The sequence below is a fragment of the Streptococcus sp. FSL K6-1323 genome (genome assembly GCF_038630745.1).
Taxonomy (GTDB): Bacteria; Bacillota; Bacilli; order Lactobacillales; family Streptococcaceae; genus Streptococcus; species Streptococcus salivarius_D.
In genome coordinates, this window is the sequence record NZ_CP152039.1 from 1,627,127 (window position 1) to 1,684,797 (window position 57,671).

Consider the following 57,671-nt stretch of genomic DNA (forward strand, 5'->3'; position numbering starts at 1 on the left):
TGAACGAAAGCCCCTAGTCATTCGATTACGAAAATCAGGGTCATGTGGTTGGACCGGCTCCACATCCAATTGCCAGTGGCGCTTGAAATTACCATAGTTAAAACTGGCACCATTAACAACCCCACTCTCAGTCACCTGCTCCACATCGACCTCATTGAGAAAATTCCCCTGACTATCCAGAATAAACTCAATCCGATTATAGAGAAGAATTTTCAAATTAACACTTGGAATCCCATCAGGATAAACCGCCTTGCCATCACAGATAGAAATCTTTTGGTGCAAACGTCCCTGATCAAACATGGTGAAAGGCTTCCATCTCAGATAGACAGCCAAAGCTTCTTTATCTGTCATCCCTGGCTTTTTATAATGCGTCCTCACATACTGGGCCTGTTGACTAGAAATCAGGTAACGTAGCTGATGGATTTGTCTCTCAATAGAGGCATTCTTAGACAAACTATCACCAGGAAAAGCCAGGTCTACCAATTTAACGACATCCTTCCAAAAGGAATCATGCGGTGCCAAGTCAGGATCAAAATAAGATAAAAGGTGTTGGGTTTCTTCAAGCTCTCCCGATAAATCCTCTGGCATCCCTATATAAGCTAACAATAGCTTTAGCACCTGCAATGGCTGGTAGTCCCTTTGCCAGTCCTCCCATAAGTTTCGAAAGGCTTTTGAACCAATGAGCATCACATCTCTCCTCAATAACATACGTAAATTTAATCAATCGTCTCTTTGATGAACCCCTCTATCTTTGCTACTACCTCTTTGGTCTGATAGTGATAAAGATAATGCGGAGAATCATAAAAAGTCACTTCGATATTTTTCTGGTCCTTTGCAAAGCTAGTCGCATAATGCCGCCAGTCCTTCTGGCTAAAACCAGTACCCCCACCATTCGAGACCATCAGTAAGATTGGAATTTGTGAATCAATGCTAGAAGTAACCTTTTTCGCATTTTCCTTAACAGACAGGCTCTCATTTAACATAGCCTTTGACAAAATTTGACGATAGGCTATCCGTTGATAGAGGCGGTGGTCACTACTACTGAGATTGGCATTAGGCACATATAAGCGACTCGGTAAATACCTTAATAAGCCTAATTGACTTCCCCAACGAGCCATACGTAAAATCTGGGGATGTATTGTTAAATGAGAGTAACTTTCTGGTAGGGCCCAATCTAAACCAATGATAGCTTTCACTTCACTAGGATATTTTTCCTGCCACAGAAGTGTCTCTAAGGAGGCCATCGAATGAGAAAGGATAATATAAGGACCTGAGACATGAGCCCTGGCTAGGGCTTGACGTGTCTCTGAAAGAACCTCAGAAACATCTCGGGACTTGGATGTGTCCTCACTGTAACCATAGCCAGCCCTTTCAACAACGACTATCTTATACTGCTTCGAAAACCCATCATACAAGTCTTTAAAATCTAGAATGGGAGAGGCTGTTCCAGCACCAGAAAGAAAAACTAGAGTTTGTGGCCCCTCCCCCTTTACAAAGACACTCATGTCATGACCATTCACAGACACCATTTGCCCCACAGGATTGAGAGAAGCCTTCTCTCTTTGCAAGGCCAATCTATGATAGGTAAAGCTCGCCAGTAACAAGAGCAGGACTGCTCCCAGCAGAAATAAGAGTCTTTTCATAAAAACGTGCATGGTTTATCCTACTAAAAAGTCAGCTAGCTTAGCTAACCGACTTTCTGATTTATTCGGCATCTGGGCGTGATTTGCGAGCAATATCAGCAAGGATATTTTCTACAAATTCTGACACAGCTTCAGTGTGTGTTTGTTTTTGTCCATAGCGACGAACGTTAACAGTTCCGTCTTCCATTTCCTTATCACCAACAATCAATTGGTAAGGGATTTTTTGTGTTTGAGACGCACGAATCTTGTATTGCATTTTCTCGTTACGTTCATCCACTTCAACACGGATACCACGGTCACGAAGTTGTTTAGCAACTTCCCAAGCGTAATCTGTGTGGGCTTCATTTGAAACTGGGATAACAGTCACTTGTTGAGGTGCCAACCAAGTTGGGAAGGCTCCTTTATAGTTTTCAATAAGGATAGCTGTAAAGCGTTCCATTGTTGAGATAACACCACGGTGAATCATAACTGGACGGTGTTCTTCCCCATCAGCTCCGATGTATTTAAGGTCAAAGCGTTCTGGAAGCAAGAAGTCCAATTGGATAGTAGAAAGTGTTTCTTCATTACCAAGGGCAGTCTTCACTTGGATATCAAGTTTTGGACCGTAGAAGGCAGCTTCACCTTCTGCTTCAAAGTAGTCGAGTTCCATGTCATCCATGGCTGATTTCAACATGCTTTGAGCATTTTCCCACATTTCATCATTGTCAAAGTATTTGTGAGTATCTTTAGGGTCGCGGTATGACAAACGGAAACGATAGTCAGTCAAGTTGAAATCTTCGTAAACGTCGATAATCAATTGAAGCGTACGTTGGAACTCATCTTTGATTTGTTCAGGTGTTACGAAAGTATGACCGTCATTAAGTGACATTTCACGCACACGTTGAAGTCCTGTAAGGGCACCAGATTTTTCATAACGGTGCATCATACCAATTTCAGCGATACGGATAGGCAATTCGCGGTAAGAATGCACATGGTGTTTGTAAACTTCGATGTGGTGAGGACAGTTCATTGGACGAAGGACAAACTCTTCTCCATCCCCCATATCCATTGGTGGGAACATGTCTTCACGGTAGTGATCCCAGTGACCTGAAGTTTTATAAAGTTCTACAGAAGCAATTGGTGGAGTGTATACGTGTTGGTAGCCTGCTGCTACTTCCTTATCAACAATGTAGCGTTCCAAGACACGACGGATTGTCGCACCGTTTGGCAACCAGAATGGAAGACCTTGACCAACCTCTTGAGAAATCATGAACAAATCAAGTTCTTTACCAAGTTTACGGTGGTCACGTTCTTTAGCTTCTTCAAGGCGTTTAAGGTAAGCCTTGAGATCTTTTTTATCGAACCAAGCTGTACCGTAGATACGTTGCATCATAGCATTATCGCTATTTCCACGCCAGTAAGCACCTGCAACATTCAAAAGGTGGAAGACTTGGATACGACCAGTTGATGGTACGTGTGGGCCACGGCAAAGGTCAACGTACTCACCTTGACGGTAGATAGTCAAACCACCTTCGTCTTCTGAGTGCTCTTCAATCAATTCCAATTTATATGGGTCATTTTTGAAGATTTCACGCGCTTCGTCTTTAGTCACTTCTTCACGGATTGATGGGAAGTTTTCCTTAACGATTTTCTTCATTTCTTCTTCGATACGAGAAAGGTCTTCGTTAGAAATTTGACCAGCTTCATTGTCAGTATCGTAGTAGAAACCATCTTCGATAGCTGGACCAACACCCAAATGAATATCTGGGAAAAGGCGACGAGCTGCTTGGGCAAACAAGTGAGCCGCTGAGTGACGCAAGATTGGAAGAGCGTCTTCGTGATCAGGTGTCACGATTTCGATGCTTCCATCTTCAGTGATTGCACGAGTTGTGTCAATCAATTTACCGTTAAATTTACCAGCAAGAGCTTTCTTAGCCAAAGAGTTGCTGATAGATTGTGCAATTTCAAAAGTTGTAACGCCAGATTCGAATTCACGAACAGCGCCATCTGGGAAAGTAATGTTAATCATCGTATTCTCCTTTATTATTGTTAGCATGAATATTATCGAGGTGCTCTTGAAATCAGGAACAGAAACGTTTTACTATCTTAAATATAAAAAAGCGACATCCTCAAAAGGACGTCGCAACGTGGTTCCACCTTAGTTCATGTACGACAAAAAACGAGTCTGTCCTACACCTCTGATTGGCTCTAACGTAGCCACCGTTTTATGTTTGCATAAAAAGTTAATCGAGTAGTCCCAATCATGTCCTCTGCGTGATTTCCAGCACCACACGCTCTCTGAAAGATTTCCCATGACTGATATGTCTCTATGCGTTATTATAGCATGAAACTGTAATTTTTCAAGCTAATTATCTCTTTTATTAATCCATTCTAAGATTTTATCTGACTAGGAAAATCTAGTAGCTTTCCTAATCCAAAAGTTTCGTGATATTTCTGATTTTCTTGACCTGTTTGGCTGATCCTTTGAGGATACGAACAGAGCCATTAACAGGCAAGGTAATAGCCTTAGTTGGCAAATAAGTTACCATACGCGTCAAGCGTTTCATGGTACTATCTTCACCATTCAAATCATTGTGGAAATCCTTAGAAATCGTAAGGTCCAGGTAATACTCATAGACACGTTTTCCGAAGTTTTCCGCAGAAATTTCATAAAGCTTATCGGCCCACTTAGTCTCGTCTTTTTCTGGCGTTGCAATGGCTGCTTCCAAAATGGCCCCGGCTAAATCATTATCATGATAATAAAGCGTTCCAAACATCTGGTCTGTAATCACATTATCCAAATAAGGATTTCCATGAGCAATAATCGGAGTACCGCTAGCCAAGGCTTCCAGATAGGTCAATCCTTGAGTTTCACTGGTTGATGCCGAAATAAAGAAATCAGCAGCCTTATAATAAAGTGCTGTCTCACTAGGCGCAATCATACCTGCAAAAACCACCTTGTCCTGAATACCAAGTTTTTTGGCCTGAGACTTAAGATCTGGTAGGTAAGGACCGTCACCAGCCACAACCAAACGCACCTTGTCGTCTTCCTCCAAAACAGAAGGGAGAGCAGCCAGCACAGCCTGGATGTTTTTCTCATAGGACACACGAGAGAGGCTCAACAACATGGTCTCATCAGAGGCGATACCAAGCTTAGTTCTCAAGTCCGCTACATCATCTTCAGTAATCTCTGGACGTTGGAATTTTTCAAGTTCAATCCCAGTTGGAATGACACGTTTTTCGGCTGCAACCTTGTACTTGAGCAAAAGGTCATAAACAATCTCACTCGGACAGATGACTCCATCCAAATCGCTCATAAAGCCACGAACAATGTACTTAACCATACTTGGACGGATAACCATACCTTTGGCAATATAGCGGACATAGTCTTCATATTGAGTATGGTAGGTATGCACAACAGGAATCCTAAGTTCGCGTGCAATGGCAATCCCTAGCAGACCTAATGAAAACTCTGTCTGCGTATGAATAATATCAAGCTTATATTGTTTGGCAATCTCTAGTGCCTTGGAAAAGCCACGATAAGCTACACGGCGATCCTTAAAAGCAAAGAAAGGCACACTCGGAATACGGACAATCTGCCAGTCTTCATAGCGGTCAACATCTCTATCAGTGGTGGTAAAGATAAAGACTGTATGTCCCATTTTTTCCAACTGCGTCTTCAGCGTGCGAATACTAGTCGCAACACCTGATACCTGTGGAAAATAGGTATCTGTAAACAATCCGATACGCATTTAAATCTCCAATACTTCTTTGTAGGCTTCAACAAGCTTTTGGGCGACATCATCAATCGAGCGACTTTCTGCAACCTTATAGCCTTCTTCACGTTTGTCCACTTTACCATCGATAATATCTTGCAAGGCTACTACAAATTCGTCCACGTTGTGCCCAAATGAGGCCGATTTGTCATCAACCCAGCCTTCATAAACAGGAATATCACGCAAGACCACATGCTGGTGACTGGCAAAGGCCTCTAGCACCACAATCCCTTCAGTTTCCTCGTATGATGGGAAAAAGAAGGCGTTAGCACCACTCATAGCCCCTTGGAAGACGGCTCCCTTGAAATAACCTGGGAAGCTGACATTATCAGGATGCTTACCATTGACAATGTCTCGAATCTTCTTAGGGATCAACCATTTACTGATACTACCTAACCAAATGAAACGAACATGAGGCATCTTTTCGGCAACCTTGACGAAATCTTCAATTCCCTTGCGTTGGAAATAAAGCCCCGCACAAATAACCACTGGCTGTCCTTCCCCGATACCAAAATAGTCTCGGAAAACTTCTTCCTTACGTGGATCCTTACCGTATTTTTTCAGATCAATCCCATTTGAAACAGCAATGATTGGTGTGGTAACTCCGTAAGACTGAATCAATTTTTTGGAATACTCAGATGGCGTAATCACGTAATCGGCCTTTTGGTACATGTGGGCCAAATATTTCCCAAAAAGTGGGGCCAAGAGGTTAGAACCGATGAATGAATTTTCAAAGTCCTCACGTGTCGAATGACCATGCATGATGACCTTCTTGCCACGGCGTTTTGCAGCATGCAACAACATCAAGCTGCGTGGCCCATAAGTATTAATATGAACGACATCATAATCACCCAAGATGTCCGTTGTATAGGGAATCCCCGCCAAGTCCAAGGCATGCATCTGATGGTGGAGAGCCCGTCCGATTCCTGATTTTTCAAGAACCGATTTTCCTTCAAGATAAAGTAGAACTTTCATACTCTTCATTATAGCTTAATTTAGTAGAAATTTCATCTTGCAGTTGGCTTTATCTTGATTTCTCATTTAATGAGATAGGCGGCCAAATACTAAAAAAGATCGAGAATACTCGATCTTTTAGGCCATCATCTTAAACATCTTTACGGCGACGATGGCTATATGCTACACCCATGACTGCTGCCACTTCTGCTGCCACACCGAGGGCAAGCAAGGCAGTATCGTTAGCTTGACCAGTCTCTGGAAGTTGAGGTCCTGATTTCTCAGAGGATTGAACTGGCTTAGCTGGTTTTGGAGTCACCGGTGGAGTAGGCGGAGTTGGTGGTGTTGGCGGAACCACTGGTGGTTTAGGTGGGACACTTGGTGGTGTCGGTGGTGTTGGTGGTGTAGGAGGTTTTGGAGGAATGTAACTATTGTTAAATTCTGTATCCAAAGGAAGGAGAACGGCTGCTACAAGCAGATTTTCCTTTTCACCTACAGTCTTAGTAACGGTCACCTGGAACTTAGCCACCATGTTATCATAAACCACGTCAGCTTCATTGCCCTTGACTTCTTCAACAGTGTAGTAGTAAACACCTGGTTTGTCGTAGACAATATTTCCAAAGCTAATGTTTCCTTGTGCATTATTAGTCACTGTTTGGATAACATTACCCTTGTCGTCCTTGAGGACGAAACTGAACTCACCATCTTTGAGGTTGCGACCTGTAAGAACCTTGGTCAATTCGAATTTAGCCTTGGCTGGTTGCACGTCTTTAACATAGTTATTGAAAACAGTGTCTTTTGGATTAGCGACTGTTGATACCAAAGCATCACCATCTCGTGTCACTGTAATCCAGACAGTTGCTTTCATACCATCATAGATGATATCTTCGTTAGTTCCCTTAACTTCTTCAACAGTGTAAGTGTAGGTTCCTGCCTTATCAAAGTGAAGTTCACTAAACGCAACACGACCATCAGCCGTATTACCAACAGTTTCAAGGACTTTTCCAAAACGGTCTTTGAGAACAAATTGGAATTGATCTGCTTTTAGATCTTGTTTAACGCCTGCCTTGGTCAATTCCTTAACAAATGCAATTTTGGCCTTGGCTGGTGTTACCAATTTATTGTTAAAGATAATGTCTTCTGGATAGGCAACCTTGGCAACCAATTTGACTTGATTGTCCACAGTTTCACGAACAACCTGAATGGTGATATTGGCTTCTAGTTTGTCATAGACCACATCTTCGTCATTACCTGGAACCTCTGTCACACGATAATGATAGATACCTGGCTTACTGAGTGAGAGATCTGAAAAGACGATTTTACCCTTGGCATCATTAGTGGTTTCCCCTAAGTCAACAGGATTGGCACTATCAGTCACATCAACTAATTTAAATGTAAATTCTTTGTCCTTGAGGTCTCTACCCACCAAGTCCTTCTCAAGCTCAAGATTGAAATACGTTTGTTGTTCACCACCTGCATTTCCACGACCTCCAACTAAACGTACTTCATAATCATAATTTTTTGTCTCAGCATTCGTGTATAGATTAACTTTATTCGTAGTATTATTCTGATTAGATGTTAGCTTTCCTAATCGTGTTTGATACCAAATATAAACCATACGGTCTAGCTGATTAAGATTAAGTTCGAATTTAGTATCGTCGTGAGAAAAACTCTTGATTAACTCCATAGCAGATCCCTTGTCAATCCAAGGATCTGCTGAATCAATATAGCGAAGCTGTAGAGATCCATCCACAAATTTTTGGTTATCAGACCAGGTATCAATCAATTGAAGGTTATTTAAAACACGCCTAGCATAATTAACACGCATCCCCCAATTAATCAAAGTAGGATCATTCTTATCTTGACTACCCCACTTAGAAATAATTTCATCTTCTGGGATAGGATTAACTTTCCCAACTGTAACATCTATAACATGGCCATCAAAATCAAGGTGTAAATGTTCCCCACCTTCAAGAGCCTCTGAAAAGAGAGTATCTAACTCTAAATTCATAAATTTCCCGATAGGATAATCTTCAAAATAACGATTAAATGTGGTTTCAATTTTGTTTGTCTTGGGATCAACCTGAGCAATCCCTACAACTTCGTTATTAGGATTGTAAACATTAACACTATAACCCGTCCTAAACTGTAATGCACTTGGTATAGTAAGAATGACCTTATCACCTGAATTAATAGCTATATCATCAGGAAAAGGAATATTGTGATAAACAACCTTGTTAGTCGCGTACTTATTATTACCATTTGGAAATTCCATTTCCACATCAGGATTTTGAATATGGATTTCAGTTCCTATCTTTGTCACCTTGACATCCGCTGAGACGGGATTGCTCGAGTTGGTAATCTTAAGTCCAAAATTATCAAAAGACGTTGTGCTACTATTCTTTGCTTCTGCAAGAGCACTAGCTTCACGTGTCTCATTAACGGCTACAGGTGTCTCACTGAGCCCCTCACTAGTCTTATCTTGTGATGTACTCGTTTGTTCAGAGCTTGCAACCATTTGCTCTTGAACCGCAGCTTCACTAGTAACAGCAGTCACTGAAATAGCACTGATACTTTCTGCATGAACGGTAGGTTCAACTGTCGCTTCATGACTTGAGACACTAGTGCTTGTCCTTTGGCCCCCACCATCAGACTCGCTAGCTTCCTCAAGTACACTCGTCGCTGGTTGCCCTTTAGGCTCCTCAGCTTGCTCTGCTTTGGCGGTACTCACACCAAAAACTGCAAACGAAAGTAAGACCGATGCAACGCCCACCGTAAACTTACGAATGGAGAAACGTTGCCTCGAATCACCGAATCGGTTATTCATGATTCTATCCTCCCATTATTACAAATCTTAACATTTTTGTAACCCTTTTCATTTTGGATTATACACTATTTTCAGAATTTTACAAGAAAATTATTTACCTATTTGGATGTTTTGTAAAACTTTCTAAGATATCAATAGATAGTGAATTTTGTAAACCCTTATATTATAAGCTTTCTTTCGGGACCTCTCTTTTAATATTGTTTTTATTTCTCATTTTATCGCCATAATTTTAATTCAATTTCCGTCTGAAAAATGCTAAAATTCAGATTTTCTCTTAGAAAAATGAGAAGATTATCTTATCTAAAAGCAGAAAAAAACTGCCATTCTTAAATGAATAGCAGTCGTCTTTAAATTAATTAAGAAAATGAGCATAAACGCTCATTTAAAGTATTTTAGTCAAGCTCTTTGAGAAACTCTACTAGAATAGCAGCTGATTGTTTCCCAGCCTGAATAATGAATTCATCAAAGGTAATGTTAGCATCATGAGCCGCTGTATCACTCATGGCACGTACAACGATGAAAGGCTTTTTGACACTGTGTGCGGCTTGAGCAATAGCTGCTCCCTCCATCTCTACGGCCAAGACTTCTGGAAAATGCCCTTTAATTGCATCAATCTTGTCTTGACCTGCAATGAAGCTATCACCAGTAGCGATAAGCCCAATCTTAGAATCAATGGAAGCCTGAGCCAAGACCTTTTCGAAAGTCTCTACGAAGGTAGAGTCACTTTCAAAGTATAGTGGTTGCATAGACATTTGCCCATAATCATAGCCAAAGGCTGTCAAATCAACATCGTGATAGGCCAATTTTGAAGCTACAACCACATCTCCAATTTTAAGTCCAGGTGCTACTGCTCCTGCAGAACCAGTGTTAATGAGGGCATCAACACCAAAATGGTCTGCCAAGACAGCCACAGACATGGCTGACATAACCTTACCAACACCTGATTGCACCAAAACGACGTCGTGTTTGCCTAAGCGTCCTGTGTAGTAGGTATTGCCAAGAACAGTTTCTTCAACCTTATTTTCCAATTGCTCCACTAGAAGCACTAACTCCTGCTCCATGGCAGCGATAATTCCGATTTTCATATAGTTCCTTTTCAGCTTGTAATCTTTCCTGAATCAGTAGGTAGAGCTGTCTGACTCATAGACTTTTTAGAAATAAAAGACAGCAATGAAGAGAAGAATCAAGAGGACCACTACCCAAAAGAGGATGCGATTAAGCTTGTGTTGAAATTGATTGCGTTTGGCATTCTCAATTCGACGGCTCTTGTAGGCAGAAGGCTGGTAATCAGCCTCATAATCCTCATCGTAGAACTCTTGATCATAGTCCTCATAATAAGGATGTTCCTCTAAATCGATTTCCCCACGCTTGGCCTGCTCAATGATATCGTCGGTCAAAAGTGGTTTTCCCATAGCTTATTTTCCTCCGAAATGAAGTGCATAGTATTGGAGTGCAATGATGGTTTTGGCATCCTGGATAGCCCCTGAAGCTACAAGTTCCATACACTCCTCATAGGTCAATTCATAGAGTTCAAGGAACTCATCATCATCAAGTGGACGTGGATTTTCCACAGGTTTAAGGTTAGTCGCTACATAGAGCTTGATTCTCTCATTACAAAAGCCAATGGCTGTGTAAAATTCATAAATCAATTCGAGATCACCCTTATATTGAGTCTCCTCTTCAAGTTCACGCGCTGCTGCAGCCATTTCATCGCCAGCTTCACCGACTTCCAACTTACCCGCAGGAATCTCGTAAGAAACCGCCTCAATAGCCTTACGGTATTGTTTGACGATAATGATTTTTCCCTCTGGGGTAATCGCTAAAACGGCTACTGCTCCCTTGTGGAAGATGAGCTCACGACCAGCTGTCTTACCGTCTGGTAAGAGGACTTCGTCTACTGCAACTTCAAAAATATGTCCCTTAAATTTTGACTCACGTTTGAGTGTTTTTTCTTCAAAATCCATGAATTGACTCCTTTTACTTCTGACCTCATTCTAAGCTACCCCTACTCTACAAGAGAATCTAGCTCAGATAGCCTTAAGCTTACTTTTGTTGGCTTGGGTGGTGAGGTTTCTTAATGGCATAGCCTTCTTTATTGACCTGACGGCCACGTCCAATGGCTACGCTGTCAGCTGGCACATCATCTGTGATGGTTGAACCAGCCGCTGTGAGGGCGTTAGCCCCAATTTCAAGCGGTGCAATCAAGGTTGAATTGCTTCCGATAAAGACATTGTTGGCAATTTGTGTCTTGAACTTGTGTTGTCCATCATAGTTTACAGTAATTGTTCCGGCACCAAAGTTAACGTCAGAACCAACTTCCGCATTACCAATGTAGGTCAAGTGACCAGCCTTGGTATTTTCACCGATAGTAGACCCCTTAACCTCAACGAAATTACCGATATGAACCTCTTTTTTGAGGGTTGAATCTGGACGAACATGGGCAAATGGACCAACGGTAACACCTTCTTCAACCACTGAGTGCTCAATCATAGAGTTAGTGATAACAGTTTTGGCACCGATAGTTGAATCAACAATATAAGTACCATTAGTAAGCACTGACTCTGCACCAATCTTAGTTTGTCCTTTAAGTGTCACATTAGCTTCAATGACAACATCTGGCTCAATTTCCACATCCACGTCGATATAAGTAGCGTTTGGATTTTGGAAAGTAACACCATTGACCATGTGAGCTTTGTTGATACGACGACGCATAACATCTTCTGCTGTAGCTAGGGCAACACGGTCATTAACTCCAAGACTTTCTTCAAAGTCACGAAGAGTAAAGGCACCTACTTTTTCACCATTCTCACGGAAAATAGAAATAACATCAGTCAAATAGTATTCCCCTTGAGCGTTGTTAGTGTTGATGTTTTTTAGTGCTTCAAAGAGGCGTTTATTGTCAAAAACGTAAGTCCCTGTATTGATTTCTTTGACTTGTTGTTCGAATTCGTTGGCATCTTTTTGCTCAACAATCTTAGTCACTTCACCATTTTCGTTACGGATGATACGACCATAACCAAATGGATTGTCCGCAGTTGCAGTCAAGATAGTGGCAACATTTTTGTGATTAACGTGGAAATCAATAAGGTTTTTAAGACTTTCACCAGTAATCAAAGGCGTGTCACCAGCAATAACAAGCGTTTGACCTTCAAGTCCAGCCAACTCATCTTCAGCCATCATTACTGCGTGACCAGTCCCCAACTGCTCAGTTTGCATAGTGAAGGCAGATTGACCATCCAAAACCTCACGAACAAGTTCAGCCTTGTGACCAATAACAGTAACGTTTTTAGCTGGATCAATGGCTGAAACTGCACGGAAGACATGCTCAAGCATAGTGATGCCTGAAACCTTGTGCAAAACTTTTGGAAGATCTGATTTCATGCGAGTTCCTTTACCCGCAGCAAGGATAATAGCGTAATTACTCATTTTCTTTTTCCTTCTTAAGATTTTTTTGTGATGGTTTCCTTCGTGGCGGTCCTAGCCTTGAGCCCCAAATCTCAGAGCCTCCACCTCCCACTGGGATAGCCTATGAAAGAAAGGGGCCTTGAAAACATAGTCTCTCATTTCTTAGAAAACATGTCCTCATAACTGACGTTTTTTAGGGCCTCTGATTATCTATAATCGCCCTATTATACCATAAATGAAAAGGTTTTGGCAGAATGAAAGGTAATGAAAAAAGAGCTGACGCTCTTTTTTTCTAAGGATAGTTATCCTATAACCATTCTTTATATTTCTTAATATAGATATGCTTCACAAAGGTAACACTAAGCATATACAAAACGATAATAACAAACAAGAGAATGAAATAGAGACCATTTAGATGGCTAAGTTTTAAGAGACTAGCCAATGGACTGTAGGGAAGAGAGGTTACAAAGACAGCAGCAAATAGGGTTGTCACAACAACAGATAGTGCTGGGTGGCTTTGAATAAATGGTAGTTTTGGTGAACGTAACATGTGGATAACCATGGTTTGAGACCACATAGATTCGATAAACCAACCTGTTTGGAAAATGATGATAAAGGCTGCTGCTTCTGGTGAACCATGAACATAGCCATGCCCCAAAATCATTGGCACAATGATGAAGTAGAGCAAGATGTAAGTCAAAATATCAAATACAGAAGAAATAGGTCCAAACCAAGCCATGAAACGCATGATAGATTTGGCTTCCCAGATATGTGGCTCTTTAAGAAATTCCTTGTCCACATTGTCAAATGGAAGAGCGATACAAGAAATATCATAGACAAGATTAAGGACAATCAAATGCACAGGTGCCATTGGTAGGAATGGTAAGAAGATGCTGGCAAAGAGGAGAGAAAAGATATTACCGAAATTTGAAGAAACGGTCATCTTGATATACTTGGTCATATTGGCATAGACTTTACGTCCTTCAACAAGACCTTTTTCCAAGACCATTAGATCCTTATCAAGCAAGATAACATCTGCAGTTTCTTTGGCAATATCAACAGCTGTATCCACAGAGATACCCACATCTGACACCTTCATTGATGGGGCATCGTTGATACCATCACCCATATAACCTACCTTGTGGCCATTTTCCTTAAGGCTTAGGATAATTCGTGCCTTTTGGTCTGGGGATAACTTAGCAAAAACTGTTGTCGTTTCCACAGCCTTAGCCAAATCTTGATCTGACATGGTATCAATATCACTTCCAAGTAGGATGTGCGTCACATCTAGACCAACTTTTTCACAGACAGCCTGTGTCACCTTATCATTGTCTCCAGTCAAAATCTTTGTGGTCACACCATACTCTGCCAAAGCCTTGATAGCAGGTGCTGCTGATGGTTTTGGTGGGTCAAGAAAGGCAAGATATCCCGTCAAAATCATGTCACTTTCATCTTCAACACTAAAGACATCATTTTCATTAAGCTCTGATTTGTAGCTGACACCGAGAACGCGCAGACCTTGTTCATTCAACTGTGCGACTTCCGCGAGAACTTCCTCACGAACATCGTCGGTCAATGGGATAATGTCACCCTTGTATTCCACATAGTTAGAAACAGAGAGCATTTCTTCAAGGGCACCTTTTGTCACCATGCTGACAAAACCATCATTGTCTTTAACAATGACACTCATGCGACGGCGTTCAAAATCAAAAGGGAGTTCATCAATCTTGTGGAAGGTTTGGTCAAGGTCACGAACGATCTCGTGTTTCTTAGCTTCTCTCTCAGTTCGGCTAATAATGGCACGGTCCATAAGATTTTTCAAGCCAGTTTGGAAATAAGAGTTAAGATAGGCTCTCCGAAGCACTGATAGGTCAAGGTCACCATGAATATCAAGAGGGTACTCAAGAACGATTTCATCTTGAGTCAGGGTTCCTGTCTTATCCGTACAAAGGATGTCGATAGCCCCTAGGTCTTGAATAGCATTAAGTTTTTTGATGACCACCTTTTCCTTGGCCATAATGATAGAACCCTTGGCAAGACTGGCTGTGATAATCATCGGCAACATTTCTGGGGTCAAACCGACTCCCACACTAAGGGCAAAGACGCCGGCTTCAAGCCAGTCCCCATCTGTTAAACCGTTAATCACAAAAACAACAGGAACCATGACCAACATGAGTCGAATCAAGAGCCAAGAAATGGAGTTCATCTCACGTTCAAATGAAGTTGGTTCGTCATAAGTATTGATGGTCTGCTCGATAGCTCCCATCATGGTGTCATCACCAACAACTAAAACCAATGCTGTTGCACGACCAGAGATAACATTAGTTCCCATGAAAGCAAGGCTCTCACTCTCAAGCAGACTCTCTAGATTTTGACCATCCGCCTTAGACAGACAAGCCTTTTCCACAGCATCGCTTTCACCTGTCAAGCCAGACTGTTGAACAAAGAAATCACGAGAGTCTAGCAAGACCACATCCGCCGGAATCATATCTCCCGCACTCAGTTTGACCACATCCCCAACCACAATTTCATCGATTGGGATTTCTTGCTCACCGCCATCTCGAAGCACTGTTGCAGTATTGACAATCATGCGAGACAAATTGCTGGCAGCCTTGTCACTACGAAGTTCTTGAATGAAACGGATACCACCAGATATCAAAACTAGAGTGACAATGATGATAGAAGTCGTTGGGTCTTCTTCACCTGGTTTAGCAAGCCAGACATTGGTGATAAAGGAAACCAGAGCGATAACTAAGAGAATAACAGTAAAGGGATTGATGATAGATTCATAAATCTTTTTGATGATAGAATCCTCTTGTCCTTTGGTTATGACATTTTCCCCATAAAGGTCGCGGTTTTCTTCTACTTGGTCTTCCTTCAAGCCATCCAAATGAGTATTGTAGCGAGTAAGGGTTGTTTCAAGTGGCTCTTGAAGAGCAGCAATAAGTCTTTCTTTATTTGTTGACATTGGAATCTCCTTATTTAATCAGGAGCCAATCACTTATGGAGTCCCTAAGACACTAATCAGCGATTGACTGGTTAGGTGCGGTTCGGGGTGATCGTCGATTAGTCTCATAGGTTTCTCCTTTCAATTTATTAATGGTGGGTGGACCTCAGATAAATGAAAAGAGTCCTACCCATATACAGGTAAGACTCTATAAACTCGAGGTGGATTTTTTAATAGATTCTGTCAAAAAATGGACCGTTCAAGCTTTAGCTCCGCAAGGCGATGAAATGAGCTTAGTCTTGACCTTGGCGATCAGGACTGTTGACCAACGAGTAGTGTCTCCACTGCTTTGCGGTAGTCATCCGTATCCTTGTGGTAGCCTCACCTACCGTATGTCACTAAAAATCTTACTCCTAAGACAGTGACTTGTCAAGGGGAAAGTTGACTTTTTGCTTGATTGGATAATAAAAAAGAGGTTACGCTCTTTTTTGTAAAATAATATTTTTTGAGACTTTCCTTAAGTGAGTGCGGACGTCAGCGAACTTCTTCGAAGCTCCATGACTAATTTTTGAGCCTAAGGTCTCAAAAATTCCGAGTTCTAGAAATACAAGTATTTCTAGAACTTTTCTCACAGCGGAAAGTCTCGTTAAGTGCTCGCTTTGCTCGCTAGAAGCAAGTCAAATCAAGAAAGTCATTATTTATCCTTTACTGGTGTTAAGGTAATGTCGCCCTCATCATCATCGTAATAATATACTCTTGCAGTGATTTTATCACCATTGATAGAGACATCTTTTAACATTACCGCAGCGACATTTGAACCAATACCACTTTTGTTAGCATCACCATCATCACTTAGAGAAATTGTTTTACCATCTTTGGAAATTAAAAAAAGAGCTCTTGGCTCTTTCCTACTTTCCTTGCTTGATATATGTCCCTTGCAGCTTACCATGTAAGATGTAATCTACAGATTTGAGCTCATCAATAGTCCGACAATCGAGGGCACACATGATAAGACGAAGGTCATCCTTCCAGCCATTGACAATAGCCACAACCTTATCCACAGGGTAACGTTCCACCAATTCAAGGACAGTGCGTGAGAGGCCAACGCCTTTTGCTCCTAGGACCAGACATTTGACCATATCGAGTGGGTTTCGCACGCCACCAGAGGCTAGGATTTCCACATTATCACGAAGGTCTTGGGCTTGTAAGAGGATTTGAACGGTGCTTTGTCCCCAGTCATTGAGGTAATCACGGTTACCGCCTCGGCTATTTTCAATATAGGCAAAGCTAGTCCCACCACGACCTGAGATATCCACAGTCTTGATGCCTTGAGACATGGCATAACGAATGGTTTCCACATCCATACCAAAGCCGACCTCCTTAAGCACAAGAGGAACCTCTATGTTCTGTGCATAAGCCGCCACATTTTCCTTCCAAGTGTGGAAAATACGCTCTCCCTCAGGCATGAGAAGCTCCTGCATAAGGTTGACATGGAGCTGTAAAAAGACTGGATTCATTGCTTCTACTGTCTTAAGCCCCAGGTCCACAGACTTATCCACACCGATATTAGTCGCTAGGTCTAAGTCTGGAAACTCTTGACGATAGTCAAAGGATTCTGGTGCTTCTCCCTTTAAAGCAGCACTGTAGGAACCCGTCACCATGAGAATACCTGTTCGACTGGCCACCTCAGCCAATTTACGGTTGACTGCACCACCTTTGGCAGAACCACCTGTCATGGCATTGATATAAAAGGGAAAATCCCAATCTCGTCCCGCAAAATGTGTGGACAAGTCAATCTGATCTAAATCATAAGTTGGTAGAGACTTGTGGATAAGTTCCATATCGTCAAAACTATTGTAGGGCGACTGGTACTTGAGGGCATAACGGATGTGATCGTCTTTACGATTTGTCATAGGTTATTTCTTTACTTTCTTGCGTGATAATATCTACTAGGCTGACCTTTAAACCTCATACAAGAGCTCTATTCCTACCTGTTGCCAACGCTCAACTAGAGCATCTCGGCTAGCTTGATCGAAGGCAAAGGCGATACCACAGTCGCCACCTCCAGCTCCAGAGGACTTAGCAATGGCATCGAGTCCTTGCTCTGCTTCTTTGAGTTTTTTCAGCTTGTCCACATAAATATCTGGACTCAGTGATTCTAATTGATCACTGACAGTTTGAAGACTGCTCTTAAGCAAGTTTTTATCTCCTGTTTCCAGAGCCTTGATGGCAGCTTGAACAGCCACTTCGGTTTCACCTAGATACTTGCTTGATATACGAGATTTGACCATCTTAACCATGTCTTTTGAGATAGCAGCTTGCTTGGTCCACCCCACCAAAAAATGAGCTTTGAGAGCTGGCACTACAGGTCTGATACGATAGCCCCAGTCTTTTTCCAAAAGCTCTGTTAGAGTTTTTTGGTCTATAAGCTCTGCTATTTTTGCACGGTCAAAGGAACGATAGGAAATTAGATCCTCGTATACGATACAAGCTAAATCTCCCATAGAACCATTATCTCCCTGCTTGAGAAGGGTGTAGCTAGCTAATTTAAAGAGAATGTCTTTGGATAAGTCTTTTTGAAGGGCTGCTGCCAAGGCCTTGAGGGTCAATACCACAACAGAACCCGAAGAACCGATACCAAATTTAACCCCATCTCGTTCCAACTTTCCAGTGATTGAAAGGTCCAGAGCGGGTAACTTCTCACCACAAAAGGCCTCAAAAGTATTCAAGGCCTCTTGAATGAGGGCGTAATTTGCGTCTGGCTCACGACTAACACTATAGTCAAACATGTCTGAGGACAACTGGGTAGTTTGTGCTTCCTTGACCTCTGCTGACATGAAAATAGGAATAAATTGGATTAGGGCTGTCTGCCTAGGTGTTAAGACTGAATATTCTCCAGCAATGTAGAGTTTCCCACCTGTTTTTACTGTGACCTGACTGACCGACTGCTTAGGCATCTGGCAACTCCTTAGTGCGTGAAACGATGACCTGATAGTCCTTACTGAAGTGGTCTGCTAGGCGGTCTAGGTCTTCTTCCAGACAGAGCACCTTAACATTTGGTCCTGCATCCATAGTAAAGTAACACTGCTCACCAGAGGCACGGAGGGCCCTAACCTTGTCCATAGCCTGATATGAGGCTTCCGTTAGATATGAAAATGGTGGGTTAGCCGTGCTTGTGGTTTGGTGCATACGAAGGGCATTGGCTTCAGTGAGCTCACCCACCGCTTGGAAATCATTAGCCTTGAGGTAGTCTAACATATCCTTGTAATCCTGCTCAGACTGTTTAATCCACTCTGGGAAGGATGTCGATGTTTCGGTACACAACTTCATGCCATCACGGCTTGATACAGGTTTCTTTTGATCTGTTAAAACCAGCATAATCATGGCCAATTTGAGGTCTGTTTCAACCGGGTAAACCTCACCACTATCCTTGTCCCAGGCTGCCAATGGTCCAAAGAAGGACCGTGATGACGAACCTGAAGCAAACTTGGCAATTTGAGCTAATTCAGACTGCGTTTTTCCGACTTGGAAGAGCTCGTTAGCTACTTTAACTAGGGCAGAAAGTCCTGAGGAACTTGAGGATAGACCCGCTGCTGTTGGCATGTTGTTCCAAGTTTCAATCTTGACATGTTGGTTGGGATTAGTACGGAAGAGATCTAAAACCTTGCTGGCCTTGGTTGTTTCTTTTTCCCCTTGGAGCTCATCATCGATATACATGACATCACCAGTCGTATCCTCAGGCAGAAAAGATAACTTGGTTTCCGTATACATATTTTCCAAAGTCAGTGAGATACTACTGGTTGAAGGAATCATACGCTCCGCATCCGCCTTACCCCAGTATTTGACAATAGCAATATTTGCGTACGATTTGACGCTTACAGGCTTTCTATCCACGTGTTTACGGCTCCTTTTTCTTGAAGTTTTTTAGCAATCGTTCGGGCTTGGTCTTTAGTACTTGTCAGGGCAATAATACAGCCACCAAGTCCTCCGCCTGACATCTTGGCTCCCAGTGCACCATGCTCCAGAGCAGTTGCTACTAGAAGATCCGACAAATCACAAGACACCCCTAAAGATTTAAGGTGATTATGGGCTTGAGACATGAGCTGACCAAGAAGCTTTTGATCCTTGGCTTTGAGGGCGCGTTCTGCCTTCTGACTTAATTCGCCCAGTTGGTTGAGATCTGACAAGGCATCTAAACCAATGGCCTCAACCTTTTCCACAGCCTCACGGGTATTTCCATGGATACCCGTATCAGCAATGACCAGATAGGCACCTAAATTGACCTCGATTTCCTTGAAACCGATATTACGCGTAAAGCTAATAGCTTTGTCACTCAAGCAGGTCTTTGCATCTAAACCACTAGGTTTACTATGGGCAATGGTCTCCGCCTGATGGACTAGCATTTCCAAGGTCTCCTGGCTAAGCTCCTGATCAAAATAATCAAAGACCGCTCGAATTGCCGCAATGGCTACAGCCGCAGACGACCCCATGCCACGCTTTTCAGGGACACTAGACTTAATAGCATAGCTAATAGGCTGATTCTTGATTTCCAGATAATTAAGCGCTGAAAAAATCGCTGTCGTCAAGGGATCTTGAGCCTTGAGCGTCAAAGGAGTCGCAGCCGCCTGAATCTGACAGACAACCTCAATATCCTTAAGAGGGAGGGCAAGGGCAGGATGACCATAAACGACCGAGTGCTCCCCCATCAAAATAATCTTACTGTGAGCCTTGCCCACTCCTACTTTCTTAGTCATAAATTACACACACTCACAGACGAATTTGCAGGCGAGTGTCTTTCTAGATTTTTCATACAGATTCTAGTGGTGACTCAAGGTCAATCAAGCATTCAAAGGAGACAAAGAGCACCAATCTAAAGAATTTTCTTATAGCACTTCTATCTTATCATCAAAGCGCAAAAAAAGCGACATCTAACCTAGAGTGTCGCTTTGTATTAGAGATATGTTTTCAAAAAAAGAGCCTCTCGGCTCTTTTCATTTTAAATCGCAAACAAATCGTTTAGGTTCTCAGCCATAGTTGGGTGAGTGAAAATTTGTTTAGCTAAATCTGTGTATGGAATGTGATGATTCATAGCTAGGGTAATTAGATTGATAATTTCATGAGATTCTTGACCAAAGAGGGTCACACCCAAGATTTCCTTAGTTTCAGGATTTACCACAGCTTTGAAGGCACCACGCAAATCACCGTTAACATGGCCACGCGGCATGCCAGCAACTGGAAGTTCCTTGACTGCAACCGGTCCACCTGCTGCTCTGGCTTGATCTTCAGTAAGACCAACCTGTGCCAAAGGTGGGTTGAGAAACATAGCAGTTGGAACAGCTCCACGTGTTTCAAGGTTATAGCTACCATCACCAGTTAGGTAATTAAAGACAATACGGAAATCGTCTAGTGAGATATAGGTAAATTGAAGACCACCATTAACATCACCAACTGCAAAGACACCAGGAACACTTGTTTCCAAATGTTTATTGACCTGGATACCACCACGTTCAGTCAAGGCAATATCAGTATTTTCCAAGTGAAGAGGTTCGATATTAGGCTTGCGTCCTGTCGCATAGAGGAGTGCATCAAAACGGAACTCACCTTTGTCAGTAACAACGACAACTTCATCACCGTCATTTTTCACTTCGGAAGTTTTAACACCTTGCTCAAAGACAATGCCGTCCTCTTCCATGTATTCCTTGGCCAACTTAGCAATAGATGGCTCCACACGTGGCAAGAAGCTAGTCGCTGCATCCAAGACAGTCACTTGGCTTCCCAAACGGTTATAAAGGCCAGCAAATTCAAGGCCGATATTACCACCACCTAAGACACCTAAACGTTTTGGCAAGGCTTCAAGGGTTTGAATACCAGTTGAATCGTAAACATGCTTAGTTGTTGTCAAGCCAGGAATAGGCAAGACATTAGACACGGCACCTGTGTTGATGACAATAGTCTCAGCTGTTAGCTCTTGGCGATCATCACCAGCCACTACTTCAATAACCTTATTTGACACAAAATGTGCCTCTGCATCAATGACATCAACGCCATTGTCTGCCAACATTTTATAATTCTTAGCATTAAGACGACCAGTCACTGCACCACGTTCCTTCATGGTATCGTCAAATGACCAGCCCTTCTCAGCCGCAACAATCATAGTCTTAGTTGGGATACAAGCAATATTAATGCAAGTACCACCATACATCGCTTTACTGCGCTCGATGACAGCAACTTTCTTACCAGCTGCATTCATCTTAGCAGCCAGAGTTTTACCGGCTTTACCGAAACCGATAACAATCAAATCATAGTTTAACATTTCTGTATCCTCCTATCTACCGCCATTCTATCATTTAATTTTTCAGACTGCACACAATTGAACCGGAAATAAAAAGAGGCTACAAGTTCCACTGTAACCCTTTTCTCATCTGTTTTTAATAGATTTCCATAAGTCCACTGCCTAAGTGTTTTCTCGCAGAAATTCTAATATAATTTTATTAAATTGCTTACTTTCAATAAAGGCTGCGTGACCCTGTTTGCTAAATTCATAATAGGAAGCATTCGGAATGCTATTTGCAAGTTCCCTTGCACCATCCACTCCCAGAACCAAATCGTTTTTAGCTCCCAAGACAAGAGTCGGGCAGGTGATTTTATCAAGGAACTTATGGCAATCAAACTCAAGAATAGACTTGGCTAAACGGACAAATCGTTCTTGTTTTTCAACACTCACAGTCTTCAAGAATAGTTTATTAATCACATATAATTTCTTTAACATAGGAGACGAAAATGTTTTACACATTGAATCCTTATTGAGCTTAGCCACCTCACCATTTTTAGCCATCTCAATCCAGCCTTCGATGGTGTCTCTACTTATATCATTATTTCGAGAGAATGTCAGAGCTAACACCAGACTAGTCAACTTTTGAGGATACTTAATAGCAAACAGCTGAGCAATCATACCACCTTGTGACATGCCTATGATAGAGGCATTAGCAATATGCAATTCTTGTAAAGAATGGTAGAGGTCATCAGCTATATTCTCAATAGAAATACCTTCTTCGATATGGTCCTTTCTATCAAAAATATAGACCTTATACTCCTTAGCGTATCGATAAAATAACGAGTAAATGGCAAGGTCAGACATATCACTTAAGCCTTGCAAACTTAATCCCGTAATGATAACGAGAACCTTATCTCCTCGACCAAAAGTGACATAGTCAACGCCCTGGTCTGACAAATGATTTCTGTGAATACTATACATTATCTACACTCTTTCATTGCAAGATTTAAGTATTATCATGCGTCCGGTGCATTATTTGATGCCATGATGATAATACTTACCAAGACAACAAAGGTAAGTTGCCAAAGAATGAAGGCCATGAAATCCCCACCTTTAAAAATAAGCAGGTCACAAAGTAAAATAGCCAACAGCACAGCATTTTTTCTAAAAAGTTGGTCACAGTTTTTCCAAAAAGTTTCAAAAGAAATATCGGATCCTATCTTACGAACAAGCTTCACATGATAAATAATCTCAACCAGAGATGCTACAGCTACTGTAGTTAGCAGTCCGGTCAAAGACACATCCATACGAAAACCAAAATAAAGAACGACAAGCTGAGAAAAGACAATTGCTGTGATTACACGAATATGGTTGGACACGATAAAACCTCCTAAAGATAAGCAAGAATAAAAAGCATTATAGGTGCTCATTACTGCCCTTAATATGTCTACTCATTATATCATAAAATAAGAGTAACATTAGAAAAAATCCATCCTATGCGAGAACTCGCCCATCAACTCGCAAAAAATGGTTCACTTCTTGCTCAGACCTCAAAAAAGGAGTCACCCTCTATCATGGTGCGACTCCTTTTTGTGTTTGATAAGTTACTCTGTTTAGGCCAATTCGTCAATTGATGTATATTCTCTGTTTAGGCCCTTTGCAACTGGTTTGCTAGTGATATGACCTTGGTAGGTTGTAACCCCTTGACGAAGACCTTCGTCGTCGTTAATTGCCTTTCTGAATCCTTTTCCTGCAAGGGCTTCGATATAAGGCAAAGTGACATTGGTAAGAGCGATGGTTGATGTACGTGCCACAGCTCCTGGGATATTAGCAACGGCATAGTGAAGGACACCATGTGTTTCATAAACAGGCTCATCGTGAGTAGTCACGCGATCCGCAGTTTCAACAACCCCACCTTGGTCAACGGCAACGTCCACAATAACTGAACCTGGACGCATTTGTCTAACCATATGGTCAGTAACGAGTTTTGGTGCTTTTGCCCCTGGGATAAGAACTGCACCGATAACCACGTCAGCATCACGAACACTCGCTTCAATATTGAGCGGATTTGACATCAGTGTTTGAATTTGACTACCAAAGACTTCTTCAAGGACAGACAAACGTTTAGCACTGATATCAAGGATAGTCACCTGAGCTCCAAGTCCAAGAGCGATACGGGCTGCGTGTGTCCCTACGACACCACCCCCGATAATCGTTACTTTACCTTTAGGAACACCAGGTACACCACCTAGGAGAACACCAGAGCCACCCTCTTGTTTAGTCAAGAAATGCGCACCAATTTGAACAGCCATACGTCCTGCAACTTCACTCATTGGAACCAAAAGTGGTAGGTGGCCTTCTTGGCTACGCACTGTTTCGTAGGCAACGCCAGTTGTCTTAGCATTGACCATAGCATCTGCCAATTCTGGAGCTGCTGCCATGTGCAAGTAAGTAAAGAGTAAAAGGTCTTCACGAAGGAAACCATATTCAGCAGCAAGTGGTTCCTTAACTTTAACTACGAGCTTGGCTGCCCATGCTTCAGCAGCAGTAGCAACAATTTTTGCACCTTGTTTTTCGTAGTCAGCATCCGTAAAGCCAGAGCCCAGACCTGCATTGGTTTCAATGAGAACTTCATGACCTTTAGCTACAAGACTTTGCACACCAGCAGGCGTTAGAGCCACACGGTTCTCGTTATTTTTGATTTCTTTTGGAATACCAATTAGCATACGTTTCTCCTTATTAGGAAGTTATAAGGTAAAACATCATAAAGATGACTTGACCACTTCCTATCTATCTTTTGAGATGATAACGCTTTCATTTTATCTAAAAAGCTCAAAAATAGCAAGTGAAAAATTCTTACTCCTTTTTAAGTCCTGAAATCTTGCTTCTAAAATACGACAAAAGAACCCAACCAATCGGCTGGGTTCTTAAGTGTAAACTAAATGATCAAAAGAATATTTCTCCTTAGGCACGTCCTCCTTTTCAATTTCAAAAGTGGCACCAATGTAAAGTCCTAAAACCTTATTTTAAACTCTTAACAAAATAATCAAAGAGTCCTTGATCTGCTAATTGCTTATGGCCCAAGAGGAACTCGGGGTGCCACTGAACACCTATAAATGGGACTTCCTTCTTCGACAGGTTTTTCATTACTGGTAATACCGATTAAGGGAATGGTTATTTTTCTTGCTCCTTAAAATAGTCAAGTAGAAAGAGGGCGTTTTCCACATAGTAATTAACAGCTACTGGCAAGGCCTCGTCTTTCACAAGGAAATCATCATGGTGCCAGTCTGGTGCATTCTCCTCACCATTAGAGCCAACAAAGGCAAAAACTCCTGGTATCTCCTTTTGATAAGCTGCAAAATCTTCGCCCCCTGTTGATGGCAAGGTTTCAATCACTTCTGCGAAGGCTTTTGAATTTTCAAAGATGAGAGGTGTAAGCGTCTGGTCATTGTAGGTCACGTAAGGTGAATTGCCCCAAGTAATGTCAACTTGAGCACCGAACTGGTCTGCTGTCGCCTGAACGACCTTTTCAAAACGAGCAATGACATCTTCACGAACCTTAGGCTCAAAGGTACGAATCGTTCCTTCGAAAAAGCCTGCTGCTGGAAGAACATTCCAAGTATTTCCAACTTCGATATGAGTAACCGACAATACTGCTGATTCAAAGGGCGATACCGTACGAGCCACAATCTGCTGTAAGTTGTTGATGATAGTCGTAGTAACCAAGACCGTATCTACACCCAAATCAGGACGGGCTGCATGGGAAGAAACACCCTTAACATCAACCCTAAACTGCTCCACACCAGCCATGATAGCACCTGAACGAAGACCAATCTGACCCGGTTTCAAGTGAGGATTATTGTGATAACCGATGATAGCTGACACACCGTCAAGACCACCCGCTTCAATGACCTGATAGGCCCCTTGGAAATTTTCCTCGGCTGGTTGGAAAATCAATCGAACGGTCCCCTTAAGCTCTGCTTCTCTTTCTTTTAAAAGCTGAGCGGCTCCAAGTAGGGAGGTTTGGTGAAAGTCATGACCACAAGCATGCATAGCCCCATTGTCGCTGGCATAAGGAAGTCCTGTCTTTTCCTTAATCGGTAGGGCATCAATATCAGCACGCAAAGCAATAATCGGATAACCTGACCCAATCTCAGCGATGAGTCCCGTCTTCAAGGGATAATTTAAAGGCTCAATACCTAGATTTTTCAAATAACCTTTCAAAAAAACTGTCGTCTCATGCTCCTCTTCAGAAACCTCTGGATGTTGGTGAATCTGATGACGTGTCTTTGCTAAATGATCATAAAATGCTTCTGTCATAATGAACCTCCCTCTCTGATTAGACCTGCTCATTGCTCCTAACTTGCTTAAGTTCTCAATCGAATTGATACCATCATACCACCAGAAACAAGGCTTGAGAAATTAAAAAAACTTATATAATGTCATAAGTTTTACTTATACCCCTAGAAAAGTCCGTCCTTATGGGCCTTACAGTATAAAACCTAGTGATAGGATGGACCTATCAGGAGATTGAAAGTTCCTATCATACCTTAATAAGAAGAAATGACTAGCCCAAATAAGTACGCAAAATCACTTTTTCCGCTTCCGTTAACGCTCGATAGGAACCTACTGCTATCCCTTCATCAAGCTTAAACGCTCCAAAAGAAATCCGCTTAAGATAGGTCACCTTGACCCCATAAGCCAAGAACATCTTTTTCACTTGATGAAACTTACCTTCTGAAATCGTAATTCTAGCACAGCTCTTGTCACTTGCAGAACTTAGAATTTCTAGCTGAGCTGATTTACAAACAGTACCATCCTCAAAGACTACACCTGACTCAAAAAATGCAGGTGCATCAGGCCCAAGAACATCATTAACCTCAACATAATAAGTCTTAGCCACATGATAGCGGGGGTGAAGCATGGCAAAGCCCAGAGGGCCATTGTTAGTAATCAGCACCAAGCCCTCCGTGTCTCTATCCAATCGCCCAACAGGATAAAGCCCCTCTCGCTGATCTTCAGGCTTAATCAAATCAATGACTGTCTGGTGTTCCTTGTCCTTTCGAGCTGACACTACACCTGCTGGCTTATTCATGAGATAGTAAACTTCTGGCGTATGCTCCAGTTCCTTACCAGAAACCGTGATGGTTTGAAGACTAGCATCCACATTAAGATTATCTCGATCCGCCAAGATACCATCCACATAAACTTGACGACTACGAATGAGCTTTTTGACCTGATTGCGGGAACCATAGCCTGCCTGTCCTAATAATTTATCTAAACGCATAGCCCTATTGTACCACGTATGAGCATGCTCTAGAAGATAAAAAAGTCTACCTAAAAAGATAGACTTTTCGCATTATAAACACTTACACATTTACATGGAAGATATGCCCGACCAAGAAAGTCACAAGCATGGTCAAGAGTCCTACTGTCAAGTTACGCAACATCGCTTGTTTAACAGGTGCTTTTCCAAGCTTGGCACTGATATAACCAGTCAAGAGCAAGGTAAGGGCAACCACAACCACTGTTACAGGAATACGGTAAGGCTCTGGGAACAGCATGATAGCTAGGGCTGGTGGCAAGGAACCAACTGAAAAGGCCAGGAAACTAGAGACGGCAGCATGCCATGGATTCGTAATTTCATCCAAATCCACCCCATATTTTTCCTCAACTAAGACCTTAATCGGATTCTTATTGAAGGCTTGATTAACCTTAACTTCAGCTGCTGTTTCGCAATCCCCCTGACTGAGGAAGGTTTGATACAAACTCTCTCTAGCTGCCTCAGGAGAGCGGTCCAAGAGGGCTTGTTCCTTAGCGATAGCAGCTTCTTCGGTATCTTTTTGCGTTGACACACTGACATATTCACCACCTGCCATCGAAAAGGCACCAGCAAAAATCGCTGATAAAGCAGAAATCAAGATGAACCAGATGTTAGATGTCGCACTGGCCACACCGATAACCACTCCTGCAATGGAAATGATACCATCATTGGCCCCCAAAACACCAGCTCTCAAAATATTCAAACGTTCTGCAAAATTCTTATCTTCCAATTCTCTTACTCCTTATTTAGAATGATTCTAAAAAGTATTATAGCAGTTATTTAGAATGATTACAAATAAGAAGTTTGAAAAGTAGAATTTTTAAGGTTTACTCCAGTCACATGCAAATTCCAAAGCTAATAAAGCTACCTTGTCCTTTTCATCTAAATCCTCATGACTAGATAAGGTTCGGATATCCCATTTTTCTTCCGAGAGGTGGTCTGCCGCGTAGAAGAAATGGCAGAGCTCAAAGCCCCGAAAAGCTGCTAAAGCTGCCACTGCTGAACATTCCATATCCACACAGATGGCTCCTGCTTCCTTTCGTCGCTTCATCTTGTCGATGGTTTCCCGGTACGGTGCATCTGTCGTCCACACTTTTCCTGACTGATAGGAAACCTTGTGGCTTTCCAGAAAGGCTTGGAAGAGCGGAAGGGTTTTCTTGTTTACTTCCACTTCATCACTAGCTGGAAGATAGTGGTAACTGGTCCCTTCGTCTCGAAGAGCTGCTGTTGGAATGATGATGGAGGTCGCTTCGATATCTCGATTTAAAACTCCACAGGTCCCAAAAAGAACGAGTTTTTCCATCCCAAATTGAATTAGGTCCTCAATAATCCCCACACATGAAGCAGCCCCAACTGGTGCATTAAAGGCACCAATCTGTTGGTCTCCAATAGTGATTCCATAGACCACGACTTCAAAATTAGCCATAGAGGTTCTTGCAATGACCTCATGGTCATAATTCTCAAGGAGGCGAGCAAAAGTTACTCTTGAAAAGCAAGAGATGACAACTTTGGGAAATCCTTCAATTGGTTCGTGTAAGTCTTGTGGATTGATAATCGCTTGTCTATTATCATCAAATTCAGTTAGTAGCATACGTGACCTCCTTAGTTTTAGGACCCATTATAACACAAAAAAACAGACCAAAAAGAACGGTCTGATTCTCTCACTATCTATTCTTCATTTTCCAAATCGTCTAGCTGTTTTTCAAGACGTCTTCTCTCATATCTTCCCAATGCAGCAATAGCCCAATTCATAAAAAAGACAAAGGGAGCATACAACATATAAGTAACTGCCCAAGCCATGAGATATCTAGGATCCAATGGATTATTATGATAGACATTGTGGTATGACTGATAGTTAACTATCATTATTTTAAGGATGATAAGCCCAGTCACCAGTAAACAACCTAGGACTGTCATACTCGAACCTCCAAAAGCACTTACAGCAAGACGTTCAGCTCTATAAATAGACCAAATCCATGCTATCAACAATGGATAAAGTAAGTAATTAGCAGAGATGACACCCTTGTTAAAGAGGGAGCCATAGAACAAGCACGCCATTGTCCCGGCAATCATTATGTAATAGCATTCGGCAGCAACTTTATTAGTTAGAGCTTCTTCGCGTTCATCTGTAACCTCATTATTAATCAGTTTGAATTTCATCATCTTTACTTCCTTCCTAATTCTCCCAAAACAGTTGATCCAAGGTCCTGTCCAGTGTCTTGCAAATGGCAATGCATAAGGCTAGGCTGGGATTGTACTTTCCGGCTTCAATCAAACCTATGGTTTGTCTTGTTGCACCTACCGCTTCTGCCAAGTCACCCTGGGTCATATCATGCTCTGCTCGAGCTGCTTTTAAGCGTAAATTCTTTGCCACATGCCCCCTCCTTTTCATCTTATCTGATATTATCGTCGACATTGATTAGGTTCACCATCTGTTTTCATCTTAATTATACACTATATATTTCTAATTGCAATATATATATGTCATTATTTTAGAAATAAATTGCAAAATAAAAAGCCGAGATCCCTCTCAGCTTCTTCACTATTTAAACTTAAGCAGGTGTTACATCCAAGCTTTCACCAATTGCCGCAAGACGTTCGACAACTTCTTCTTGGCTCAAACCATTTTCAGAGACATAACGGTTGCGTGGGTGAACACGGCATTCATGTGAGCAGCCACGGAGGTATTTATCTTCATTTTCCTCTGAAGCAAGGATACGACGGTTACAGAATGGGTTACCGCAGTTAACATAGCGTTCGCAAGGCGTCCCATCGAACCAGTCCTTACCGACAACGACAGGATCTACATGGTTGATGTCAACGGCAATACGCTCGTCAAAGACATACATCTTACCATCCCAAAGCTCTCCTTGAACCTCTGGATCTTTACCGTAAGTCGCGATACCACCGTGCAATTGACCAACATCTTTGTAGCCTTCACGGACCATCCAACCTGAGAATTTCTCACAGCGGACACCACCAGTACAGTACACAACCACACGCTTATCCATGAACTCTTCTTTATGGTCGCGGACCCATTGTGGCAATTCACGGAAGTTGCGAATGTCTGGACGAATGGCTCCACGGAAGTGACCAAGGTCATACTCATAGTCGTTACGTGTATCGAGGACAACAGTGTCCTCATCTAAAAGGGCGTCTTTAAACTCTTTTGGTGACAAGTAGGCACCCGTTGTTTCAAGTGGATTGATGTCACTGTCAAAATTATCATCCTCTAAGCCAAGGTGAACGATTTCCTTCTTGTAGCGAACAAACATCTTCTTGAAAGCTTGCTCCTCTTCCTCATCAATCTTGAACCAAAGGTCCTCCATCCCTGGAAGGCTGTGAACATAGTCCATGTATTTTTGAGTGGTTTCATAGTCACCAGAAACCGTTCCATTAATTCCCTCGTCGGCGACCAAGATGCGTCCTTTCAGACCGATTGACTTACAGAAAGCCAAGTGGTCAGCTGCAAATTGCTCAGCGTTTTCAATGGGAAGGTATTTATAATAAAGCAATACTCGAATAGGTTTTGCCATTGTATGTCCTCTTTCTTTATGAGATATCTATATCTGTTGTTTGATAGTCAAAGTCAACTTAACTATTATAGCGCTATCAAAGAGGGCTAGGCAATTGATTTGCTTGGAAGTGACTTTTCACAAAAGAAAAAGGCTGAGCGCCAAATGGCTCAACCTGTTTTTTTCTATACTCGTAACTTCTTGACTCATATATTATCCTACAATTTCGCAGCAGCTGCCTCATCTAGGATAAGAGTCACATCTGGATGATTTTGCAAGACACTAGCTGGGACTTCCTCCGTCACAGGACCCTTGACCATCTTGAAAATGGCATCTGCCTTCTTGTCACCATAGGCAAACAAGATAATCTTCTTAGCAGCCATAATAGAAGCAATTCCCATTGAAATAGCCTTCGTAGGGACTTGATCACGACTGGCAAAGAAACGGCTATTGGCTTCAATGGTGCTATCAGTCAAGTCGACCACATGAGTTTGACTATCAAAAGGCGTACCTGGCTCATTAAAACCAATATGCCCATTACTTCCAATTCCTAGGATTTGCAGGTCAATAGCATGGTGTGCCAAGACATCATCGTAATCCTTAGCCGCCTGCTCCAAGTCCTCAGCCATGCCGTCAGGTAAGAAGCTCTCCTTAAATGGCTTAGCATCAAAGAGTTGAGCCTTCATAAAGGCATGATAGCTCTGCTCATGGTCTGGTGCTAGTCCAACATATTCGTCCAAATTGACGCTGTAAAGCTCTGAAAAATCCACGTCGCTTTCAACCATCTCTTGGTAAAGAGCGATAGGTGAACTACCTGTCGCCAAGCCCAATGTCTGAGCACCCGCCGCAAGGCTCTCTTTAAGAAGATCAAAGGCAACTTGGCCTCCCTCAACTTGATTCTTAACTAAAATCTTTTTCATTCTATTCACCTCGATATTGGTATATACCATTTTCTTTATTATCTCTTTTTTTAACCTTTTTGTCAAGCGCTTTCACTCAACTCCTTTAATGACTGTCATCCTATATCGTGCTATAATAAAAAGGCTGAAAATTTTTAAACGAGGAAAGAAATGAATACAAACGATTTTGATTTTGAATTACCAGAGGAACTGATTGCCCAAACCCCATTGGAACAACGTGACGCCTCTAAACTCTTGGTCATTGATCCTGTAACCAAGGAAATGACTGATACCCACTTCGACCACATCATTGACCAACTTAACCCTGGCGATGCCTTGGTCATGAACAATACGCGCGTGCTTCCTGCCCGCCTCTATGGTGAAAAGCCTGATACCCACGGCCATGTGGAATTTCTCCTTTTGAAAAATACCCAAGGCGATCAATGGGAAGTTTTGGCTAAGCCAGCCAAACGCCTTAAAGTAGGTGCTAAAGTCAGTTTTGGGGATGGACGCTTGACTGCCACTGTCACTGAGGAACTGGATCATGGCGGCCGTATCGTAGAATTTAGCTACGACGGTATCTTCCTTGAGGTTTTGGAAAGCTTGGGCGAGATGCCATTGCCACCTTATATCCATGAAAAATTGGAAGACCGCGACCGTTACCAAACGGTCTATGCCAAGGAAAATGGCTCTGCCGCTGCTCCAACAGCTGGTCTCCATTTCACTCCTGAGTTACTTCAAAAGATTGAAGCTAAAGGCGTAAAATTGGTCTACCTCACCCTCCACGTTGGACTGGGAACCTTCCGACCTGTTTCTGTCGATAATGTCGACGAACATGAAATGCACTCAGAATTTTACACCCTCAGCCAAGACGCTGCCGATACCCTCAATAGCGTCAAAGCTGCTGGAGGGCGAGTCATTGCAGTTGGAACAACCTCTATCCGAACACTGGAAACTATCGGCAATAAATACGATGGGCAACTCCAAGCCGACTCAGGATGGACCAATATCTTTATCAAACCAGGCTACCAATTCACAGTCGTAGATGCCTTTTCAACCAACTTCCACCTTCCAAAATCAACCTTGGTAATGTTGGTTTCAGCTTTTGCTGGCCGTGAATTCGTCCTTGATGCCTATAAACACGCCGTCCAAGAACGCTACCGCTTCTTCAGTTTCGGAGATGCCATGTTCGTCACACGACGTGCTGAGAAATAATATTGATTTTGAGACTTTTCCCTATAGGAGAAGTCTCTTTTATTGATCTCCACATTCAGAAAAAATCCACCAATTATGAACTGATGGATTTTTTGTTTATTTCTCCGCAAACTGGCTATTATACAAGTCGTAATAGAAACCTTTATCTGCAAGGAGGGATTCATGGTTCCCTTGTTCGATGATTTGACCATCTTTAAGGACCAAAATCTTGTCTGCTTCTTGGATAGTTGACAAACGGTGGGCAATGACAAAGCTTGTTCGACCTTGCATAAGAGTCTTCATGGCTTTTTGAATCAAGAGTTCCAGACGGGTATCAACCGATGAGGTTGCCTCGTCCAAAATCAAGATTTTAGGATCAGCCAAAAGCGCACGCGCAATGGTCAAAAGTTGCTTTTGTCCTAGTGAGATATTACTTGATTCCTGGTTCATTTCCATATTGTAACCACCAGGTAGTGTACGGATAAAGTGATCCACATTGGCTGCCTTAGCAGCTTCAACAATTTCCTCGTCAGTTGCCTCAAGATTACCAAAGCGAAGATTTTCCTTGATAGTTCCTTCAAAGAGCCAAGCATCCTGAAGCACCATACCAAACTGTTTACGATAATCCTGACGAGACAGGTTACGGATATCATGACCGTCAACCGAGATAGACCCGGCAGTCACATCATAGAAACGCATGAGAAGGTTGATAATCGTTGATTTTCCGGCACCGGTAGGACCGACAATGGCCACCATTTCACCAGGATTAACCTCAAGATTAAAGTCACGAATCAAAGGTTTATCAGCCACATACTGGAAGTCCACATGCTTAAAGCTAACTTGGCCAGTCAAATCTCCTTCTAGTACTTCAGTAGCATCATTAGCCTCGTCTGGTTCATCCATCAGTTGGAAAATACGGTCCAAGGAAGATTTAGCACTTTGCAATTGTCCAGCCAACTGAGTCAAGTTCTGAATAGGTTGGTTAATCTGCCAAACATACTGAACAAAGGCCTGCATATTACCAATCGTCAGGCGACCAGCCAAAACTTGCAAACCACCTAGAACAGCAACAATGAGATAGGTCAAGTCAGATAAACCGTTAAGAACCGGCATCATAAGTCCTGAAATGAAATTGGCCTTAAAGCCCACCTTCTGAAGGTCTTCCGTGATTTCTTTAAAATCATCCAAGGATTTATCCTCACGCCCAAAAAGCTTAAGTACATTGAAGCCAGTCAGATTTTCCTGAACAAAACCATTAAGAGTACCTAGGGCATCAGCCTGCTGTTTAAAGTAGGGCTGAGACTTAATCATGATATAGCGGGCACCAAAGAATGTAATCGGAATAGTGATGACAACTATAGCTCCCAATTGAAGATTAAGGTAAAGCACTGTTCCAATAACCAAGGCTAGAGTAAAGACGGCATTAACAACCTGCAAGAATGACTGCTGCAAGGCATTAGATACTGTCTCGACGTCACTGGTAAAGCGGCCTAAGAGGTCCCCAAACTGGTGCTTATCAAAGTATGACACTGAGGTACGATTGATTTTCTCGGTCATCTCATTTCGCATATCTTGAACCGTTGCTTGCACAGCATTGGTCATGAAATAGTTGGAATAATAGGCGGCCAACTCATAAATAAGACCACGCAAGAGATAAACAACCAAAACCAAACCAACATAGGAGACGTTGATATGAGCGCCTTCAACACCTTTGATGATGGCCAGCGTATTTTTAGTTAACTCGGTAATAGCTAAACCAATGACCACTGGCTCAAGGACACTCATGATGACACTAACAATTTTCAGGAAAATGGCTAGGTAAAGTGGGAAACGATAAGCCTGCAAGTAGGACCAAAGGCGGCCAAAACTTGAGGAATGATTTGTTTTCTTTTTATTATTCTTCATTTCGACCTCCTTCTAGTCTTCTGTAAGACTCTTTTGATTCAATTGTGAATTAGCAATTTCACGGTAAATCTCATTGCTTTCCATAAGCTCTTCGTGACGGCCACGACCAACGATTTCACCCTTATCAAGAACGATAATCTGGTCTGCATCCATGATAGTTCCCACACGTTGAGCCACAATCAAGACTGTCGCATCCTGGGTCACTTCTTTCAGACGACGACGCAAAGTTGCATCAGTCTTGTAGTCCAAGGCGGAGAAGGAATCATCAAAGATGTAAAGGTCAGGACGTTTAACCACAGCACGTGCAATTGACAAACGCTGCTTCTGTCCCCCAGAAAGGTTGCTACCACCCTCAGCCAAGTGAGAGTCATAACGTTCTTCCTTACTTTCGATAAATTCCTTGGCTTGAGCCACATCAGTAGCTTGATTCAATTCTTCATGACTGGCATTTTCCTTACCATAACGGATATTTTCACCGATGGTTCCTGTAAAGAGCAGGGCTTTTTGTGGAATAAAGCCTATCTTACGACGAAGAGCCTTAAGATTATAGTCACGAACATCCACACCATCAACAAGAATGCGTCCAAGTGTCACATCATAAAAGCGTGGAATCAACTGCACAAGTGATGATTTTCCTGAACCCGTAGATCCAATAAAGGCAATGGTTTCACCGGGTTTAGCCTTGAAAGAAATATTGTGTAGGACAGGACTCTCAGTTTCACCAGGATAAGCAAAGGTCACATTGTCAAACTCCAAATATCCCTTAGTCTCAGTCTCTGTCACTCCATCTTCATTTGGATTGATAGAAATAGGCATATCCATAATTTCCTGCAGACGTTCACTAGATACCGCCGTACGAGGATACATGGTAAAGAGGTTGGCTAGGAAAAGGAAAGACAATAGTGCATGGAAACTGTACTCAATAAAGGCAACCAAATCCCCGATTGCCAACGTCCCAGAACCTAGTGGCTCAAGGGCAAACCAAACAATTGCCACAATCATGGCGATGATGATTTGCACAAAAAGTGGCTCAGTCAAACCAGTTAATTTAAAGAGCTTGTTTGAATTATCCGCATAGACAGCATTTTCAGAAGCAAACTTCTTCTCTTGAAAATCTTCTCTAGCGAAAGCTCGGATGACACGAAGTCCAGTCAGATTTTCACGAGCATACTGGTTAATCTTGTCGAGAGTTGCCTGTTGCTTCTCAGAAAGCGGACGTGTTTTTACCGCTACATACCAGACTACTACGGCTAGGAAAGGCAAGGAAATTGCCACAATCCAAGCCAAAGATGGACTTGTCGTCAAAATTAAGAAGACACTGGAAACCATCATCAGAGGAGTAATGACACCCATCTTAAGAATCTGTTCTGCAAATTGCATGAGAACAAAAGCATCAGATGTAATACGAGTTACCAAAGAGGATACGCCAATCTGCTCGTACTCATGGTGGGAATACTCCTGAAGCTTAGCGTAAATGTCATTACGCATGACCTGCACCATTGTGGTCGTCAATTTACTAACCGCATAGGACAAGAGCACACGACCAACAATCCCAGTCAAGACCACACCGAACATGACCCAAGCATAGGTATAAAGCTTGTCAGCATCTCCACGGTTAATCCCCTCATCAATCATTTTGGCAAGAACCGTCGGCAGACCTAAGTTAGCAATAACAAATAAAATAGCCGCCGTAAAATTCATTGCTAGCCACTTAGGATAACGCCTAAGATAAGACCAAATATAAGCCATAAATTTCTCCTTTTCTTTTTAGCATTTACCATGCCTTTAAGATTTTTATAGTTATTGACAACTACTAAAGCCGTAAAAGACACAGAAAAAGGGCGTGACAAGCACGCACATTACCTACATTCTAACAAATGAAAATATTAAAAGCAATAGAAAAAACCAGAGCTTTTGCCCTGGTTTCTTTATTAAGCGACTTGAGTCGTTACCTTATTATTTAAGAGTAACTGAAGCTCCAGCTTCTTCAAGTTTAGCTTTGATTTCTTCAGCTTCAGCTGCAGCAACACCTTCTTTAAGAACTGATGGTGCACCGTCAACGATAGCTTTAGCTTCTTTAAGACCTTCGCCTGTGATTTCACGAACAACTTTGATAACAGCAACTTTCTTGTCGCCTGCAGATGTCAATTCAACGTCGAATGAATCTTTAGCAGCACCAGCGTCAGCAGCACCAGCTGCAGCAGCAGCTACAGGAGCAGCAGCAGTTACGCCAAACTCTTCTTCGATAGCTTTTACAAGGTCGTTCAATTCAAGGATTGAAGCTTCTTTAATTTCAGCAATAATGTTTTCAATGTTCAATGCCATTGTGATTTCCTCCAAATGTGTTTTTTAATATAATTTTTTAAACGTAGCTTAGGCTACGAGTTGTGAAGATGGGCTTACGCAGCACCGTCTTCTTTGCTTTCTGCAACCGCTTTGACAGCGTATGCAACGTTGCGCACTGGCGCTTGAAGTACAGAAAGGAGCATAGAAAGCATACCTTCTTTGTTTGGAAGTGATGCAAGAGCGTTGATTTCTTCGACTGAAGTGAACGCGCCGTCAACAACACCACCTTTGATTTCAAGAGCTTCTGCGTCTTTAGCAAATTCGCTAATAACTTTCGCTGGTGCGATAACATCTTCGTTTGAGAATGCTACTGCAGATGGACCAACGAAGAGTCCTTTAAGGTCTTCAAGACCTGCTTCTTCAGCTGCACGAGTCAAGATTGAGTTTTTGATAACTTTAAATTCAACGCCTGATTCACGAAGATTACGACGAAGAACTGTATCTTGGTCAACTGTAAGTCCACGAGAGTCAACAACAACGATAGATGCTGCAGCTTTCATTTTCTCAGCGACAATCGCAACCTGTTCAGCTTTCTTAGCAATAATAGCTTCACTCATTAGTAGTTTTACCTCCGTTTTTATTTTTGGGCTAGGCACAAAAAAATCGTACCTAAACCTAGACACGAAAGTACAATACGTTACAAAAAAAATAGTTACGTTTTGTGCCTCGGTTGGATGTTTATGAGTTTAACTCCCCAACTGTCTTAGGTCAGTTTTTTCAAACCTCATATATAATACCATGACCTAAATCAGACGTCAAGAAAAAAATGCAAATTTTTTTATTTTTTTCTCTATCTTTTTTGAAAAGCATAAAACCTCTCAAAATCTAAAGATTTCAAGAGGTCATGTCTAATCATATCTGAGTGCTTCGATAGGATCGAGTTTTGAAGCTTTATTAGCCGGTAGGAGACCAAAGATAATTCCCACAGCTGCTGAGAAGGCGATGCTTCCCATGGCTACGCCAAGAGAGACTGTCGCTTTAAGCTCCATGGCATTCCCGATTGGTCCAACGACTAGGGCCGCAAAGCCCAGCCCAATCAAACCTCCCAGAATGGTCAAAACCATGGACTCAATCAGAAACTGTGTCAAGATTTTACGACGTGTAGCGCCTAAAGCCTTACGAAGACCAATCTCTCGTGTCCGCTCAGTTACCGAAACCAACATGATGTTCATAACACCGATTCCACCAACTAAGAGTGAAATCCCAGCAATAGCTCCGACAACGGTGGTAATGGTTCCAAAGATTGTGTTCACCTGATCTAAGGTCGAGCTCATATCTGCTGCCTTGTACTCCCCGTTATCATCTTGGGACAACTGGGTCAAGCGTTTGGCAGCATCCTTAGCGACACTACTACTATTTTTCACATCGGTCACATGGAAAAAAATCTGTCCAATAGCATCGGTATTATTTTCAGCTGCTAACTGGGTATTGGCCACAAGAGCTGTTCCAATTTCACCATAGGCACCGATTGCTGTGTCTTTATTCTTATAAACACCAATCACACGATAATCATTGTTCCCAATAGTAACCACTTGGTTAAGGGCATCCTCATTCGTCTCAAAGAGTTTTTTAGCCACCATCTGATCAATGACAATGACTCGTGAAAAGTTTTTATAATCATTGTCTTGCAAGGAACGTCCTGTCAACATCTCTAACTTTTTAGCTTTAAAGTAGCCCTGGCTGGCACCTGTGATATTAACATTCTTCACAGTCTTTTTCTGGAGGGAGATAGAGGAAGTTAGGCTGTTAGTCACAAAATAACTATCAATACCAGGTGTCTGCTTAGCCACTTGCTCCAACCAAACTTCTTTAACCGGTTTGGTCGGTTGTGACAAGTCCGCATAGGCAGGATCTAGCTCCTCACCCTTGGCTTCATAGTAGACTTGGACCGTATCCTTGTCACCTGTCACACTATCGGTAACACTCTGACGCATCCCATTTCCTAGACCCATAATGAGTACGACAGCAGCAACACCAATGATAATCCCCAACATAGTCAGGAAGGACCGCATCTTGTGTGAACGAATAGAACTAAGAGCAAATTTCCAATTTTCCATTCTTACCTCCTAGTCAATCCGAACGCTGTCCGTTGTGTCTTGGGTGATTTCCCCATCACGGATAACAATCTTACGTCGGGCATAATCCGCAATCTCAGGTTCATGGGTAACCATGACAATGGTCTTTCCTTCACGGTTTAGCTGGGTTAAGAGATCCATAATCTGGGTTCCTGTCTTGGTATCAAGCGCACCCGTAGGTTCATCCGCCAAAATGATTGCCGGATCGTTAGACAATGCACGCGCAATAGCCACCCTCTGCTTCTGTCCACCAGACAGCTCTGACGGCAAATGATGGCTACGTTCTGACAAGCCGACTTTTTCCAAGAATTGTTGTGCCCTTTGCTTACGTTCACGTGGCGATTTCCCCGCATAAATCAAGGGAAGCTCTACGTTCTTTTGGGCACTTAACTTTGGCAAGAGAAAAAACTGCTGAAAGATAAAGCCAATCTGGTCATTTCTTACCTTGGCCAAACGATTTTCAGAGAGATCAGCCACATCCTCCCCCTCGAGTTGATAGGAACCTGTAGTTGGTTGATCAAGAAGTCCAATAATATTCATGAGGGTTGATTTACCTGAACCAGAAGGGCCCATGATTGCCACGAAGTCACCTTCATCAACTGATAAGTCAATCCCCTTAAGGACCTGCAAGGACTCCTGACCATTTTTGAAAGACTTGGTGATGCCTTTTAAGACCATAAGTTCTGGCTTAGTCACTAGACTTCACCTCTTCTCCACTAGTCTCTTTTGATTTTTTGCTATCGGCATCTGTCACATCCTTCAGGGTCTCGCCATCCTTGAAGGATTTTTCGGCCTTGGTGATAACCTTTTGGCCTTCTTTTAGTCCTGAGGCAATTTCTTGCTGCTTAGCATCTGCATTACCAAGTTTGACCTTGACTTGCTTGATTTTTTGACTCTCGTCATCGTAAACCCAGACGTAGTTGTCAGAGCCTTTCTTGGTCACAGCAGTTACTGGAACTAACAGGGCATCATCATCTTTGGTCACTTCAAGAGATACATTGAAACCTTGCTTGAGCTTACCGATTGGACTAGTCAGTTGAACCTTATATTCATACTGGGAGCCTGTCTGTCCTGAATTGCTAGATGTCCCCGCTGACTGACTGGCATTTTGCTTAGGATAATTGGAAACGTAGCTAACTTTCCCTGTCCAAGTTTGATCTGGGTATACTTTGGAAGTAATCTTAACCTTTTGACCTACTGAAATATTTGGAATGTCATATTCTGTTAAGGTCCCTTGAATCTCAAATTGGCCTTCACTGGTCACATGAACTAGAGTCTGGCTCTCTTTTGAAGCAGGGTCCACAGAGTCCGCAACTTCTACGACTGTCCCATTAGCATCTGAAACAATGACTGTTTGGTTTAGGACGTCTTGTGCCTTTTCTAGCTCTGATGCTGCGTTAGCAACAGCATCATTATAATCTTGCAAGGTTTGGTAATTACTTGCCTCGGTTTGCTGACGCTGTTGAGGGCTAACGGTAGTCGTCGAATCATCCTCATCCGAATCACTACTTGTTTGTGCCGAAGCTGCAGGAGCTGTTCCATACTGTTGGAAATAATTACGGTCACGAACTGCCTTATTATAGGCACGGCTAGCCGTATCATAAGCCGCTTGGGCTGAGGTGCTATCATATTGGACCAATTGCTGACCAACGCTAACTTCCTCACCAACAGAAACTGTCACTGTGGCATTGCGTCCAATGGTATTATCAAAATAAACGTACTGTTCCGACTGAGCCTTCACCATGCCAGTCAGAAGGGTGGACGAGGCCAACTGCCCCTTGGTTACCTTACTTGCTGTAGGGGACTCGGAAGCCTTATCATCTTTGCCACCACCTGCAAAAAGGTTAAATCCTAGGACCAAAAGGACAAGGAAGCCAATTCCTCCAATGATCCAAACTCTTTTTTTATTTTTAAATAACTTTGGACTGATTTTCTTTCGCATAAGTCTCTCTTTTCTTTTGTATCATATAAATAAAACAATTGTAATACTTTTAACTTTCAGTGTCAATGGCCTTCGCTTAAATCCATAAGACCATAGTGCAGCTTTTGATTGGGACGAACCTGGCGTTCGAACCCTAGTTCCTCAAAAACGGTATCTCGAAAATGTGCCTTGATGATAATTTTTTCTCGTACAACACGCTTAGCCTCATTTAGCCATTCTTCAGTCAGACGACTGCCATTAGCTAGAGGTTTGATAGCTTGTAGATTTTCCGATTCCTTGATAGTCTCTGAAAACATAGGATCGGCATAAATGATATCAAAAGAGTGATCAGCCTGGGATTTCAAAAAGGATAAACTGTCTCTCTTAATGGCTTTAATAGACCGCATCGCTTTTTCAAGCTGCTTGTCATCTGTCTGATAAGTGGCCAGACCACGAGAAACCACCTGAAAAATTACTTCTTGACTCTCAAGGGCAGTCACCTTATTTCCCGCTGCCGCCATAACTAAACTATCGGAAGCCAGACCCATGGTCGTGTCGAGAATAGACTTGGAAGACGGACCCAAAAGATTGACTAGAGCATCGTGTGGTGCCTTAATCCTAAGAACTGCTGTATCTGGATGAAAGGATAGCTCACTGCCATCCGCATTGACAAAAGACAATCTGTCTTTATATAGAAGATAAAAAGCTCCAAATCGCTCTAAACATTTTGCCAAAGATAACTTGCGACGAGGCTGATAGTCAGCTCCTAGTTCGTTAGCTAATTCTTGGGCACGCGCAATCAAGGCCTCATTTTCACGTAAAGATGTGGTAATAATCATGTTACTAGTATAGCAGAATCTTAGGAAATAAAACCATAGTCTTAGCTTTCATTTGCATTTGTTAGCTTACATTTGTGTAAGAAAAAAAGCCCCAGCAAGGCTGAGACTCAGAACATAATTAAACTATTTTTAAATATGAAATAGATTTTGCGAACCTAGTAAGCTTATACCGAGACTTTTCGCAGTGATAAAAACGTCTGAAAAGATTAGTTTCAGGCGTTCGGAAGTTTTGAGACTTTCGGCTCAAAACTTAGTCATGGAACTTCGCAGAAGGTCGCTGACGTCCGTCATCACTTAAGAAAAGTCTCAAAAGAAAACTTTGTCTTCAATAAAAAAGCCCCAGCAAAGCTGAGACTCTATTTCATGATTAAATAGATTCTGTTGTAAAGCTACGGCTTTCAAGCACACGCACCATAGCATCTGCTGTATCAAGCGCTGTGAAGAGTGGAATTCCTGCTTCAATAGCTGAGCTACGGATAGCTGCTCCGTCTTCGTCATAAGTACGTTTGTTACCAACCGTATTGATGATAGCTTGCGCTTTACCTGTACGAACGAGGGCTGGAATGTCGTTATCGTCATTTTCCCCCAATTTGTTAACAAGCGTTGCGTGAACCCCATGTTCATTCAAGAACTTAGCTGTTCCCTCAGTTGCGTAGATACCATAACCGATAGCATCGAAGCGACGTGCCAAATCAAGGGCTTCTTCTTTAGTATCATCATGAATAGTAAAGATAACATTACCAAAGGTTGGCAAGTGAAGATAAGATGCTTCAAAAGCTTTGTAGAGCGCTTTTTCAAGAGTCGCATCTGTCCCCATAACTTCACCAGTTGATTTCATTTCTGGTCCAAGGAGGCTATCTACCTTAGCCAATTTTGTGAATGAGAATACTGGTGCTTTGACATGAACATGGTTGCTTTCTGGGTAAAGACCATCTTTGTAACCTTGCTCAGCCAATGATTTACCAAGAATCAAGTTTGTAGCAACTTGAGCCATTGGGATATCAGTAACCTTAGACAAGAATGGTACGGTACGGCTAGCACGTGGGTTAACCTCGATAACATAGACCGTTTCATCCTTAATAACAAACTGAATGTTCATCATACCGATACAGTTAAGACCAATAGCCAAGCGTTTAGTGTAGTCAGCGATAGTCTCTTGGATTTTCTTAGAAAGGGTTTGTGGTGGGTAAACTGCCATTGAGTCCCCTGAGTGAACCCCTGCACGTTCGATGTGTTCCATGATACCTGGAATCAAGACATCCTTACCATCAGAGATAGCATCCACTTCACACTCACGTCCAATGATATAGCTATCAACAAGGACTGGGTGGTCTGGACTTGCCTTAACGGCTGTACGCATGTAAGAACGAAGGTCATCTTCATTTTCAACGATTTCCATGGCACGTCCACCCAAAACGTATGATGGACGAACAAGAACTGGGAAGCCAATCTTACGAGCTGCTTCAACCGCTTCTTCTTCGTTTGTCGCTGTTTGTCCTGGTGGTTGTGGAATGTCCAAATCTTTAAGGGCTTGTTCAAAGAGGTCACGGTCTTCGGCACGGTCAAGGTCAGCAACCTGTGTACCCAAGATTTTCACACCAGCTTTAGATAATGGCTCTGCCAAGTTGATAGCTGTTTGTCCACCAAACTGAACCACGACACCCTTAGGTTGTTCCAATTCGATAACGTTCATCACGTCTTCGAAAGTCAATGGTTCGAAGTAAAGTTTATCTGAAACTGAGAAGTCTGTTGAAACCGTCTCAGGGTTAGAGTTCATGATGATAGCTTCGTAACCTGCAGCCTGGATAGCTTTTACAGAGTGAACTGTCGCATAGTCGAACTCAACCCCTTGTCCGATACGGATAGGACCTGAACCAAGAACGATGACAGATTCTTTATCAGATTTAATTGATTCATTTTCCCACTCGTAAGTTGAGTAGAAATACGGTGTTGATGACTCGAACTCAGCCGCACAGGTATCGACCATCTTGTAGACAGGAACAATGTTATTTTCCAAACGTGTCGCACGAACTTGGTCGGCTGTTTGATTCCAAAGATCAGCAATCTTACGGTCAGAGAAACCGTTACGTTTAGCCTCTTTCAAAACATCAACATCGCCTACGTGAGTAGCCAATTCTTGTTCCAATTCAAAGACATGGAGCAATTTGTCAAGGAAGAAGATATCAATCTTAGTCAACTCTGACAATTCTTCAATAGTGTATCCACGACGGATGGCTTCAGAAAGGTAGAAGAGACGGTCGTCTTGAGCTTTGACAATCTTTTCAACCAAGGCATCGTCTGTGACGTCCGCAAGCTCAGGCATTTCATTGTGGTAAACACCGATTTCAAGTGAACGGCAGGCTTTAAGAAGTGACTCTTCGATGTTACGACCGATAGCCATAACTTCACCTGTTGCTTTCATTTGAGTACCAAGACGACGTTCACCGTGTTCAAATTTATCAAATGGGAAACGTGGAATCTTAGCAACCACATAGTCAAGAGCTGGTTCAAACATAGCATAAGTTGTACCAGTGACTGGGTTAATCATTTCATCAAGTGTCAAACCAACAGCGATCTTGGCTGCCAATTTGGCGATTGGGTAACCAGTTGCTTTTGAGGCAAGGGCTGATGAACGTGATACACGAGGGTTTACTTCGATAACATAGTACTTGAAGCTATTAGGGTCAAGAGCCAACTGTACGTTACAGCCACCCTCAATTTTAAGGGCACGGATAATCTTCAAGCTGGCATCACGAAGCATTTGGTTTTCAATATCTGACAAGGTTTGCGTTGGGGCAAATACGATTGAGTCCCCTGTGTGGATACCAACTGGGTCAAAGTTTTCCATGTTACATACCACAAGAGCATTGTCTGCGGCATCACGCATAACTTCGTATTCGATTTCCTTGAAACCAGCGATAGAACGTTCAATCAAACATTGTGTTACTGGTGACAATTTCAAGCCATTTTCAGCGATTTCACGAAGTTCTTCTTCGTTGGCACACATACCACCACCAGTACCACCAAGGGTAAAGGCAGGACGCACGATAACTGGGTAACCAATTTCTGTCGCAAAGGCAACTGCTTCTTCAACCGTATTGACGATTTCAGATTCTGGAATAGGTTGTTCCAAATCTTCCATCAATTGTTTGAAGAGGTCACGGTCTTCGGCTTGGTCAATGGCAGACAATTTTGTTCCCAAAAGCTCTACTCCAAGCTCTTCAAGAATACCAGCTTTTGACAATTCCATTGCCATGTTCAAACCAGTTTGTCCCCCAAGTGTTGGCAAGAGAGCATCAGGACGCTCTTTACGAAGGATACGTGTGACAAATTCAAGCGTAATTGGTTCAATGTAAACCTTGTCTGCGATTTCTTTATCAGTCATGATTGTCGCAGGGTTAGAGTTAACAAGGACAACACTGTAACCTTCTTCTTTCAAGGCCAAGCAGGCTTGCGTACCAGCGTAATCGAACTCAGCAGCCTGACCGATGATGATAGGACCAGACCCGATAACCATAATTTTTTTAATATCAGAACGTTTAGGCATAATTTATGATACAAAGCCCGTTAAGGACCCAGTGAAAATAGGAAACGTGACGACGACGCCCAAGCGTCTAGTCACCGTTTATCTTTTTCACATAGTCCTTAGGGCGTGTTCACTTCCGTGAACCTGTATCTTCTCCTTTCTATTTGACAACTCTCTGGTTGTCATTAAATAAGGTAGTAGACTGGGGCGAACAAGAGTCACACCCCACTATAGTCACTAGACAGTTGCAATTAACGACGTGCTTTTTCGGCTTGGAAAGCATCAATCAATTCCAAGAACTCATCAAAGAGATAGCTAGCATCGTGTGGACCAGGTGCTGCATCTGGGTGGAATTGCACTGAGAATGCAGGGAAGTCACGGTGACGAACACCTTCAACTGACTTATCGTTAATTTCTTCGTGTGTTACCATGAGGCAATCTGGAAGTGACTCACGGTCAATGGCATAACCATGGTTTTGGCTTGTAAAATCAACACGACCAGTCGCAATTTCACGAACCGCATGGTTAAATCCACGGTGACCAAACTTCATCTTGTAGGCCTTGGCACCATTAGCCAAACTAAACAACTGGTGACCCATACAAATACCAAAGATTGGAATTTTACCTTGGATGCCACGAATCATATCAAGTGCATACGGTACATCTTCAGGGTTACCTGGACCATTTGACAACATCACACCATCTGGATTAAGGTGGAGAATTTCTTCAGCAGTGATATCATGTGGCACAACAGTCACGTTACAATCACGTTTTGAAAACTCACGCAAGATAGAGTGCTTGAGACCAAAGTCAACCAAAACGATATTTTTACCAACACCTGGTGCTGGGTAGGCTGTCTTAGTTGATACCTGCTCAATATTATTCGTTGGCAAAACAGTCGCACGCAATTGATCTTGCAAGTGCTCGATACTGTCACCAGGACTGGCCAAAGTGGCTTTCATGGTACCGTGTTGACGGATAATCTTAGTCAAGGCACGTGTATCAATACCAGAGATACCAGGGATGTTTTTCGCCTTCAAAAACTCATCCAAGGTCATTTGGTTACGCCAGTTGCTGGCACGACGGCTAGCCTCTGACACAACGACACCCTTAGTCGTTGGCTTAATTGACTCATAGTCGTCACGGTTAACACCGTAGTTACCAACAAGTGGATAAGTAAAAGTCAAAATTTGACCATTGTAAGACTGGTCTGTGATAGATTCTTGATAACCTGTCATACCAGTATTAAAGACGATTTCACCCGTCACATCCACATCAGCACCGAAGGCCTGACCTTCAAAAATAGTGCCGTCTTCCAAAATAAGTAAACGTTTTGCCATTATAGTAAATTGTTCCTTTCACTAAGATACAAAGGGCGTTAAACATCTGAATGAAAAGCAAATCCAACAGAGAAGCTCCAGCCTCTAGGAAGATTTGTCTCTTTTCAAAGATTTAGCCCATGTTCTTTTTCGTCTGATTCTCTCAGGAATCGGTTAACGTTGTTTACGCTTTGCCATTTAAAATAGCTTCAATAATTGCCATACGGACAAAGACCCCGTTTTGCATCTGAGCAACGATACGAGCCTTAGGTGCTTCAACCAGACTATCAGCAATCTCCACATCACGATTAACCGGAGCAGGGTGCATGATAATCGCCTGATCAGCTAACTTGGCATAACGTTCTTCAGTCAAACCATAGAGAGCATGGTAGTCTTCTTTTGAAAATCCTTTGTCATCCCCATGACGCTCGTGCTGAACACGAAGCAACATGAGAACATCCAAGTCCTCAATGACGTCGTCAATGGCCACATGCTGACCATAAACATCAAACTCATTCGAGTACCACTCTGCAGGACCAGCAAAATAAAGCTGAGCTCCCAAACGCTTGAGAATCTGCATATTTGACTTAGCGACACGCGAATGCGTAATATCACCTGCAATACAAATCTTAAGATTTTCAAAGGTTCCAAACTCTTCGTAAATGGTCATCAAGTCAAGCAAACACTGACTTGGGTGTTGCCCTGAACCATCACCACCATTGACAATAGAGGTCTGAATAGTTCTACTATCAATCAACTGCTTGTAGTAATCGACTTCCGAGTGGCGGACCACACAGATGTCAACGCCCAAGGCAGACATGGTTAAGATCGTATCATAGAGGGTCTCACCCTTGTTCACCGAGCTAGTTCCAGCATCGAACTCAATCACATCCAGGCCAAGTTTTTTCTCAGCTACCTCGAAGGACTTGTGTGTTCGTGTTGAATTTTCAAAAAAGAGATTGGCAGCGAAATACTGTCGATCCAGCTGGAAATCAGCTCTGCCATTTTTAAAATCTCCACCTCGACGAATCAGGCCCAAGACCTCTTCATTCGTGAGGGTTTCCATTGTCACCAAATGTTTCAGTGACACTTTTCCATCTGCAATCGCCATAGTTTTTCCTTTTAAATTGATTGACTAATCTTTGCTACCTTTTTTAGGATCTGGCAAAATTTGGTAAAGCAAGATACCAAGAATGGTTGAACTTGCCACACCCGTAATTTGAAGACCACCAAGGTCAATCATCAAACCACCGATACCAGATACCAAGATAACACTAGCAATCAAGAGATTCTTTTTATTATCAAAATCAATCTTATGTTCAACTAAAATTTTCAAACCGCTAGCAGCGATAACCCCAAAGAGGGCAATAGATAATCCGCCCAATACAGGAGTTGGAATAGAATGCAAGAGTGCTGATAGCTTACCAATAAAGCTCATCAAGACCGCAATCACTGCTGCGCCCGCAATAACGTAAACTGAGTAGACCTTACTGAGGGCCATAACCCCAATATTTTCACCATAAGAAGTTACCGGAGGAGCTCCAAAGAACCCAGCGATAATCTGTGCCAAACCATCACCAGTAAGGGTGTGGTCAAGTCCTGGATCTTTGAAGTAGTCACGCTCAGTCAAACTGTTTAGAACCATGACGTGACCAAAGTGTTCGGTCATCGTCACAAAGGCAATCGGAGCCATGGTCAAAATCGCACTTGGATAGAGCTTAAAGCTATAATCCACAAATGGAATATCAAAGTTTGGAACTTGAATCCAATGTGCCGCCGCTACCTCTGAGAAATTGATAAAACTATGTCCTGTCAGCAAACCAAGAACCGCTGAGAAAATATAGCCCACAATTAAACCAAGCAAAATTGGGATGACACCGACAATCTTCTTGCCATACATGTTAAAGAGGATAACCGCAAAGAGAGTGACCATCGAAATCAATAGAGCATAGATACTATAGCTTTTATTTAAAGTTGTCGCATCATTGACTGCATTGGCTGCAAGGTTCAAACCAATCACCATGATAATGGGACCAACCACGATTGGTGGAAGGACCTTATCAATCCAGTCTTTACCCGCATACTTAACAATCAGAGCCACAAGCAAGTAAACCAAACCACCAGCCATGGCACCTTGAGCGACCGCTGCAATTCCATCAGTCTTCATAAGTGTCTGCATAGCCGCAATATAGGCAAAGCTAGACCCCATGTAAGCTGGAATTTTGTACTTGGTCACCGTCAAGTGAGCCAAAGTTCCCAAACCAGATGAGAAAAGAGCAATAGCGGGATCAATCCCAACCAAAATCGGCACAAGCACCGTCGCACCAAACATGGCAAACAAGTGCTGGAATGACAAACCAACCAATAAACCAGGTTTTGGCATATCATTCACATCATATTTTACGTTATTCACGATATCAAAGGACTCCTTAAAATAAGATACTAAGGGCGTATAAAGAGCAAAGTAAAATTAGGAAATCTGACGCCGAAGCTTTAGCTTCTAGGAAGATTTATCTATTTTACACAGCTCTTAGCCCGTGTTCAGTTAAATAAGATACAAAGGGACGCTTTGGCTTAGCCAAACATTTCTGTAGAAAAATAGGAAGTCGACACCGCACTCCCAAGAGTGCTAGGAGACTTATCTTTTTTCCTAAGAAATGAGTCCCGTGTTCAATTAACAAGATACAAAGGGCGTTTCACCCTATCTGTCAGCCAACTTAGCTTGGGTCAATAATGTTGACGCTATCTTTGCCATCAACTTCTGCGACCAAAACTTCAATTTCTTCTGACTCACTAGTTGGGATATTTTTACCAACATAGTCCGCACGGATTGGCAATTCACGGTGACCACGGTCAACCAAAACAGCCAAACCAACACGCGCTGGACGCCCATGGCTAACGATATTATCAATAGCTGCACGAATCGTACGACCTGTGTAAAGCACATCATCCACAAGGATAACATCTGTACCATCAATTTCAATAGGGAAAACAGATGTGTCTTGCTCAGCCTTAACATCATCACGGAAAGCCTTAGTGTCAAGCTCAATCAATGGCACATCAAGGTTTTCCAACTGTTTCAAGCGCTCTTGAATACGCTGTGCAATATAAACACCACGTGTCTTAATACCAGCCAAGACAATCTTGTCGAGATTTTTGTTACGTTCAATAATCTCATAAGTGATACGTGTAATGGCACGTTTCATGGTTACGTCATCGACGATCTCTTTTTTCTTCATAAAAAGAACCTTTCTAAATACAAAAAAATCCCCTCGAAAACAAGGAGATACACAAAAATATGAGTACAGTTCACCCGTACACTTCTCATGGCTCCTTGCCTGCCTCTCTGGACAGTGATTAAAGGACTTATTTAATTAGGTAAATTATAGCAAATTTCAGACTCTTTTACAAGAAAAAAACGGACACCTCTACCAAGAAAGACTATCCGTTTAATAACTGTTAAGCTTCTCTCAACTTCTCCAAGGTTTCCTTGAAAATAGCAGGGTCTTCCGCTGTAAATTCGACCAATTCTCCAGTCGTAGGATGCGTGAACCCAAGGGTCTTAGCATGTAGAAATTGTCCATGGCCCTTGAGGGTCTTGCGTGGCCCATAAAGAGGATCGCCCGCCACCGGGTGACCGATATAAGCCATGTGCACACGAATCTGGTGTGTGCGACCTGTTTCCAGCTGCAACTCTACCAAAGTATAGTTGCCAAAACGTTCAAGAACGGTAAATCGTGTTACTGCAGGTTTTCCTTTAGCTGTGACTGCCTGCTTCTTGCGGTCCTTGTCCGAACGCCCAATCGGAGCCTCAATCACGCCTCGATCGTTAGGCAAATTGCCATGCACGATAGCCACATACTTACGAAGGGACTTCTTATCCTTAAGCTCAGCCGCCAAAGCATTGTGGGCCTTATCATTCTTAGCAATCATAAGGAGGCCAGACGTATCCTTATCAATACGGTGGACAATCCCTGGACGAACCACACCATTGATAGACGAGAGGTCCTTGACATGGTACATCAGAGCATTGACCAAGGTACCAGACGTGTGACCAGCTGAGGGATGGACCACCATGCCTTGAGGCTTGTTGACCACTGCCACATCTGCATCTTCGTAGATAATATCCAAAGGAATATCTTCAGCCTTGTATTCCAAGACCTCTTCTTCTGGCAATTCATAGGTGATGACATCACCCTCTTTAACCGCATACTTGGCCTTTGCCGACTTACCATTAACCAAGACCGTTCCAGCCTTAATCGCTTCATTGGCCTGACTACGTGACAATTCTGTCAAATCTGCCAAAGCCTTGTCCAGACGGTTTCCCACCTCTTTAATGATGACTTCCATTTTCCTCTTTCCATAAGACTATAATCAAGAGCAGCACACCCACCGTTAGATAGGAGTCTGCCACGTTAAATATTGCAAAATCAATAAAATCAAGCTGAACCATATCAACCACGTAACCCAAGTGCACACGATCGATAAAGTTACCAATACCACCTGAGATGATCAAAACCAAAGATAGCACCAGCCAAAGACTCTTCTGGTAATTCTTAACCAGATAAACCATAGCCGCACCAATCACTAGAACCGTCAAAATCACAAAGAAATATTTCTGATCCTGTAAAATGGAAAAGGCAGCACCACGGTTCTGTAGATAGGTTAAGCTGAAAAGTCCAGGAATAGCCTTGATAACTTGGTTAAGGGCAATATTTGCCACAACCCAATGCTTAACCCACTGATCCAAACCAATCAGAGCCAGAATAGCCAAAGGAATCGCAACCTTACGCATAAGTCCTCCTATGGTTTGTATGTATCAAAGTAGTCAAACATAACATTGACAAACTTGAGAGCACAAGATGACAAGTTAATCCCCTTACGACGGACATAAACCATCTTGTTATCCAAATTATCCTCAAGGGGAATAACCGTAATCCCGTTCACACTTTGTGCATCCAAGAAACCAGATCCCGTCGCATAGGCATCCGTACGTTCCAAGATACCGTTCAAGGTCGCACGGTCTGTCACGTTAAACATCAGAGACGAATCTGACGTATCCACAAAGTTTTCAGAATAGTAAAGATACTCGTCCTTCTCCTGAGTGAAACGCACTGCTGGCAAGGCCGCCAAGTCCTCCATGACAAGACTTTCTTTTTTAGCCAGAGGATGCCCCTTACGGAGATAAATATGCGTCTTAAACGGAATCAAATCAATAGCCTCAAGCCCAAGCTTGTCCATATTTTGCTGGATTCCCTTGCTATTTTGACGATTCAAATAGATAATCCCAATCTCACTGTGCCCCTTGGCTACCTCATCCAAAATCTGAATAGTCGTAGACTCAAAGATACGGAAATCCTTATAATCAGGATAACGCTCTGAAAAAGTCGTAATCAAAGGTGGCAAAAAGTCATAGTGCTGGCTGGCAATCGAAAACTGGTTGCCCTTTTCAGAAGCATTAAGATAGCGATTTTCAAAACTATCAAAACTGCGTACCACCTCAAGTGCACGCTCATAAAAAGTCATGCCCTGACTGGTCAAGACAGCCCCCGTCGTTGTACGGGTGAAAATTTGGAAATTCAGCTCCTGCTCCAAATCCTTGATAGCCACCGAAAGGCTAGGTTGACTCACAAAGAGCTTGCTGGCTGCCTCGCGGAAGGTTCCGCTATTGGCAATGGCTACGACATAACGTAGTTGTTGTATGTTCATGTGTGACACTTCTTTCTTGAAAAATCAATCACTCCTATTATACCAGATTTTATCCTCTTTTGTTGATACTAAAAAGCTCAGGCACCCCTGAGCTTGAATTAATTAAAAAGTAGTCTTATTCGTCTGATTTGTCTGTCAAGAAGTACTCGTTTTCACGTTTGTCATAGTCGAAGGTCAAACGAACAGCATCTACCTTACCACTTTCTGGATTATAATCACGGTAGCTAAGACTGACTGACTGAGTGAGATCGCCTTGTTCAGTTTGTGTCATTTCATGATAAGTGAAGCTAGCCTCTGGGTGTTTTTCAACCACCTCAGAAAGTCGTGTCCCCTTGAGCAAATCAGCTTGTGTACCTACAGACAACTTTTCATAGTCATCTTTTGTCCAGTTGCTATGATAGTCATCAACTTCTTTGACCTTATCATAGTCGAAGGTTGCTGAGGCAGATTTCAAAACATAGACATCGTCTTTTTGCTCGAAAGTCAAACGAACATAGTTGTTCCCATCTGTGTTTTCTTTTCTATAGGTAAGATCTAGCAAATCTGGTTTATCTTCCTCGTAAGCATCACTATACTCGGCATCAGTCGCCTTACCGTGAGCATCCAAGACCTCATCCAATGTCAAAGTACCAACCTTCAACTCCTTAAACTGATCCTCAGTCCAGTCAAACTTATTATTCTCATCGATATACAGATAAGCTCTATCGTGACCGTCACTTTGGAACTGTTCAGCGTGGTTCATGACATATTTCACCGCTTGATAACCTGCTCCAGCAAGCGAAGTCATAAAGAAGATGATTGACATGACTAGGGCAATAATAGATAGTGCCTTGCGTGTCGACTTCAGACTCAAAACCAAAGTCACAATAGCTAGAATGATAAGGAAGAAGGCAAGGAAAGTAAAGACAAAACCGATAGGAAGCGTCCAAGACAAAATGACAAATAGAATCCCCAAAACTAGGATAATGATTGGCAAAGCAATATTAACAAAAACATTGTTCTTGGTTACTTTTGGTTTGTAATAAGGGTTTTCCAAAGGTATCTGACTTGCCTTTGGAGCTTCTTTTTCTTGCTCTTTCTCCATATTCAACTCAGGCATTAGCTTAGGAGCTTCCTCCTCTAATGCCACCTGAGCCTCGTCTGGTTGCGTATCTGCTACTGAGTCAGCTGACACCTCTTCAGTAGCTTCAGAGCTATCCACCTGCTGAGCCTCAACCTGCTCAGACACTTGGACACTTGGTTCCTCCGAAGCAATGACAAAGCTCTCTTTCTTAGCTTCCATAAACTCCTCAGGACTTGGTTTACGTCCATTGACGTCCTCAAAGTGACGCACCCATTCTTCTCTAGTTGCCATAGCCGACTCCTTTATCTCTTTTTCTTTATTTTATCATACTTTAATCTGGTCTTATGAAAATAAGGTCGGATATAAGAGAGAATTTTTTGAGACTACCTTAGGTGCTTAAGCGACAAGCCATCTCATGAAAATAGACGAAAGAAGAAAAGAAACTGCACCTAAAAGTAAGATTTTTTCGATCACACTTTTTGGGGCAGTTCAATATTAGTAAGAGTAGTTTTTATATTTATATGTATAGTTATGTATCTAGTCCTTTTTAATCTCCAAACTAAGCTTATAAAAACTATAAAGGCTATAAGCAATTGCAATGATCCCCAAGAAACCAAAGTATACATTATCCTTTAAACTCTTCATATAAATCCCAATTATTATAAAGAGAAGGGTATTGATCAAAATGACTAATCTTTTATTTTCTATCTTGCCTATTTTAAGTACCAATAGTCTAATAATAAGTATCGATGGAGAGAATAAAACGGCAATTATTGTAAGTAAAAATTTTTTTCTGCTAATTAAATTAGCTTTAATGTCTTTTTGAGATTCTTTTTCAATATTCATCTCTTTAAATAATAGTTCCAGTGAAACATTATCAGGTTCACTTTTTCCTAATTCCCATTTAGAAATCGTCTGACGAGTAACAAATACTTTATCTGCAAGTTCTTGCTGAGTCATACCTGTTTTAATTCTATATTCTTTAATCAACGTAGCAATGTCCATTTTAATACCCCTAGCTTATTTCTATTCTTTGATAAAAGGCTCTGCTAACAAAATTGCTATTACTATTATATAGAGAGGATGTTTATAAATAAAGTAAGTAGCAACGAGTAATAGAAACAATAACATTCTCGTAACCCACGGATATCTGTTTGATAAACTGACCAATAAATTAACTAAAGGTTTCAGTATCAACCCCATTAATCCAAAAGTAAGCACCTATATAAAATTAGTTTTGTTTTTCTTAATAAATTGTAACATTAAGAATACCTCCTCAGATTTGTTACTTTAAATTTATCAAGACCCATGACTAAAAGCACGCAACGAATAGTAAAATATGCGCAACGTCCTTAGAAACTAGGATGCAACGCTCCAAGTCATTACGCAACGAGGAGAATAGTACCTCTTAAAAGTACGAAATGGTAGTACATTAGAACCTAAAGGCAGTAAAATTTTACAATACTACAAAAGACATGGCAATAGAGAAGAAATAAATAACAATTGAAGTGATAAACAAGCCAATAAATCGTTTCCAGCTCCCTTTTTGATTGAGCTTGTCTACAGTTTCCTTAGTGACAAGAGACTGGCTTTGCTCGAATGTATAATTTAAGAATTTCAATAGCTTTCTCCTTCTATCAAGAAAAAACAGGAAGGTTTCCCCTCCTGTCCCTTAATTAATCCTCATCTGGACCTGATTTATAAGTAAGGTAGAATGTATCTTCACCTTCTTTGGTATCAAATGACAAGTAAACACTCTTGAGTTTGCCATCTTCAGCCTTATAATCACTATAAGAAATAGTCATTTCTTTTGTGAATTCACCTTGACGAGATGTTGAAATCGTGTATTCTGCACTTGAAGCTTTAGGGTGATCCTTAACGACATCTTCAAGTTTCGTACCATTTGATGGATCAGTGTAATCACCCTTATTGAGAGCATCAAACTGTTCTTTTGTCCAATCAGATTTATAAGATTTATCAACTTCTACCTTATCTTGAGGGAATCTACCTGAAGCATATGACAAGATAAATGTACCGTCATATTGTTTCTTAAAGTTTAGGTAGACACTCTCGCCATAGTCTTTACCAGAGTATGTCAACTTCAACTCATCACCTGACACCTCAGCATCTGACGCCTTGCCGTATGTTTTAACGATTGATTTAACAGTGTCTTTACCTGCTTTCAACTTCTTGAACTTAGATTCATTCCAATCAAATTTAGCATTTTTGTCAATGTAGTCGTTGACATCAGTACTATCACCTTTTGAGTCTGATTTTGAATCGCTGTCGTCATCTTTCTTGTCAGCGTCATCGTCGTCTTTATCAGCAACCTTTGATGTCTTGCTTGAGCTTGTGTTGTTGTTGCTAGCATTTTGAGAGATTTGGAAAATCAAACCACCAATAGACACAAAGAGCATGAGACCAGCAACGCCTGTTGCAATGATTGAAAGCAATTTCTTGCTTGATTTAAGGCTAAAAACAAGCGAAACAACTGCTACTGCAACTGCGAGGACTGTCAAGATGATGAAGACCCAAGCAGGACTTACAAACCACGCCAAAATTGCAAAGATTACTGAAAGTGCAATCGCAACGATTGGCAAGATAAGATTGAAAAGAGGGTTATCTGCTGAGCCAGCTGCTGCTGGATTAGGAACTGTTCCAAATCCTTGAGCTGAAGAGATAGGTGCCTTTTCAAACATGCTTGAATCAAATTGTGGTGTTGGTTGTTGCACAGGTGCTTCTGAGAAAGATTCTGCACCAAATGGTGATTCACTACTTGCTTGTTCTGCGACAGCATCTTCAGCTGTTTCAGCCACATCTGCGATATCATCTTGTTCTGTGACTTCTTCAGTAGCAACTGGTTCTGGAGCTACTTCTTCAGCGACAGGTTCATTAGCTGGTGCTTCTACAGATGCTGCTTGAGCAGCCAAAGCACTTGTATCAAAGTCAGCTGCTTTAGCATCCAAAAATTCTTGGGGGCTAGGCTTACGCCCGTGTACCGACTCAAAGAGTTCAGCCCATTCTGCTTTAGTTGACATAAAAATCTCCTTTTTTCAAGAAATCCAAACAAGAGGTCACTTCAGCTTAGCGAAGTTTTCTATAGTTAGGATTTAGACACCTATCTCTGATAAGAGCAAGTAGCATGCGTCCCTTCAAAAGCCAGGCATAGCCTAAGGCAACCTTTTCCCTCTATCTAGTCCCATTGTTCATTTTCTTGTTGATAGTCCCATTCTACCATATTTAAAGACCCCTGTTAACCGTTTCCCAAAAGGTTTTTTTCTGCTACAATAGTAGGTATAATGCACCAAAGGAGTTATATATGAAAAACATTAAAAAGTACATTCCATTAATTATTGTACTTGTTATCGCAGGCCTAGGTTTTGCCTTTCGTGAGAACATCGCACGCGCCGTTCGTGGAGATGCTTATGTTGATAATAAGATATTCACTAAACAATTAGAAAAAGCCCAAAAATCTGGAAAAGATGCCTTCCCACAGTTGTCAGATAAGGTCGGTAAGGACGAAGCTGAAGTTATCCTCCATACTTCAAAGGGTGATATCACAGTCAAACTCTTCCCTACACTTGCTCCTAAGGCTTCTGAAAACTTCTTGAAACATGCCAAGGACAAATACTATGATGGACTTACCTTCCACCGTGTCATCAAGGACTTCATGATTCAAAGTGGTGACCCTAAGGGTGACGGTACTGGAGGAGAATCTATCTGGAAGAAGGGTTTCGCTGTTGAGCCTACACCATTCCTCTACAACATCCGTGGCGCACTTGCCATGGCCAATACTGGTGCTAAAAATTCAAACGGCAGCCAATTCTACATTGTTCAAAACAAGGACGATCAAAGCAAGCAATTAGGAAATGCTGGCTATCCAAAACCTATCATTGACGCCTACAAAAAAGGTGGTTACCCAGCTGGTGATACCAAATATACTGTCTTTGGACAAGTCATCAAAGGTATGGATGTTGTTGATACCATTGCTAACCTTGAAGTCGATGACAACAGCAAACCAAAAGAGAATGTAACGGTTAATTCCGTTGAAGTCGTTAAAGACTACAAATTCAAATAAACAAAAATCCCAGATTGAAGACAAAGTCCTCAGAAGTTATACTTCTGGGGACTTTTCTTGCTTTGAAGGAGTATAATAAAAGAAAAAGGTATTTGATGAGGTGTTCCTATGTTTCACAAAGAAAATCCCGAATACAATCGACGTCAAGTAGGAT

51 protein-coding genes, 1 riboswitch and 1 other annotated feature (2 of these 53 running past the window's edge) are annotated in these 57,671 nt (G+C 42.1%); of the genes, 3 read left to right on the forward strand and 48 right to left on the reverse strand.

Annotated features, from left to right (window positions below; translation table 11 throughout):
• The 28 genes from NST80_RS07535 to NST80_RS07670 all read right to left on the reverse strand — a co-directional run.
• A protein-coding gene (locus NST80_RS07535; protein ID WP_045768978.1) for a DUF3114 domain-containing protein crosses the window boundary here: on the reverse strand, positions 1-687 show its 5' portion. The gene continues 372 nt to the left of window position 1, outside the view; the window shows 687 of its 1,059 coding nt (coding positions 1-687); the start codon lies at positions 685-687; the stop codon falls past the left edge of the window.
• 29 nt (positions 688-716) lie between these two features.
• Positions 717-1,655 (reverse strand): alpha/beta hydrolase, encoded by a 939-nt coding sequence (locus NST80_RS07540; RefSeq protein WP_045001872.1) that lies wholly within the window; start codon positions 1,653-1,655, stop codon positions 717-719.
• 49 nt (positions 1,656-1,704) lie between these two features.
• Positions 1,705-3,651: a threonine--tRNA ligase gene (gene thrS / locus NST80_RS07545; protein ID WP_045768979.1), complete on the reverse strand. Its 1,947-nt coding sequence runs from the start codon at positions 3,649-3,651 to the stop codon at positions 1,705-1,707.
• 400 nt (positions 3,652-4,051) lie between these two features.
• Positions 4,052-5,374 (reverse strand): glycosyltransferase family 4 protein, encoded by a 1,323-nt coding sequence (locus NST80_RS07550; RefSeq protein WP_070849618.1) that lies wholly within the window; start codon positions 5,372-5,374, stop codon positions 4,052-4,054.
• Positions 5,375-6,373, reverse strand: coding sequence for a glycosyltransferase (locus tag NST80_RS07555; protein ID WP_045771897.1), 999 nt, complete (start codon positions 6,371-6,373; stop codon positions 5,375-5,377).
• Between the two features lie 130 nt (positions 6,374-6,503).
• A complete protein-coding gene (locus NST80_RS07560; protein ID WP_183138248.1) occupies positions 6,504-9,179 on the reverse strand; it encodes an FctA domain-containing protein in 2,676 nt (891 codons plus the stop codon).
• Between the two features lie 392 nt (positions 9,180-9,571).
• A complete protein-coding gene (locus tag NST80_RS07565; RefSeq protein WP_004182967.1) occupies positions 9,572-10,264 on the reverse strand; it encodes a 5'-methylthioadenosine/adenosylhomocysteine nucleosidase in 693 nt (230 codons plus the stop codon).
• Between the two features lie 66 nt (positions 10,265-10,330).
• Positions 10,331-10,591 (reverse strand): cell wall synthase accessory phosphoprotein MacP, encoded by a 261-nt coding sequence (gene macP, locus NST80_RS07570; protein WP_013990959.1) that lies wholly within the window; start codon positions 10,589-10,591, stop codon positions 10,331-10,333.
• 3 nt (positions 10,592-10,594) lie between these two features.
• A complete protein-coding gene (locus NST80_RS07575) occupies positions 10,595-11,143 on the reverse strand; it encodes an NUDIX hydrolase (protein WP_045768981.1) in 549 nt (182 codons plus the stop codon).
• Positions 11,144-11,222: 79 nt separating this feature from the next.
• Positions 11,223-12,605: a bifunctional UDP-N-acetylglucosamine diphosphorylase/glucosamine-1-phosphate N-acetyltransferase GlmU gene (glmU, locus tag NST80_RS07580; RefSeq protein WP_004182969.1), complete on the reverse strand. Its 1,383-nt coding sequence runs from the start codon at positions 12,603-12,605 to the stop codon at positions 11,223-11,225.
• Positions 12,606-12,891: 286 nt separating this feature from the next.
• Positions 12,892-15,552, reverse strand: a complete 2,661-nt coding sequence (gene mgtA / locus NST80_RS07585; protein ID WP_183138249.1) for a magnesium-translocating P-type ATPase — start codon at positions 15,550-15,552, stop codon at positions 12,892-12,894.
• Between the two features lie 225 nt (positions 15,553-15,777).
• Positions 15,778-15,931, reverse strand: a riboswitch (M-box (ykoK) riboswitch).
• 294 nt (positions 15,932-16,225) lie between these two features.
• Positions 16,226-16,480: a hypothetical protein gene (locus NST80_RS07590; RefSeq protein ID WP_045768984.1), complete on the reverse strand. Its 255-nt coding sequence runs from the start codon at positions 16,478-16,480 to the stop codon at positions 16,226-16,228.
• Positions 16,440-17,444 (reverse strand): type 2 isopentenyl-diphosphate Delta-isomerase, encoded by a 1,005-nt coding sequence (gene fni / locus NST80_RS07595; protein ID WP_045768985.1) that lies wholly within the window; start codon positions 17,442-17,444, stop codon positions 16,440-16,442. The genes NST80_RS07590 and fni overlap by 41 nt, the downstream gene beginning before the upstream one ends.
• Before the next feature lie 48 nt (positions 17,445-17,492).
• Positions 17,493-18,488: a phosphomevalonate kinase gene (locus NST80_RS07600; protein ID WP_183138250.1), complete on the reverse strand. Its 996-nt coding sequence runs from the start codon at positions 18,486-18,488 to the stop codon at positions 17,493-17,495.
• Entirely contained in the window at positions 18,481-19,425 is a 945-nt protein-coding gene (gene mvaD / locus NST80_RS07605; RefSeq protein ID WP_183138251.1) for a diphosphomevalonate decarboxylase, read from the reverse strand. Before mvaD ends, NST80_RS07600 begins: the two co-directional genes overlap by 8 nt.
• Positions 19,407-20,285: a mevalonate kinase gene (gene mvk / locus NST80_RS07610; RefSeq protein WP_049554105.1), complete on the reverse strand. Its 879-nt coding sequence runs from the start codon at positions 20,283-20,285 to the stop codon at positions 19,407-19,409. Before mvk ends, mvaD begins: the two co-directional genes overlap by 19 nt.
• A 242-nt stretch (positions 20,286-20,527) precedes the next feature.
• Entirely contained in the window at positions 20,528-21,844 is a 1,317-nt protein-coding gene (locus NST80_RS07615) for an FAD-containing oxidoreductase (RefSeq protein WP_002886137.1), read from the reverse strand.
• Positions 21,845-21,985: 141 nt separating this feature from the next.
• Positions 21,986-22,786 (reverse strand): alpha/beta hydrolase, encoded by an 801-nt coding sequence (locus tag NST80_RS07620; RefSeq protein WP_183138252.1) that lies wholly within the window; start codon positions 22,784-22,786, stop codon positions 21,986-21,988.
• A gap of 35 nt (positions 22,787-22,821) precedes the next feature.
• The gene (locus tag NST80_RS07625) at positions 22,822-23,184 is read right to left on the reverse strand and encodes a hypothetical protein (protein ID WP_259666655.1); all 363 of its coding nucleotides are present in this window, start codon (positions 23,182-23,184) and stop codon (positions 22,822-22,824) included.
• Between the two features lie 234 nt (positions 23,185-23,418).
• Positions 23,419-24,531, reverse strand: coding sequence for an alanine dehydrogenase (gene ald / locus NST80_RS07630; RefSeq protein WP_049529390.1), 1,113 nt, complete (start codon positions 24,529-24,531; stop codon positions 23,419-23,421).
• Between the two features lie 448 nt (positions 24,532-24,979).
• On the reverse strand, positions 24,980-26,125 hold the full coding sequence (locus tag NST80_RS07635) for an amidohydrolase (protein WP_183138254.1): 1,146 nt from the start codon (positions 26,123-26,125) through the stop codon (positions 24,980-24,982).
• A 247-nt stretch (positions 26,126-26,372) separates the two neighbouring features.
• The gene (locus NST80_RS07640) at positions 26,373-27,092 is read right to left on the reverse strand and encodes a pseudouridine synthase (protein ID WP_183138255.1); all 720 of its coding nucleotides are present in this window, start codon (positions 27,090-27,092) and stop codon (positions 26,373-26,375) included.
• Between the two features lie 82 nt (positions 27,093-27,174).
• The gene (locus tag NST80_RS07645; protein ID WP_002890291.1) at positions 27,175-27,858 is read right to left on the reverse strand and encodes a VIT family protein; all 684 of its coding nucleotides are present in this window, start codon (positions 27,856-27,858) and stop codon (positions 27,175-27,177) included.
• A gap of 90 nt (positions 27,859-27,948) precedes the next feature.
• Positions 27,949-28,719: a nucleoside phosphorylase gene (locus tag NST80_RS07650; RefSeq protein WP_183138256.1), complete on the reverse strand. Its 771-nt coding sequence runs from the start codon at positions 28,717-28,719 to the stop codon at positions 27,949-27,951.
• 77 nt (positions 28,720-28,796) lie between these two features.
• A complete protein-coding gene (locus tag NST80_RS07655) occupies positions 28,797-29,291 on the reverse strand; it encodes a DUF6773 family protein (RefSeq protein WP_048790616.1) in 495 nt (164 codons plus the stop codon).
• A 13-nt stretch (positions 29,292-29,304) separates the two neighbouring features.
• Entirely contained in the window at positions 29,305-29,502 is a 198-nt protein-coding gene (locus tag NST80_RS07660) for a helix-turn-helix transcriptional regulator (RefSeq protein WP_004182985.1), read from the reverse strand.
• 178 nt (positions 29,503-29,680) lie between these two features.
• Positions 29,681-30,664 (reverse strand): rhodanese-related sulfurtransferase, encoded by a 984-nt coding sequence (locus NST80_RS07665; RefSeq protein WP_002889116.1) that lies wholly within the window; start codon positions 30,662-30,664, stop codon positions 29,681-29,683.
• Positions 30,665-30,861: 197 nt separating this feature from the next.
• Positions 30,862-31,563, reverse strand: coding sequence for a glucosamine-6-phosphate deaminase (locus NST80_RS07670; RefSeq protein ID WP_037610856.1), 702 nt, complete (start codon positions 31,561-31,563; stop codon positions 30,862-30,864).
• Positions 31,564-31,713: 150 nt separating this feature from the next.
• Between NST80_RS07670 and queA the strand changes: the two genes are divergently transcribed.
• The gene (gene queA, locus NST80_RS07675; RefSeq protein WP_049554098.1) at positions 31,714-32,757 is read left to right on the forward strand and encodes a tRNA preQ1(34) S-adenosylmethionine ribosyltransferase-isomerase QueA; all 1,044 of its coding nucleotides are present in this window, start codon (positions 31,714-31,716) and stop codon (positions 32,755-32,757) included.
• 96 nt (positions 32,758-32,853) lie between these two features.
• Here the strand turns inward: queA and NST80_RS07680 are convergent, their stop codons facing one another.
• From NST80_RS07680 to NST80_RS07775, 20 genes are all read right to left on the reverse strand, one after another.
• On the reverse strand, positions 32,854-34,641 hold the full coding sequence (locus tag NST80_RS07680; protein ID WP_118172100.1) for an ABC transporter ATP-binding protein: 1,788 nt from the start codon (positions 34,639-34,641) through the stop codon (positions 32,854-32,856).
• 12 nt (positions 34,642-34,653) lie between these two features.
• Positions 34,654-36,390 carry an ABC transporter ATP-binding protein gene (locus NST80_RS07685; RefSeq protein WP_118172099.1) on the reverse strand — a complete coding sequence of 579 codons (1,737 nt, stop codon included), beginning with the start codon at positions 36,388-36,390 and terminating at the stop codon, positions 34,654-34,656.
• A 207-nt stretch (positions 36,391-36,597) separates the two neighbouring features.
• Positions 36,598-36,966 carry a 50S ribosomal protein L7/L12 gene (rplL, locus tag NST80_RS07690; RefSeq protein WP_118172098.1) on the reverse strand — a complete coding sequence of 123 codons (369 nt, stop codon included), beginning with the start codon at positions 36,964-36,966 and terminating at the stop codon, positions 36,598-36,600.
• A 74-nt stretch (positions 36,967-37,040) separates the two neighbouring features.
• Positions 37,041-37,544 (reverse strand): 50S ribosomal protein L10, encoded by a 504-nt coding sequence (rplJ, locus tag NST80_RS07695; protein ID WP_004183007.1) that lies wholly within the window; start codon positions 37,542-37,544, stop codon positions 37,041-37,043.
• A gap of 31 nt (positions 37,545-37,575) precedes the next feature.
• Positions 37,576-37,713, reverse strand: a sequence feature (ribosomal protein L10 leader region).
• 122 nt (positions 37,714-37,835) lie between these two features.
• On the reverse strand, positions 37,836-39,044 hold the full coding sequence (locus tag NST80_RS07700; RefSeq protein ID WP_004183008.1) for an ABC transporter permease: 1,209 nt from the start codon (positions 39,042-39,044) through the stop codon (positions 37,836-37,838).
• Between the two features lie 9 nt (positions 39,045-39,053).
• Positions 39,054-39,758 carry an ABC transporter ATP-binding protein gene (locus NST80_RS07705; protein WP_037605640.1) on the reverse strand — a complete coding sequence of 235 codons (705 nt, stop codon included), beginning with the start codon at positions 39,756-39,758 and terminating at the stop codon, positions 39,054-39,056.
• On the reverse strand, positions 39,751-41,004 hold the full coding sequence (locus tag NST80_RS07710) for an efflux RND transporter periplasmic adaptor subunit (RefSeq protein ID WP_004183010.1): 1,254 nt from the start codon (positions 41,002-41,004) through the stop codon (positions 39,751-39,753). Before NST80_RS07710 ends, NST80_RS07705 begins: the two co-directional genes overlap by 8 nt.
• A 62-nt stretch (positions 41,005-41,066) precedes the next feature.
• Positions 41,067-41,822 (reverse strand): class I SAM-dependent methyltransferase, encoded by a 756-nt coding sequence (locus NST80_RS07715; protein WP_183138257.1) that lies wholly within the window; start codon positions 41,820-41,822, stop codon positions 41,067-41,069.
• Between the two features lie 367 nt (positions 41,823-42,189).
• Positions 42,190-45,369: a carbamoyl-phosphate synthase large subunit gene (gene carB / locus NST80_RS07720; protein ID WP_183138258.1), complete on the reverse strand. Its 3,180-nt coding sequence runs from the start codon at positions 45,367-45,369 to the stop codon at positions 42,190-42,192.
• 230 nt (positions 45,370-45,599) lie between these two features.
• Positions 45,600-46,688 carry a carbamoyl phosphate synthase small subunit gene (locus NST80_RS07725; protein WP_002885900.1) on the reverse strand — a complete coding sequence of 363 codons (1,089 nt, stop codon included), beginning with the start codon at positions 46,686-46,688 and terminating at the stop codon, positions 45,600-45,602.
• 163 nt (positions 46,689-46,851) lie between these two features.
• On the reverse strand, positions 46,852-47,778 hold the full coding sequence (locus tag NST80_RS07730) for an aspartate carbamoyltransferase catalytic subunit (RefSeq protein WP_002890256.1): 927 nt from the start codon (positions 47,776-47,778) through the stop codon (positions 46,852-46,854).
• A gap of 24 nt (positions 47,779-47,802) precedes the next feature.
• Complete coding sequence (locus NST80_RS07735) at positions 47,803-49,080, reverse strand: solute carrier family 23 protein (RefSeq protein ID WP_045769018.1); 1,278 nt, start codon at positions 49,078-49,080, stop codon at positions 47,803-47,805.
• Positions 49,081-49,384: 304 nt separating this feature from the next.
• The gene (gene pyrR / locus NST80_RS07740) at positions 49,385-49,906 is read right to left on the reverse strand and encodes a bifunctional pyr operon transcriptional regulator/uracil phosphoribosyltransferase PyrR (protein ID WP_002886175.1); all 522 of its coding nucleotides are present in this window, start codon (positions 49,904-49,906) and stop codon (positions 49,385-49,387) included.
• A gap of 220 nt (positions 49,907-50,126) precedes the next feature.
• Positions 50,127-51,017 (reverse strand): RluA family pseudouridine synthase, encoded by an 891-nt coding sequence (locus NST80_RS07745; RefSeq protein ID WP_149561217.1) that lies wholly within the window; start codon positions 51,015-51,017, stop codon positions 50,127-50,129.
• The gene (gene lspA, locus NST80_RS07750) at positions 51,001-51,462 is read right to left on the reverse strand and encodes a signal peptidase II (protein WP_149561216.1); all 462 of its coding nucleotides are present in this window, start codon (positions 51,460-51,462) and stop codon (positions 51,001-51,003) included. Before lspA ends, NST80_RS07745 begins: the two co-directional genes overlap by 17 nt.
• 8 nt (positions 51,463-51,470) lie before the next feature.
• Positions 51,471-52,376: a LysR family transcriptional regulator gene (locus NST80_RS07755; protein WP_149561215.1), complete on the reverse strand. Its 906-nt coding sequence runs from the start codon at positions 52,374-52,376 to the stop codon at positions 51,471-51,473.
• A gap of 115 nt (positions 52,377-52,491) precedes the next feature.
• The gene (locus tag NST80_RS07760; RefSeq protein ID WP_149561214.1) at positions 52,492-53,730 is read right to left on the reverse strand and encodes a CD20-like domain-containing protein; all 1,239 of its coding nucleotides are present in this window, start codon (positions 53,728-53,730) and stop codon (positions 52,492-52,494) included.
• A gap of 246 nt (positions 53,731-53,976) precedes the next feature.
• Positions 53,977-54,444: a helix-turn-helix domain-containing protein gene (locus NST80_RS07765; RefSeq protein WP_014633472.1), complete on the reverse strand. Its 468-nt coding sequence runs from the start codon at positions 54,442-54,444 to the stop codon at positions 53,977-53,979.
• 451 nt (positions 54,445-54,895) lie between these two features.
• Positions 54,896-55,060 carry a hypothetical protein gene (locus NST80_RS07770; RefSeq protein WP_004183021.1) on the reverse strand — a complete coding sequence of 55 codons (165 nt, stop codon included), beginning with the start codon at positions 55,058-55,060 and terminating at the stop codon, positions 54,896-54,898.
• A 55-nt stretch (positions 55,061-55,115) separates the two neighbouring features.
• The gene (locus NST80_RS07775; protein ID WP_118057872.1) at positions 55,116-56,477 is read right to left on the reverse strand and encodes a hypothetical protein; all 1,362 of its coding nucleotides are present in this window, start codon (positions 56,475-56,477) and stop codon (positions 55,116-55,118) included.
• 281 nt (positions 56,478-56,758) lie between these two features.
• Here NST80_RS07775 and NST80_RS07780 point away from each other — a divergent pair, with 281 nt between their 5' ends.
• Both NST80_RS07780 and NST80_RS07785 read left to right on the forward strand, forming a co-directional pair.
• Positions 56,759-57,517, forward strand: coding sequence for a peptidylprolyl isomerase (locus NST80_RS07780; protein ID WP_002886160.1), 759 nt, complete (start codon positions 56,759-56,761; stop codon positions 57,515-57,517).
• A 108-nt stretch (positions 57,518-57,625) separates the two neighbouring features.
• A protein-coding gene (locus tag NST80_RS07785; protein WP_149561212.1) for an IS1182-like element ISSth2 family transposase crosses the window boundary here: on the forward strand, positions 57,626-57,671 show its 5' portion. Its footprint extends 1,409 nt past the window's final position; the window shows 46 of its 1,455 coding nt (coding positions 1-46); the start codon lies at positions 57,626-57,628; its stop codon lies off the right edge, out of view.

Coding starts and splice junctions, on each gene's coding strand:
- macP (WP_013990959.1), bottom strand. CDS start 10,591: ATGGGAAAACCACTTTTGACCGACGATATCATTGAGCAGGCCAAGCGT.
- NST80_RS07725 (WP_002885900.1), bottom strand. CDS start 46,688: ATGGCAAAACGTTTACTTATTTTGGAAGACGGCACTATTTTTGAAGGT.
- NST80_RS07635 (WP_183138254.1), bottom strand. CDS start 26,125: ATGACAGAAGCATTTTATGATCATTTAGCAAAGACACGTCATCAGATT.
- NST80_RS07590 (WP_045768984.1), bottom strand. CDS start 16,480: ATGGTAAGCTGCAAGGGACATATATCAAGCAAGGAAAGTAGGAAAGAG.
- NST80_RS07620 (WP_183138252.1), bottom strand. CDS start 22,786: ATGTATAGTATTCACAGAAATCATTTGTCAGACCAGGGCGTTGACTAT.
- NST80_RS07715 (WP_183138257.1), bottom strand. CDS start 41,822: ATGATTATTACCACATCTTTACGTGAAAATGAGGCCTTGATTGCGCGT.
- glmU (WP_004182969.1), bottom strand. CDS start 12,605: ATGAGTAATTACGCTATTATCCTTGCTGCGGGTAAAGGAACTCGCATG.
- NST80_RS07550 (WP_070849618.1), bottom strand. CDS start 5,374: ATGCGTATCGGATTGTTTACAGATACCTATTTTCCACAGGTATCAGGT.
- NST80_RS07685 (WP_118172099.1), bottom strand. CDS start 36,390: ATGGCTTATATTTGGTCTTATCTTAGGCGTTATCCTAAGTGGCTAGCA.
- NST80_RS07775 (WP_118057872.1), bottom strand. CDS start 56,477: ATGTCAACTAAAGCAGAATGGGCTGAACTCTTTGAGTCGGTACACGGG.
- NST80_RS07540 (WP_045001872.1), bottom strand. CDS start 1,655: ATGCACGTTTTTATGAAAAGACTCTTATTTCTGCTGGGAGCAGTCCTG.
- NST80_RS07665 (WP_002889116.1), bottom strand. CDS start 30,664: ATGGCAAAACCTATTCGAGTATTGCTTTATTATAAATACCTTCCCATT.
- NST80_RS07755 (WP_149561215.1), bottom strand. CDS start 52,376: ATGAACATACAACAACTACGTTATGTCGTAGCCATTGCCAATAGCGGA.
- NST80_RS07730 (WP_002890256.1), bottom strand. CDS start 47,778: ATGGCGATTGCAGATGGAAAAGTGTCACTGAAACATTTGGTGACAATG.
- NST80_RS07650 (WP_183138256.1), bottom strand. CDS start 28,719: ATGCTACTAACTGAATTTGATGATAATAGACAAGCGATTATCAATCCA.
- NST80_RS07560 (WP_183138248.1), bottom strand. CDS start 9,179: ATGAATAACCGATTCGGTGATTCGAGGCAACGTTTCTCCATTCGTAAG.
- fni (WP_045768985.1), bottom strand. CDS start 17,444: ATGACAAATCGTAAAGACGATCACATCCGTTATGCCCTCAAGTACCAG.
- NST80_RS07780 (WP_002886160.1), top strand. CDS start 56,759: ATGAAAAACATTAAAAAGTACATTCCATTAATTATTGTACTTGTTATC.
- NST80_RS07760 (WP_149561214.1), bottom strand. CDS start 53,730: ATGGCAACTAGAGAAGAATGGGTGCGTCACTTTGAGGACGTCAATGGA.
- ald (WP_049529390.1), bottom strand. CDS start 24,531: ATGCTAATTGGTATTCCAAAAGAAATCAAAAATAACGAGAACCGTGTG.
- NST80_RS07555 (WP_045771897.1), bottom strand. CDS start 6,373: ATGAAAGTTCTACTTTATCTTGAAGGAAAATCGGTTCTTGAAAAATCA.
- rplJ (WP_004183007.1), bottom strand. CDS start 37,544: ATGAGTGAAGCTATTATTGCTAAGAAAGCTGAACAGGTTGCGATTGTC.
- NST80_RS07640 (WP_183138255.1), bottom strand. CDS start 27,092: ATGCGTTTAGATAAATTATTAGGACAGGCAGGCTATGGTTCCCGCAAT.
- NST80_RS07670 (WP_037610856.1), bottom strand. CDS start 31,563: ATGAAAAAGATTTTAGTTAAGAATCAAGTTGAGGGAGGCCAAGTTGCC.
- rplL (WP_118172098.1), bottom strand. CDS start 36,966: ATGGCATTGAACATTGAAAACATTATTGCTGAAATTAAAGAAGCTTCA.
- NST80_RS07680 (WP_118172100.1), bottom strand. CDS start 34,641: ATGAAGAATAATAAAAAGAAAACAAATCATTCCTCAAGTTTTGGCCGC.
- NST80_RS07600 (WP_183138250.1), bottom strand. CDS start 18,488: ATGCCTAAGCAGTCGGTCAGTCAGGTCACAGTAAAAACAGGTGGGAAA.
- NST80_RS07565 (WP_004182967.1), bottom strand. CDS start 10,264: ATGAAAATCGGAATTATCGCTGCCATGGAGCAGGAGTTAGTGCTTCTA.
- NST80_RS07745 (WP_149561217.1), bottom strand. CDS start 51,017: ATGGAAGTCATCATTAAAGAGGTGGGAAACCGTCTGGACAAGGCTTTG.
- NST80_RS07655 (WP_048790616.1), bottom strand. CDS start 29,291: ATGATGAAATTCAAACTGATTAATAATGAGGTTACAGATGAACGCGAA.
- mgtA (WP_183138249.1), bottom strand. CDS start 15,552: ATGTCAACAAATAAAGAAAGACTTATTGCTGCTCTTCAAGAGCCACTT.
- NST80_RS07700 (WP_004183008.1), bottom strand. CDS start 39,044: ATGGAAAATTGGAAATTTGCTCTTAGTTCTATTCGTTCACACAAGATG.
- mvk (WP_049554105.1), bottom strand. CDS start 20,285: ATGACTAAGAAAGTAGGAGTGGGCAAGGCTCACAGTAAGATTATTTTG.
- NST80_RS07765 (WP_014633472.1), bottom strand. CDS start 54,444: ATGGACATTGCTACGTTGATTAAAGAATATAGAATTAAAACAGGTATG.
- NST80_RS07710 (WP_004183010.1), bottom strand. CDS start 41,004: ATGCGAAAGAAAATCAGTCCAAAGTTATTTAAAAATAAAAAAAGAGTT.
- pyrR (WP_002886175.1), bottom strand. CDS start 49,906: ATGAAGAAAAAAGAGATCGTCGATGACGTAACCATGAAACGTGCCATT.
- carB (WP_183138258.1), bottom strand. CDS start 45,369: ATGCCTAAACGTTCTGATATTAAAAAAATTATGGTTATCGGGTCTGGT.
- NST80_RS07575 (WP_045768981.1), bottom strand. CDS start 11,143: ATGGATTTTGAAGAAAAAACACTCAAACGTGAGTCAAAATTTAAGGGA.
- NST80_RS07615 (WP_002886137.1), bottom strand. CDS start 21,844: ATGTTAAACTATGATTTGATTGTTATCGGTTTCGGTAAAGCCGGTAAA.
- queA (WP_049554098.1), top strand. CDS start 31,714: ATGAATACAAACGATTTTGATTTTGAATTACCAGAGGAACTGATTGCC.
- lspA (WP_149561216.1), bottom strand. CDS start 51,462: ATGCGTAAGGTTGCGATTCCTTTGGCTATTCTGGCTCTGATTGGTTTG.
- thrS (WP_045768979.1), bottom strand. CDS start 3,651: ATGATTAACATTACTTTCCCAGATGGCGCTGTTCGTGAATTCGAATCT.